We start from the raw sequence: 44,740 nt of genomic DNA on the forward strand, positions 1-44,740 counted from the left end.
CCGCTTCGTGGAATCCTCCTGAAGTGAGTGCTCGAAGTCCTGCTTCCGTCGTTCCACCCGGACTAGTCACATTCTTTCGAAGAAGCGATGGCTCCTCTTGAGTTTGTCGTAACATGCATGCAGCACCCTCAATCGTTTGAATAATGAGGTCACGCGCGATTGATTGTTCAATTCCAGCTCGTATCGCAGCAGTCTCTAAGGCTTCGGCTAAATAGTAGATATAGGCTGGACCACTACCGGAAAGAGCAGTAACTGCATGCAAATCATCCTCTTCAACCTCCGCTACAATTCCAATCGAGCTCAATAATTCAAGAATTTCTTGTTTTTCGTTAGGACTTGTCGAACAATTGAATGCGACACCTGTTGCAGACTTACCAATTGCTGCAGATGTATTCGGCATGGAGCGAGCGATAGCGTGTTTGCCAAGGCCCGATTCAATGGTATCAATTGAAACGCCGGCGAGTACTGAAAGGATAACCGCTTGCTTGTTAAGTAAAGGGGAAATCTGTTCCATAACGGTATAAATATCTTTTGGTTTAGTGGCCAATACTACTAAATCTGCGGTGCGGAGTTCGGTTTTGTCTGTACTGACTAAAGAAATGCCGTATGTACTTTTTAACAGTTGAAGACGCTCTTCATCTGCACGATTCGTGACGAAAATATTAGAAGGTCTAACCGTCCCTTGCTTACAAATTCCAGCAATCACTGCTTCAGCCATTGAACCAGCACCGACAAATACGACTTTTTCCATAGAACTCCCTCATTTCCTAAATACGTGTATTCAATTAGTGTATGTGATTATTGAAATAAGTCAACTGACGATTCAGTCATTGATACATGACGAACGTACAAAAAGCATGTACAATGGACTGAATAGCGATTCAATAATGGAGGCAAAACGATGATTCAACAACTTACAATTCCAACTCCTTATGCTGTAGGAGATGTGAATGCATTTTTAGTGAAAAGCGATACACTGAGTCTATTCGATGCGGGTCCTAGGACGCCTGAAGCTCTTGAAGCGATCCAAGCGGGACTTAAAGAATCCGGATATACATTGGAGGATATTGAGCAAGTCATTCTTACTCATCATCATCCAGATCATTCAGGTTGGGCGGATGGGTTCCCGAATGCCAAAATTTACGGCCATGAGTACAATAATCTTTGGTTAACGAGAGATCCAGATTTCATCAAATTTCATGATCAATTTTATATGGAAAGATTTATAGAACAAGGTGTTCCTGAAAAAGCGCTAGGAATTGTAGGGAAGATGAAGCGTGCCGCTGATTTGATGGCACACCGTCCACTTGATCATATTTTAAGTGAAGGGGACGAAATCCCGGGACTTCCAGGTTGGACTGCTCTTGAAACGTTAGGCCATGCTCAAAGTCATTTATCATTTTGGAATCCCGAACGTAAGGAACTTATTGGCGGAGACTTATTACTAGAAAAGGTTTCTTCCAATCCGCTTGTAGAACCGCCTAAAGGTCCCGGTTATCCACGACCTAAAACAATGTTACAATATAATGCTTCATTAAAAAGATTGTTGGATCTTCCTATTGAGAAGGTTTACAGTGGACATGGAATGCCTGTAACTGGCGTTCATGAGCTCGTTGAGAAGCGGTTGCAGAAACAGCACGAGCGGGCAATGAAGGTATACGCTATGCTGACAGCTGGGCCGCAGTCTGTCTTTGAATTGACTGTGCAACTATTTCCAGCTGCCTATAAAAGAGAGTTGGGCCTGACTCTCTCAGAGACACTTGGTCAAATGGACTACTTATTAGAGCTTGGCAAGGTTGTAAGAAAAACAGACGAGCAGGGAATTCATCGGTATGAGCACTCTTAAAACGATTTTAATAACAGGAGCCACTAGTGGAGTAGGGTATGAAACTGCTGTCAGACTTCTTTCTGAAGGGCATCGTGTCCAAGTGACGGGACGTTCAGTAGAGGTTCTAGCTGAGCTGGAAGCCCGTGGAGCAGAAGCAATTCCACTAGATCTAACTAGCGATGATGCGGCGGATCACCTGTTACATAAGATGATAATGCCAGACGTCATAATTTTTTCAGCAGGAATTGCAAAGTTTGCGCTCGCCCATGAAACTGAAGATCGGCAGGTTGAGCAAATGTTTTCGGTGAACGTGATGGCGCCGATACAATTCACACAAAGAATACTACCCTCATGGATGAAACGTAGAACTGGACATCTTATTTATATAGGATCACAGGCAGGAAAAGTCGCAACTCCAAAAGCCGCAGTCTATGCAGCGACGAAACATGCATTGATTGGATACACGGATGCCTTGCGTATGGAAGTTTCACAATACGGAATCGACGTATCTGTAATTCATCCAGGGCCAATCGACACTGCCTTTTTAGACAAAGCGGACGATAGTGGTACCTACAGAGGAGCTGTCGGTAAGCACTTGCTTTCTGTGAATGAAGTAGCAGAGGTTGTTGTTAAGACGGTCCGGCAACCTAGGAGACAACTAGATATTCCACGAGTTATGGGTGTTACAAGTAAACTCCATGCACTAGCGCCAAGCTTAGTGGAACGAATCGGGAGAAAGTTCTTCATGAAGAAGATGCAGTAAACCCCGAAATTTAACCGTTTTTGTACAATGAAGAAGAGGCGTCCATATCGGACGCCTCTTCTTTCGCGGAAAGTTGATTTAACTAGTTGCGTGTAGCTGACGGGTAAATTGAAAGCATACTGCACACTCTTCTTGCACGCATTTCCCTTCATCGTTCATTAATTCGAAGAGAAACGGTTGTTTAGATTGCACTTGCACAAAAAACGTACTTCTTACTGGTCTTACAAACACACGTAAATCTCGTTACGGTGATGCTTCGTCAGTACAGCAAATTTTCCGCCAAGGCTGTGCATTTCTCCAAGTCAGCGATGTGCGCCTTTCTGGATTTCGCCTTGTAGTAATCTATACCCGGAAAAACAGACTATAAACCTAGTTTTAAAAACTTTTTTGTTTTTTGTATTTAAAAAGTTTCTATATGCTTAAACTGTTAGTGAATATGAACTTCGAAACCTCTAATAGGCAACTGCATTTAAAAAGTGTTTATGCTAAACTAAGACTAAAGAAACGGTTCAGGAAAGGTGCAAAACCATGAAACAGCTAACTGTACAAAACATTGTACACCAATTTTCATTTGAAATTTTATCCGGAAGCGATCACTTGGATAGACTGCTAAAAAGAACAAAAGTTCGTCGTCCAGGGTTAGAATTCATGGATACGTTTGACTTCATAGCAAGAGGACATATTCAAATACTTGGAAAAAATGAGGTCAACTATTTACATACGCTAACCGATGATGAATGCAAATGTCGAATTTCTAATCTGGTCGAATATGATCCACCTTGTATTCTAATCACTTCCAATCAGGAACAACCCTATGGATTGCATACTTATTGTATGGAAAACGGAATTCCTGTTTTAAGAACTCCAGACTCGATGAGTGTTGCCAGTGCAAAACTGGATGCGTTCGTTATTAGCTCGATGGCGGAGGAAATCGCAATTCACGGGGTTATTGTCAATGTTGCAGGAATTGGGATTTTACTGCGAGGTAAATCCGGTGTTGGAAAAAGTGAGACCGCACATACATTGATTGGTAGAGGACATCGGCTCGTCGCGGATGATATCGTCGTGCTTAGAAAACTTAGTCCGCAAACATTGCTCGGTACTCATAACCAAACGAACCGGGAGTTTTTGGCACTTAGGAGTATCGGTTTAATGAACGTTGTCCGATTATATGGACGCGCCGCGTTTCAAGAAGAGACGAGAATCGCTTTGGATATCGAATTGACGGAGTGGAAGGACAACTCACTGAATAATGAGTTGGAATTGGATGAAAAATTTACAGAATACATGGGCGTTCCTATCCCATATATTCAAATTCAGTTACAGCCTGGCCGTGATGTAGCAGGGCTTATCGAGGCAGCAGCAAATAACTGGTATTTGAAACAGCAAGGCTACAGTGCTCTTGAGGAATTCATGGAACGCTTAGAACCGGAATTTACACAAGAGTGATCCGTCATGAATAGATCCTCGGTTCCAGGGAAAACTAGGTGTACACTAGTTTTCAAAGGAGGAATATACATGACAGAAAAGAAAGAGCCGCATGAAATGTTGACTGAGAAAAACAACGGTCTTTCCTCAGCTCAAGAAGTCGAGTATGCAAATGACTTCAAGAAAGCGGACAATTCAACAAAAAATAAAAATAAGCGTAAAAAAGAATACTAACAGAATGTCTGGAGACCATTATGGTTTCCAGACATTTTCTATTCGACCTCTTTTAATAGTTCCAACACTTCGTTCGATCGTATGAACATCCCGACTTTTCCGTAGGAGTCAAGCTCCGTTATCGCAAAGACAACGCCAATGACTTCGTTATTCTGGAAAACGGGACTTCCACTGTTTCCTCTGTATACAGGAGCATTCAAAAGTATAATGGGCACATCACGTCCTGCCCAATTACTTTCTCCAATTAGTGTACCCTCATTTGCAATTCCAAAGAAGTTCAATGGATTTCCGATAAAACGGACTTTAGTGTCCGGAACGTAAATAGGAGATTCAGCAAGTTTTAGAGTAGGAACATCTGGTGGATCTTTTATTTGCAGAATAGCTAAATCATTCACAGAGTCTTGCGCAACAAGTGATGCTGCAAAGCGACCCTGTTCTTCGAAGGATACCGTAATTTGCTTTGTATTTTCAACTACATGATTATTCGTAACGATTAACCCATCCGAGGATACTGAAAACCCCGTACCTTTCCCGTCTTCGGTCAATACAACAGCAACGGATTGTTTCCACTTTGCAATGTCATCACGTTTTGATAGCTTTGCGGAAGTTTTTAAGAAGTCGATTGCTGGTAATGAATAAATATCGAAAATGAATGCAACAGGTTGAAATAGAAGAACCAATGCCATAAGCCATACAATCCACCTAGGCACTCTGCGTTTTCTAGCCTTCGGATTGTTACGAAGGAAAGCTTCTTTTGCAAGTGCCTCCTGTTGCGCTTCCAATACAAGCTGACGAAACTCCTCTTGTTCTATTTCTTCTTGGGTAAGTTCATGCTCTTCTAATGCATCGTTACTGGCGAATTCTTCAGCTTCAATGTCGTTTTCTGCTGTTGGAAAATGTTTTTTGGGGTTGATTTTATCTTCATCCTTATGTTCATCATGGTTCATATGTACACACCTTTCGTAGATGTTCATTAATTTGCAGTAAAAGTGGCTAATCAAAAGTGTATCATAGATTGTAATGTATAAAATGGAAAGGTATTGTCGAAACACTCTATCTACTCATCCGTATACTTGATATACTTTTAATAAGTGTATGAATGTCTATCTGAGGGGAGATGTGTTACGGTGGAAGAAAGTTCATTACAGAAGATGGAATCAGAACGTTATCCGAGTGCTGTATCAGAAGAAGTGCGTACTCTTACAACTAAAGTGAGAGCGCTTGAAGATGAAATTAGTGAACTGAAAAAGGACATACACGCAATTGATTTCTTACAAAAGAAGCCGGTGATTTCAGGCGACACGATTGCCGTCGGAGGCTTCTGGATTGTAGCAGCACTCGCAGTAATCGGGATATTTTTCTAATGAAAGGGGAACTGCAGTATGATGAAAAGCCCAGGACTTGCAGCTGTACTCAGCTTTTTTTGGACCGGTGTTGGACAAATCTATAATGGTCAGATTCTAAAAGGTCTTATTCTGATAGTAGTCCAAGTTATAAACTCGCTTCTAATGCTTGTGTTAATCGGGTTTATTACGTACCCAATAGTTTGGATATGGGGAATGTACGACGCGTACAAAACCGCAGAAAGACATAACATCCGTCAAGCCTATTAATCGTATGTAAAAATATGATGGTATGTAAAAGGACGTCCACTCCAACGTGAGGGACGTCCTTTTTCTTATTTCCGCTTCGCTTTTATCAATCCTAACTCCGTATTTAACGCTTTCAACAGAGAGAAGATCATTAACAAGATGACAAACGAGAACGGGAGTGCGGCAATAATTATGGTATTTTGCAAGGCTTCTAATCCATTGACCGATAGTAGAATTAACGCTATGGCTGACTGAAGTACACCCCAAATGAGCTTAATACTATTAGGGGGTGTCAATGATCCATAACTGGATTGCATCCCTAACACAAAGGTCGCTGAATCCGCAGATGTGATAAAGAATGATGCGATTAGGATAATTGCAACAATTGAAATGAATACACCCCAAGGCATCGTATTAAACAACTCAAACACTACAAGTTCAGTAGCTTTATCCGCAAGTTTAACACCGACTTTCTGTGCTTCAATCGCAGTCGTTCCAAACGCTGTGAACCAGAATGTACAAAGAATTGTCGGAGCAATCATGACACCAATCAAGAATTCACGAATCGTACGGCCTTTTGAAACACGAGCGATGAACATACTAACGAATGGAGCCCAAGAAATCCACCAAGCCCAATAGAAAATGGTCCAAGCATCGAGCCATTGACGGTTATCAGAGTTTAATGGGGAAGTGGAGAAACTCATTTTTACAAAGTTGGCTATATAGCCACCTAGTGAGTCTGTGTACATATTAAAGATTAGTAAAGTTGGTCCGAGAATCACAACAAGAATTAGTAAAGCTACGGCAAGGACAAGATTCAAGTTGGATAAGTATTGAATTCCTTTACTGAGACCGCTCCAAGCTGAAATGATAAACAGGACAGTCACTATGAAAATAATAATGAATTGTGATTGAGTCCCTATTGAAACCCCAAACAAATAATTCAATCCTGCATTAATTTGAACAGCGCCAAAGCCGAGAGTCGTTGCAACACCGAAAGCGGTTGCAAAGACAGCGAGAACATCGACAAGAACACCCCAAGGACCGTTCATTTTATCCCCAAAGATCGGCTTCAGTGTTGAAGAAATTAAACCAGGTTCTCCCTTTCGGAATTGGAAGAATGCTAGGGAGAGGGCGACAAAACCGTACATTGCCCATACGTGGATACCCCAGTGGAAAAAGGATTGACGCAAGCCTTCTTTAAAGGCAGCGGGAGTATTGAGTTCACCGTTCGAAGACATGACGGCATAATGTGAAAGCGGCTCAGCTGCGCCATAAAAAACGAGTCCGATTCCCATTCCAGCTGAGAACAGCATGGCAATCCAGGATACCGTCGAAAACTCAGGTTTATCTGTATCTTTACCAAGTCGGATTTTTCCGAATGGACTAAAGATCAGGAACAGACAAATGATAACGAGTACAGATAATAACATAAGGTAATACCAACCAAAGGCAGATGCGACGAAGTTTTGAATCTTTCCTGTTTGTTCGGCAAAGCTTTGCGGCGCGAGCACACCGTAGCCAACTGCCAAGACGATCAGTCCGATCGTAATGTAAAAAACATTTGAAATTTTTCTCATGATTCCCCCTAAGGTATTTGTAGTGTTTTAACGGTTATTAACTATATCAATAAAGAATTGAAAATGCAAAAGAACATAAGAAAAGGAGAATGTCACAACATTCTCCTTCTCGTAAATGCGAAAAAATACTGTCCTCACAGGTTTTTATTAGTAATCATTTTAAGATAAGCGATCTTCTTCATTAATATTTTCAGGTTCTCGTTTTAGATAGTACTTTCCATTCGTGGCTTTTGCTAAAATAATCGTAAGTATGGCTGCTAAAACTGCAGCAAAGAAGGCAGCTGTAGATTCGAGGAAAACCCCCATATAGCCCATTGCCGCAAGCGTTCCGATAAGGCTTGAAATGAGGAGTGATGCAACCCCAACTGGATTCCAACGATACAAGAATTCTTGACGGGCAACATAATAGTTAGGACCAATCTTCATAAGTTTTTTGACGACAAGGGCATCCGTGACTAATATTGCAGCCCAGGAAAGTAAAAATACACCCTGGAACGTCATCATCGTGCTTAAGTGATCGACGATATTTCCAAGCATGAGCAATATTGCACTAATTCCAGAAACAACTACCCAAAAACGACGGCCAGGTGTGAACCGGAACATATTTTCAAAGAAGTTGGATAGCGACAAAGAACTGCTATATATATTTGTTACGTTAATACGTATTTGAGTAAGCATTGTAAATAATGCTCCGCCAATTCCGAGTAACAGGACAATATATACGCCAGGATCTGGTTCCATAAAACGGACACCAAACCATATACCGAGTCCACCCATGACACCAAAACAAAAGATTTGGGGTATAAAACCAATCATTATGGATCCGAGTTTAATATCTTTCGGCTTTAAGAACCGTGCATAATCGGAAGCGAGAAGGGCTGTTAGTCCCATAATTCCATTGTGCATACCAATGCACATAAGTAATGCGGTACCACCAAGTGTCACACCTTCGGGCATGTATGAAAATACAGCTCCTGTATAAACAGCGGGTTTATAAAATGAGATAACAATTGCAGTGATTAAAAACACAACAAATACTGGCATTGACCACTTTTGCAATTTATCAAGTTGTTCAATTCCGAACCAATTCAAGGGGATGACGATTGATCCGAATGCGATGATGAGAATCCACTTTGGGAGGGTAGGGAAAAAGTGGTGAACTGCAGATACTAAAATTAAGCCTTCAAATGCACAATACATAATAAAATTAGAGGCATAAATCAAAGACGTAAGGGAGGATCCTACATATCCAAAGCCTCCACCTCGTGACAAAAGATTTACATTCATCCCAGATTTCGCAGATAAATAGGCGATAACTGTTCCTAAAATGCCTGCAACGATGATTGCGTAAGCCGAGGAAATCATAGCATTTGCCGCCCCATAAGAGAGAGCCATGACACTTCCCATCTGGAAGTAAAAAATGGCAGTTGCGATTCCGAATGTTATGTTGGTTATGCTTAACCAGCTTTTTGTACGTTCTTCTCGAGGAACTCGATCAAGAGAATAGTCACTTTCCAGTTCTTCTATTTCTTCATTATATTCATTAGTAGTTTCAGTTACTGATTTCATTCAATTCCTCCTAATCGATACATGCATCTCCTTCCTGTTAAGTCCATTATTTTTTCGCAAGTTATACTCCATATAAGCATAACAAAAAAACAAGTGTTTTATCAAGAAGCGGAGCTTGGCATGCCTATAGTCTAAACAAGGTTGAGTTCGAATAACCAACTTTCAACTCTTACTTTTCAGTGAATTCTAACTTCTGTGTATTGAAGTACAAATGGGGAATGCTGAAACAGGAGGGTTTAATTAATATTACTTAAGTGTTAAACTAGTAATGGTAAAAGGAGTGATTCTGATGGGTAAATTAGATGGTAAAGTAGCGGTAATCACTGGCGGTGCGGGTGGTATCGGTAGTGGTATGGCAAAAGCATACGTTAAAGAGGGCGCAAAAGTAGCAATCGTCGACTTGAACGCTGAGACAGGTGAAGCGATGGTGAAAGAACTTCAGAAGTTTCAACCTGAAAGCATGTTCATACAAGCAGATCTTACTGATCGGGATAAGTTGAAGGACATTATTACAACCGTTGTTAAGAAATATGGAAAATTAGATATTTTAGTTAACAATGCGCACGCTTCACGTCAAGTATTACTAGCAGACGCAACTCAAGCAGATATGGATTTCTCCTTTAACACTGGGTTCTATCCAACGTTCTACCTGATGCAAGCTGCGTATCCGCACTTGAAAGAGTCTGAAGGGACAATCATTAACTTCTCTTCAGGTGCTGGTATTAACGGAGATGTTATGCAAGGTACGTATGCTGCTGCAAAAGAAGCGATTCGTGCGATTACTCGTGTAGCAGCAAACGAATGGGGTCAGTTCGGCATCAACGTGAACTTGATTTCACCGATTGCCAATTCACCTGGTATTCAACAGTGGAAAAAAGACCAGCCTGAAGCATTTGACAAAATGATTAACAATATTCCAATGCGTCGTCTTGGCGAATTGGAAGGCGATATCGGTCGAGTCGCAGTCTTCCTAGCAAGTGAAGATGCTTCATACATTACTGGACAAACCATAATGGTTGACGGTGGCGCAACTAAATTACGCTAAACAAGTAAAAACACGATCCTCTGAACTTTCGGGGGATCGTGTTTTTTTCTCTAAAACATTAAATAGATAACCACAAAAACTAATTTCTATAGAGGTTACTTCAATAAGAAATAGACCTTTTACTATTTCCGTAACAATAAATAGATGAAGTAGGGTGCCCCGATTAAGGAGACGACTAATCCTGCTGGAATAATCCCTACGCTGGATATGTTCCTACCAATCGTATCTGCAAGCAGTAACAACCAGCCACCTAGTAGAATGGCAATTGGAAGATAGAGTTGACTGCGTGGACCGATCAACGATTTTGCAATGTGAGGAGCCATCAGTCCGACAAAAGCAATTCCACCTGTCACGGAAACTGCCGAAGCTGCAAGCGCCACAGCGGTTAAGAGAAGAATAATGCGTTCTCGTTCAACAGAAACCCCGATTCCAATGGCAACAGATTCACTTAGTCCCAATACATTTAATCGACTCGCTTTATACAAAGCGAAAGGGACAAGAACCAATAGCCACGGCAGTAGAGCAATGACAAACGGCCAATCAGACCCCCAAATATTTCCCGCTAACCATTTCGCAATGAAATCCACTTTGTCTCGATCCGCTGAAGAAGTGAGAACGATCATGACTCCTGAGAGTGCTAGAGAGAACCCCACACCTGTCAACACCAATCGGACGGGCTGTAGTCCAGTTTTTTTATCGTAAGCAAATAGATAGATGAGGAATGCAGTTGCGAAAGCCCCAACGAAACCGACAATTGGCATTAAATAGACAAACGAACCTGCTTCAACAGGTACATACAAAAAGAATACGGCAATGGAAACTCCTGCACCTGCGTTAATACCAATTATTCCTGGATCCGCCAAGTCATTTCGTGTGATTCCTTGAAGAATCGAACCAGAAAGCGCAAGTGCTGCTCCTGCTAAAAACGTGATGACGATTCGAGGGAGTCGGATGGAAAATAATACAAACTCCTCTTTAAATGTACCATTCCCGAAAAGTGCTGGGAAGATACGACTAGGATCTACAGAAGCCGGCCCAAGTGCAATGCCTGCAACCGCAGTCCCAATTGTGAGGAGGCTGAAAATGACCAATAAGAGACGCTGTTTTCTTAACACTGCGGATTGAATCATGAGAATGCTCGCCCTCCTTTACGGACGATAATGAGAAAGAATGGCAAGCCCATCACAGCGACAAGTGCGGCGACAGGGGTTTCGTATGGAGCATTCATCGTCCGACCTAATGTGTCTGCAAGCAACATGAATGCTCCACCAACAAGTGCAGACATTGGAAGGATGAAACGATAATCCGTTCCAACGAATGCGCGTACGATGTGAGGAATCATAAGTCCAACAAACGCTAGGTTCCCTACTAGAGCTACAGCAGAACCGGCCAGAAGAATGATAAGTATGAACAAGATTACTTTCGTTCTGAAAGTATGCTGGCCTAACCCGACAGCAACTTCTTCACTTAAACTGAGTAAAGTTAATTGTTTGGACAACACAAGCGCGATGACAATTCCAATTAGAATGACTGGTGTAATAATTTGAAGTTGAGACCAAGTAGTCCCAATAACGCCTCCAGCTGTCCACATTGAAATGTCTTTCGACACTTTAAAATAGATTCCGACCCCTTCGGCAATTGCAAAAAAGAACGTTGACACGGCTGCGCCTGCCAATATTAGTCGGAAAGGGGAGAAGCCGCCACGTTTTGCAGAGGCGATCCCGAAGACTACTAGGGCACCAACTGCTGCACCTAAAAAGCACGCTGTCATAATCCCATAATAATTGAGGGATGGAACAAGTGCGACTGCAATTGCGAGAGCGGCGTTGGCTCCTGCAGTTAATCCAAGCAAACCAGGATCAGCTAACGGATTTCTTGTCATCCCTTGCATGATGGCACCAGAAACAGCCAATGCAGAACCGACTAATAACGCAGCAAGTTCGCGTGGGAAACGGATTTCTCGTAAAATCAAACTATTTTTACTTGTATCCCCTAAAATTGCATGCCACACATCAAGAACGGATATATTGGCTGCTCCTAGAATCATTGCTAGGAAAAGTGAAGCGATCAATCCGAAGCAAGCAATAACGAATTTAATTGAAAATGGCATGGTCCTTCGATTCATTAGCCAGGACTCCTTTCGCAAAACAAAAGGATTCTTTCAAGGTGAAAGAATCCTTTTTGAATAATGATTACTTTAAAAAGTGTTCTTTGAAAAACTCAAGCTGATACTCAAGTGTTAGAGGGTCATTGAAGTAGAATTCACTAGCTTCTGCTTCAAATACATGACCTTCTTTAACAGCTGGCGTATTCTTATACGTTTCAGTTTCCATAAAGGAGTTATCACCATCACTGTTTCGACTTAGAATAACGTAGTCACCCATATATTCAGGAAGTACTTCGGTGGAAAGAGCAAAATATCCCTCTTTCAAAGCATCTGCTTTCACTTTTTCTGGCATTGGAAGTTTCATTTCCTGATAAAGGATTTCTGTTCCGCGTGCCCAGTTATCTCCGTATACATAAAGTTGCTTGTCAAAGTTTTCAATTACAGAAACGGTTTTATCATCACCGATTTTTGCTTTAATTTCTTCGCCTGCTTCTTTTGCACGAGCTTGGAAATCAGTGACCCATTCCTGTGCTTCGTCACCTTTGTTCAGTAATTTACCGATTTCAACTTGTTGAGTTAAATAATCAACTTTACCATATGTGAACGTGACAACCGGTGCAATTTCTTTCAACCGATCCATATTATTCATTGTCGATAATCCGATAATTAAATCTGGATCGAGCTCTACAATCTTTTCAAGGTCTTCATCAGTAACTTCTTCCGCATCTTTCAAATACTTGTCAAAACGAGGATTCGTTTTTGACCAAGAGTCAACACCAACAATTGGAACGTCAAGTGCTGCAACGTGACCAGCATATGTGGATAGGACAACAACACGCTGCGGGTCTGCAGGGACTTCTACTGGACCATCTTCAGATTGGTAGGTAATCGTTCCTGATTTTTTTGCAGGTTCATCTTTTGCAGGTTCCTTTGAAGTATCCTCGTTTTTCGAAGAGCAAGCTCCTAAAACCAGTACAAGTGCTAGTGTTAAGAATAATAGTGCCTTTTTCATGTCATTTTTCTCCTTTTAATAAATCATATGTAATACACATTGGTTTGCCGCTTCTTGGATCCATTCCGATTTCTGCGTCAATCCTAAAAACTTCGCGCAAGGTCTTAGGTTCTATGACTTCTTCAGAAGGACCAGCTTTAATAACTTTGCCATCTTTCATTGCTATCAAATAATCAGCGAAACGGGCTGCTTGATTTAAATCATGCAATACCATGATGATGGTTCGTTCTTGCTCAATATTCAATTTCCGTAGTAATTCGAGAACTTCTAACTGATGTGCCATGTCCAAATAAGTTGTCGGTTCATCAAGAAAAATGATATCCGTTTCTTGTGCAAGTGCCATTGCGATCCACACCCGCTGACGCTGGCCACCTGATAGGGCATCTACTTGACGATCCCGGAAAGCATCCGTATTGGTAACAGTGAGCGCCCAGTTAATGACATCGAAATCTTTTGCTGTCAACCTACCTAATCCTGTTTGGTAAGGGAACCTTCCATAAGAAACGAGTTCTGATACCGTTAGTCCACTCGCAGCTTCTTGTGTTTGTGGAAGAATAGCCATTTTACGAGCCAATGCTTTTGTCTTATGTTCAGCAATATCTCCGCCGTCCAACAGAACTTTTCCGGAATTGCGAGGTATCAGACGAGTCATCCCTTTTAATAAGGTAGACTTACCACATCCGTTTGCCCCAATGATCGCAGTGATTTGCTTATTCGGAATCGTCACCGAAAGGTCGTCCACGATGATTTGTTCACCATAAGCAATCTGTAGGTTCTCAGTTGCTAAGCGTACCATTTGGAACACTCCAATCTTTTATACACGATAAACATTGATAATGATTCTCATTGTCGGTATAATGCTACTATAAAGAGTGATCCTAAGGAAGTCAAATATAAATTTAGGGGGATGAAGTATGTCACAAGCAACACTCGTAGATGTGACGATTATTGGTGGAGGACCAGCAGGGCTATATGCGGCTTTTTATAGCGGATTACGTGGAATGTCCACAAAAATCATCGAATTCCAACCGGAACTTGGCGGGAAACTACACGTTTATCAAGAAAAAATGATTTGGGACATTGGCGGTGTTACTCCAGCACCTGCAGCTGAAATGATTGATAAGTTAGTGGAGCAAGGCATGACGTTCAACCCCGAAGTCGTATTGAATGAAAAAGTGACTGGCATTGAAAAAGATGACGAAGGCAATTTTGTCCTGACTGGCGCAACAGGAGCTAAACATTATAGTAGAACGATCATTCTTGCAGTTGGCGGAGGTATCTTGAAGCCGCAAAAAGTGGAAATTGAAGGAGCAGAGCGATTCGAAGTCACGAATTTACATTACACAGTGAAATCCCTGCAGTACTTCAAAGGAAAACGTGTCCTCATTTCAGGTGGTGGAAATGCTGCAATTGACTGGGCGAATGAGCTCGAACCAATTGCTAAAGAAGTAATTTTAACGTATCGAAAATGTGACTTGAACGGACATGAAGCTCAAGTTCAGCAATTACTTAAGAGTAAAGTAATGTGTCACTTTAATACACGGATTGACAAACTGATTGCATCAGACGATCACCATTCCATTGAAAAGGTGGAATTGAAACACTGTCTAGAAGAATCAGGTTTGACTCTCGAAGTTGACGATGTGGTCATTAATCATGGATATGAAGTAGACACTTCCTTAATAGGAGGGAGTGATTCGAAACTTGAGCTTACAGCCGACCATCGAATTGCCGGAACAGCTATGAGTGGGACTTCAGTTCCTGGAATATTTGCAGCTGGAGATGTCCTTTTCCACCAAAGTAAAGTCAATCTTATCGCTGGCGCATTTCAAGACGCAGCAAATGCAGTAAATAGTGCAAAAATGTATTTAGATCCAAAAGCATCCCAAGCAGGCATGGTGAGCTCGCACAACGAAGTCTTTAAAGAACGCAACAAAGAACTCGTTAAACAGTTGATCAGCTAAAAACTCTAGAAAAAAGAAGCAGATGCACTTGAATCTGCTTCTTTTTGTCGTCATTAGCCCCATATGTGTGCAATGATGGCAAGTACGATAATATGAAATACTTGATCAGCTATAATGAGTAACCAAGCAGGTTCTCCTTCCTTTACCCCCATAATAGCCAGCGCCCACCATGCTACGAAACGGCGGCGGTCTAAAATGATATGACTCAAAAAAATAATAACAACCATCCAAAAAGAAATCATTCCTGTACTTATTAAAAATGCAACGCTTACAACCGATGTATATACGAAACAGTGCGTTAAAAGTGGTGCCCATTTTGTTGCTTTTCCAGAAGCCATCCAATTTGTTTGGAGTAAATAATCACCAATCAGATGACCTACAATTAAATATGAGAACAATGTCACACTTCCACCTCCATATCGCTAAAATTTTGTAACTAATAATGACTTTAGTTATGTATTAGCGGTTGTTTCATGCTACTATTATTACAAACAGCGCGAAATGTGACAACAGTTTTTTAGGAAGGACTAAATAAATGGAAAAATTACTTGCAGTAACATGACCTGACTTCCCAGAATTTCCACAGTCAGACCTACTATTATCTACTATTTTTGAATATATGGGTAAAATGTCTACTGAAACAGATATAGCTAAGATGCTATCATTACTAGCTGATTTAGGTACAAAGTTAGTAAAGGCAGATCGGTGTACCGTCTGGCTCCATGAAGCTACTACGCAGACCGTTTGGACGGTAGCAGGACATGGAGTAGAACGAATTACAATTTCTGATACGAGTGGATTTGTGGGAAGAAGCATACAAACCGGTATGTTATTGAATGTAGAAGATGCTTATTTAGATGAGCGATTCAATACAGCAGTCGATCAAGAAACAGGGTATCGTACCCGGTCTATACTTTGCATCCCATTCAAAAACCAAGAAGGAAAAATAATTGGTGCATTCCAAGCTATTAATAAACTTGGAGATTCCCATTTTTCAAAAAAAGATGAAACACTTTTGATATTTGCTTCTACGTATGCCGGAAAATCACTTGATACGTTCATCTTACATAACGAGTTACTGGAAACACAAAAAGAAATTATAGAAACGATGGGGGCGATAGGTGAAAGTCGGTCACAAGAAACTGGTAATCATGTCAAACGTGTGGCTACTTATTCTTATAAATTAGCTCAACTTGCAGGAATCTCTGAGCCGCAAGCGCTTCTTCTTCGTTACGCATCTCCCATGCACGATATAGGAAAAGTCGCAACACCCGATTCAATTCTACTGAAGCCTGGAAAGTTAACACCCGAAGAATTTGAAGAAATGAAGTTGCATACCGTAGTTGGTTATAATATTTTCCGGAAATCAGACAGGGAATTATTGAAAACAGCTGCCATTATCGCTTACGAGCATCATGAAAGATGGGAAGGCGGCGGATATCCTAGAGGGTTAGAGAGAGAACAGATTCATATATTTGGACGGATCACTGCGGTCGCTGATGTGTTTGACGCACTTGGCAGTGACCGGGTGTATAAAAATGCTTGGCCACTTGAAAAAATTGTCTCGTACATGTCTGAACAGCGTGGTAAACAATTCGATCCTTCATTAATTGATCTATTTCTTGCCCATTTACATGAATTTGTCGAAATTCGTGATAGGTATACCGATAGGATGTGAAGCAACCGTGTCAAAGAAATTCTCTATAGAAGAAACCCGTCTTGTCAAATTGCCACTTGAAGTAGTATGGGGACTTGTTTCCGATACCAATCGCTTAAACCGATACATTGGATTGTTTCCAGTGAACTATACTCCTTTTACGAATAAGGCCCAGCAACTCATTCGAAAAGCAAAAGGAAAAGCTTATGGATTGTTAGAGGTTGAGTGGGATGAAAACGTATTTGAATGGGTACGTGACTCCTTTTATACAGTTGAACGCAATTATACAAAGGGACCAGTAGAGCGTGTGATATGGAAAGTATCGGTTGTCAAAGTGGACGAGCAAGAAACGAACTTGACACTTACTGGATGGTTCGAGTACCGCTCTCTTTTAGGAAAAGTTTCGTTAAAAAAAGGAATTATTCCTCAGCTTTTACAAACGTTTAGCTATGTCGAAGACGCTGCGACAACAAAGGAACAGATGCCTACTTCTAAAGAACAAAAAGCCATCCGGGTGGAGGAACACGTTTTAGTAGATGCGGAGCACCATTTAAAGGGAATTGCACTTGAACAGAATCTTGTTCACGCGCTCATTAAAACCATTCGAACAGAATCGGATGAAGCTGTGACATCTATTCAGCCCTATCGATGGGCATTTCAGCATGGCTTTACAAGACAACAAGCAGTACGTCTATTCTTGTTTGCAAGTGAAGCCGGAATATTAGATTATGAATGGAGTTTGATGTGCCCGAATTGCCGAGTCGCAAAAGACCATGCATCTGTGTTAAAAGATGTTAAAAAAACGGTTCACTGTGATCTATGCGGTGTCGACTTTGAACTTGATTTTGAAAATTATGTAGAAATGACCTTTCAAGTGAACGGAGCGATCCGGAAAACGAACAAAGCAACGTATTGCATTAATGGACCTACCAATTCAGCTCATACTATTGGGCAGTTTCGGATTGCCCCTAGATCGACAACGCATATACCGTGGACTAGTATTCCTAAACCCATGCAAGTTCGAGTAATAAAGCATAATTTCAAAGTTCCATTTACTTATCAACCAAACATGGAGTCCTCCAAGATACATATTCAACCTAATGGTATTGTCGAACAACTCCTCATGCAAAGTTCAGATATTTCAATTGTTAACGCAAGTGATGAAGAATACATTGTGGCATTTGAAGAGACAAAATGGGATGAATATGCCCTTACAGCACGTGAAGTAACCTCACTTCAATTGTTCCGGGATTTGCTACCAGCAGAAGTACTTGCACCAGGCATGCAAATCGGGGTAGGTAAGTTGACCATTCTGTTTACGGACTTGAAGGATTCGACTCAATTATATGAACGTGTTGGGGATGCTAGTGCATACAGTGATGTCCAAAAACATTTCACCACACTTGGCAATATAATTCGTTCCCATGATGGAACCATTGTGAAAACAATTGGAGATTCGATTATGGCGGCATTCTCTTCCAATATTCATGCATTGGATGCAGCGCATGAAATACAATCTTCTGTTTCCTCCCTCAACGAAATGTTGAATAATCCGGTAACGATAAAGGTAGGTCTACATGAAGGTCCTGTAATAGCTGTCAATGCAAATGGTGTCCTGGATTACTTTGGAAGAACTGTGAACATGGCAGCGCGTGTCCAACAACAGAGTACCGGAGGAGACATCGTATTGAAAAAGAAACTTTTCGATGAGATGGGATATATAGCAGATTTGGGCAAAATTACGGAGTTCACGACACAACTTCATGGAATGACGTCACCAATTCAGTTGGTTAGGCTGGAACCTTTGCTAGAATCCTTAGACTAAAAGAGCTATTTTAGCTCTTTTTTTTCGTTTCAACGTGTATTTGAAAGTAAGTGGGGAAAATATAAAAGGTATGAATCCATATATATATAGGGGGAAGAATGAATATGAAAAAATATCCAATATTGATGACCATGATAATGACTGGTGGTCTAGTTGCCTGTTCAGCGTCAACATCGAACGAAACAGATAATGCATCCCAACAGGAATCGGACAATTCTGTGCAACATGATACAGGTACAACAGCTAGTGACCAAAATCACGATGAAGATCAAACAGCCGAGGACAAACAGCACCAATCAGATGAAACACAAGGATCGCACCCTAGCGACCAAACATCAGAATCACAAGCAGATGATAACAAAGACCAGTCTGACCCGAAAAGCTCTCCAGAGGATTCAATCGATAAAGAGCAAAAACAAATGGCTATTGATACATTGAACGGTTTAGTTTCTGATGGGAAAAAGGGGAAAGTGTATCATTTAAATGATAAATTTTTTGTTGGGAAAACCATGCAAACTGATGTATTTAATACAATTGGAAAGCCGGAACTCCAAGACACATATGATCGATACACCGGATCTATGGGGCAAGCTTCCTATGATCTCAGATATAACGAAAAGGGTCTATTGGTTGAAGCACGATACCTTGGAACAAATGTTGAGAGACAAACAAATTTAGGCGGCATCACTTCAAAAGACTTAGTAGAGCAACTGGGCAATCCCGATGAAAAAAGGACCCTGAAAGAAACCAAACAGACCAGTTTTATATATGAACTCGGAAACTACGAGATCCAGTTCGTTATGAATGAGAAAGACATAGCAGATCATGTGAATTTGTTGTTCGTTTCCTAAAAAAAGCCATGCGGTGCATCCGCATGGCTTTACAAATTTTTTAAGACTTTAACCGATCGACGATCTCCGTTACATAAAACATGGTCCGACTTGCCGCTTCAGAGGGCGTAGCTTCAATCCGATTATTAAGGAAATTCATTAGCATTCCTTGCCAAATTAAAATGGTGACTTCATTGAGCGATTCGATTTTTTCCTTTTCTAGACTGCCTTGTTCTACAGCTTTTTTTAAGATAGGGTTGCCACGTTTGGAGACATTTTGTTCAAGTAAGCTCATTCTGATTTCTTCAGGAACATCCACTAAATCCGCTGGATAGAATTCATAATACTTCTCCAATAAATGATCAGGGTTATCTCCTAGATCACGTACGAATACAGAGTGGAAGATATCCGGTTGCTTGAACGAGTACTCACAAAAACATTCCCATGCAGTTACATATTGATGTAAAGCGCAAGATTCCTCATTCATGCGTCTAGACACTTCGACAGTATATTCCTTCATCAAGCGCATCGATGCGAAAAAAAGCAAGTGTGAAAACTCGTCGAAGTAATTGTAAATGGTGGCACTATTGTAACCAGCACGGTCTGCAACCTTACGGATTGTAACCGCTCTTGCACCTTCTTCTTCAATAATTTCGGTTGCTGCCTCCACAAAGTACTTCCACATTCTACTTTTTTGAAGCTTTTTCTTATCCAATTAAAGCGCCTCACTTTTCTCGTATATCATTAATTGTACAATACTACCATTTTAATTCAATATACTAGTTACTTGAACAACAGAATTTATTCTGATATTATAAACACGTTCACAATATAATCATGATTATAAATCATGAATGAAGATTTCGCAATTCAGTTCGATTACACAAAGCTTGTTTAATAACAGAGAGAATACGTTATTTGAAAGCGTTATCAAAGTTGCGTTTGTGAAACAACAAAAGGGGGTTGAAGGATGCAAAAACCGAAATTAGATCCTTTCGTATTTTGGACATCAATAGGATTCATTTTACTGGCGACTGTGTTGCTTGTAGCCTTTAGAGAAAGTGCCGAACCAGTACTGGATGATGTCATGACGTTCATAACGTTTAAAATGGACTGGGCATTCCAATTTCTAACTTTCGGGCTATTTATCTTTTTAATATGGCTCGCGTTTAGTAAGTTTGGGCGTATTAAATTAGGAGAAGGTAAACCGGAATTTTCCAATTTCAGTTGGGGTGCTATGTTGTTTACCGCTGGAATGGGCACGAGTATTATGTATTGGTCCATGATCGAACCGATATCTTACTTTTCCGGTCCACCATTTGGAATCGAACCCGGGACAAATGAAGCTGCTGAATGGTCACTTACCTACGGATTGTTTCATTGGGGTATTTCGGCATGGTCACTCTATGCATTTCCAACCGTCGTCATTGCATATTCCTATTTCGTAAAGAAACGACCATCTCTTAAAATCAGTACAGCCCTTAGCGGTGCACTTGGTAAATACGCAGATGGATGGGTTGCAAAACTTATTGACGTGCTGGTCATTTGGAGTTTAGTTGGTGGACTTGGAACCTCTTTAGGACTTGGTGTTCCAATGGTATCGGCAGTTGTCGGATCAATACTATCCATTGAACCATCTCTTGGAATGGATACAGTTATCGTCATACTCATTACAATTATCTATTCTGCCAGTGCCTTTTTAGGCTTGCAAAAAGGGATTCGAAGACTAAGTGATATTAATATTTACTTAGCGATTGCCCTAGCTCTCTTTGTTTTCATCGCAGGTCCTACTTCGTTTATACTTACGTATTTCTCGAATAGTTTTGGAATGATGCTCCAAAACTTTACGTTTATGAGTTTCCATACAGATCCGATATCCAAAGGTGGATTCCCACAAGGATGGACTGTGTTCTATTGGGCGTGGTTTGCTGCAACCGCAATGTTTATGGGGTTATTCGTCGCCCGAATTTCCAAAGGGCGTACGTTGCGTGAACTGATTACTCACATGCTTTTGTGGGGGTCAATCGGAGGCTGGATCTATTTCATGGTCTTCGGAGGCTATTCTATGAACTTGCAATTACAAGGAATTGCTGATGTCGCAAAAACACTTTCTGAACAAGGGGGACCAGCAGCAGTAGTTGAAATCCTTCGATCTCTGCCGTTAGATGTACTCATGTTGCCATTCTTTGTGATTGTTGGTGTAGTTTTTTTATCGACATCCATGGACTCTGCAACGTACATTTTAGCTGCGGTTGCTACGAAAGAATTACAGCCTGGAGAAGATCCTCCACGTTGGCACCGAATGATTTGGGGTGCAGTACTGGCGATTTTATCCATATCATTACTGTTAGTAGGTGGACTTCGTGTCATACAGACCTCAGCAGTCGTGGTAGCTGTACCTATATTCATCATTTATATTCTCCTTCTGGTTTCACTTGTCAAATGGTTGAGAGAAGATTTCCCGAACGAAAACCTAAACAAATAATTGGAGGCATTTCCTATGGTATTTAACGTAAGAGAAACGAATCGTACAATCCGTACAAAATTCCCAAAAGAAACGAAAGAATTATCGAACGTTATGATTCCGCTTTCCGATGGTACTCAATTAGCAGCACACATTTGGTTACCTACAGACGCGGAAACAAAACCGGTACCAGCCGTACTTGAATACTTACCGTATCGTAAAAACGAATTCACCGCATTACGTGATTCACTTCGCCATCCTTACTTTGCAGGACATGGCTATGCAAGCATTCGGGTGGATATCCGTGGAACTGGAGACTCAGACGGGATTTTGTATGATGAATACTTGAAGCAAGAGCAAGATGATGCACTTGAAGTATTGGACTGGATTGCAAAACAACCATGGTCAACAGGTAGCGTCGGGATGATCGGCAAGTCATGGGGTGGATTCAATGGACTTCAAATTGCCGCACGCCAGCATCCGGCATTGAAAGCAATCATAACGTTATGTTCAACTGATGATCGTTATGCAGATGACGTCCACTACAAAGGGGGCGCGATGCTTGCATCAGATATGCTTTGGTGGGCGAGTACGATGTTTGCGTACAATGCACGTCCGCAGTATCCGGAAGTCCGGGGTGAATCCTGGAGAGAAAATTGGCTTGAGCGTATGGAACTGACCCCTCCGTATGCAGAAGAATGGGTTCGCCACCAGCGCTACGACTCATATTGGAAACACGGTTCTGTTATTGAGAACTATGAGGATGTAACGATTCCCGTCTTTGCAGTTGGCGGATGGGCAGATGGCTATACCAATGCAATTCCAAGATTGTTAACAGGATTAAAAGGACCTAAAAAAGGATTAATTGGTCCGTGGGCGCACGAATATCCTGAAATGGCGGTACCAGGTCCTCAAATTGGATTCTTACAAGAAGCAGTCCGTTGGTGGGATGAATGGTTAAAAGAAGAGAAGACGGGCATTATGGACGAGCCGATGCTTCGTGTCTATATGCAAGACAGCGTTCCTCCACAAACAGATTATTCATATCGCCCTGGACATTGGGTAGCTGAACAACAATGGCCACCAGCGAACGTCTTGGAAAAGCAACTGTTTTTGAATGGTAAGAACTTAAGTGATACAGCAGAGGCCAAAGAAGTGATTGTATCGTCCGTCCAGCAACATGGATTGTACGCAGGCGTTTTCTGTCCATTTGGCCAGCCAGGGGATTTGCCTGCAGACCAGCGAATTGAAAACGGCATGGCGGTAGTTTTCGAAGCAGCACCAGTTGAAGAGGACCAGGCAATTTTAGGTGAACCTGAATTCCGCTGCAAAATTACATCGGATAAAAAGGCCGCACACCTAGTAGTCCGTCTTAACGACGTTGCACCAGATGGCTCTTCAACACGTGTCACATGGGGTGTGTTAAATCTTACTCACCGTGACAGCGATGAACATCCAAGTCATCTTGAGCCTGGAAAACCATATGACATCACCGTGAAAATGAATGTAATTGGTCACACGCTGCAAAAAGGACATCATTGGCAACTCGCGGTGTCACCGAATTATTGGCCACACATTTGGCCATTCCCGGAAGCGGTAACCTTCACGGTTGCTACAGGAGAAGAAACGTCACTAGTCTTGCCACTAAGGAATCCTAAAGATCTCGACAACACGTTACAGCCTTTTGCTCAAGCGGAAACTGCACCCGTACTTGAGAAGGATATTATGCGTGAAGCGGGTCGTACCCGTGAAGTGAAGCAAGATGCTGCAACTGGAGTCTGGACGCTCGATGACTTTTCAGATGAAGGAAAGCGCAAATTGCATTGCAACGGACTTGAATATGGAAGTACCAATCGAAATGTCTATACAATTAGAGAAAATGATCCACTTAGCGCTCGTGTCGAATGCGATTGGACGCTAAGCGTAGGGAAAGGCGAGTGGCAAACGTACCTTGAGACTAAGAGTACGATGACTGCCGATGAAACGCATTATTATCTCATGAATGAATTGCAAGCATGGGAAAACGACAAAGAAGTGTTCCACAAGAAATGGGAAGAAAAAATTGAACGTGACTTCACTTAATGTAATGTGCATGTAGATGTTGTCTATCAAGAAAGCTGGTGAGGGATTCAGTGAAAACTGTTTACCTCGGCAGCTTCTTTTTTATGGTAAAGGAGTAGAAGGAGCATGGAAAGTCGTAACCGCTCATAAATCTCGGAAAGTGATCATAAATCTGGAATTGTGCTCATAAATCTCAAAAACTGATCATAACCACAGAAAACTGATCATAAATACAAAAAAGCGCTCATAACCCTAGGATAGTGCTCATAAACAACAAGAAACCGCTCATAAAGCTCATAGCTATAGCAGATTTACACATTAGAAAAGCTGTGAACTCGTCAGTGATATATCCATCAATGGATCACATCACTCTTATTAATTCCACTCCCAGGTATTCTCAAAAATAACAATAGATTGTACGAAGTAGTTTTGTCATGAATATCATTCGTTTATAAACGATAAATGTTCATTAAACTGGACTTTATTAACAGGAAACTAAAGAATCTTTTGAAACCCTCAGTTATAATAAAATGATAGACGGGTCTGATTATTCAAAATGATAGGTAGGGTAAAGGGAATTTCTTATTTTACAATAGAAGAAAATATAAGGGGATGAGTTCATGAAGGTGGTTTTCCAAACAGTTCACGATGTTCTTGAAAATTATAAAACGGCAATTTTTAATAAAGATGTTGATCAATTCCTAGCCTCGTTTAGTTCTGATATTCATATGTATGATTGTTGGGATGACTGGGAGATTACGGGCATTTCCGTATGGGAGGAAATAGTGAAATCATGGTTTAACGGGTTAAATGATGAGGGTGTTTTCCTCAAAACTGATTTTAAGGATGTAGTAGTTGAAGAAAATTCAGCACTAGCTTTTCTGCATTGTGCCGTTACATATGCAGCCCACAACAAATCGGGAGAAAAAATTCGACAGATGACAAATAGATTCACATTTGGACTAAGGAAAATAAATAATTCTTGGGTTATAACCCATGCACATTCATCCTTACCAATTGGTTCGGAAACCGGGAAAGGTATATTTAATTTGAAGTAGGAATCCATTTTCTATAGTGCTTTAGTGATTTTCTATGATGAATTTAATATTAAAAAGCTGCAGCTTTTAAGAGGAAGAGAGGTAAGTCATGGTTTTCTAAAAATGGTCCAGAATTGGTGAATACGGATGAACAACTTTATATAAATAAACTGTATTGGGGGATTACCTATGATAAAAAGAAAATTAAGCGAAATACAAAGCATGGTTTTAGGAACTGGTTTAACTTCTACCTCTGATGGCATTCAAATAAATGATGTATCTATTGACTCCAGAACTGTAAACATAAGGAAACTTATTTATCAAACAGTTAATCGAAGGTGATAAGAAATATAGAATATAAAAAAAGAAGTATTACATAAATCTTCAAGCGTAAGGTACCTGAATGGCAAAGTGTTGTGTCAGAAATGGGTCATAATAAACTATCTTGTTTACATCCCCCACCTCAAAGGGAATACTCACATTAGTACCTGAAGGAGGTGGCGTTATGAATCATCCAGCATCCCTAGAAGAATTTGTGAAACAAGCGTCTCACTTGCAAGGAGATCAGAAGACGTTGTATGTGAACCAATCCGACTACACACCGGAAGAAGTCATTGTTTCGGATGAAGATACTGCTGGCGGAGTCAACATGCAAATGATCCGTTTCCTTGCTTCAGCTAATTCAGATGCAGTCTATTGGGAAGAACCTTTTTACGACAGTGGTGAATTGGAACAGCTTAATATTCAACTCGATTCATTAAGTTCGTTTACCCGAGAAGTTATCACTTTGCAAGAGATGGAAAAAACTAAATCCCACTTTGGACTGAAACGCGACTCCATCCAAGATGAAAATGAGCCTTCGTAACATGTCTTTTCGCACTCGCAACAACCACTGTTTTCGTTTATAATGAATACTAGATGATTAATAAGAACAGGTTCAGCCATTTATGAATGGCTGACCTTTTTTTACGGAACGAAAGAAGTGAAGGCCATGAACCGACATACCTTTGAAGAGACGGTAAAATGTGAATTGACCATGACAACGAGTGCTCGTAATGGGATTGAAAAAATCACCAAGGACGAACATGCTTTTTTTGCTATGCAAAAATCATTCTATGTACATATTGAAAAAAGACCTGAAAATCAGCAAGGAAGCCAAGCATTTTCCTTTTTCTTTGACCCTGAGGAGAATGTGAAATTGAAAGATTTACTAGATGGCCGTGTTCCTGTGCTTGAATGCATCGTAAAAAATGATGGGTTTCTTGCCACTGGATTTCATGTACGTGGCAAAAGGGAACCTGTAGCGACGAATCGACGACTGCGAGCAACGATGAAATTCAAGTTAGGAAAGAGCTCTGGGATTTCATTGCCGATCGATTTTGCAACACTTTTACGGGAGCTCCCCATTGCCGAAGAACGTTCGGAATATGTAAAAAAACGAATTGGTGGCTGGGAAGGCTACTTGCGAATTATGGAAAAAAACGCGGATGTTGAAGACATTCACGCCCGTGTGAAATCGGTATCATTGAGTGAGGATTTTCGTCAAGCGTCAATCCGAATCGAGGGTCTTCCGGGTAAAGCTTGGAGAACCCTCATAGGATTTTCAGCAAAGTTTGCAAGTATGACTTATGATCTTGGGAATGTTATCAATGCGGATAAGAAAACCAATCGAATTGACGTGGAACTGAAGAACAATGCCATCCAAAGTGCCCGTAAAACCGGTTTACTAGGAAAAGATTTCGAGTCGATCGTTTTCAGTAACTTTGCAGAACTAAGCCAAGTCCGAAGACTGAGAAGAGGATTCAAAGATCTCCAAGATGGACTGGCAGCGAATGCTAACTTGGAAAAAGTCTTATTTGAAGAACGTCCTGTTGTAAAAATAACCAATCGTAGAGAACCGCTAGAGTTCGAAACCTCTTTGAATGAGTTCCAGCAGGAAGCAGTCAACGGAGCGATGAATGCGAATGACTTGTATGTCATTCAAGGCCCTCCAGGAACGGGGAAGACAACGGTCATTTCGGAGATTTGTAATCAAGCTGTAAAAGCGGGCTTACGCACTCTCGTAGCATCTCAAGCGAACCTGGCAGTAGATAATGCATTGGGAAGACTCCTTAACAATCAAGACATCAGGATTCTTCGTTATGGTAGAACAGAAAGTATCGAAGAAGAAGGTCGCAAATTCATTGAAGAAAACGTTGCGGAGCATTGGCGAACTCAAACGTTAGAAGCGATGGAAACCCAACTTAAACAACATAGTCAGCTTGAATCTACTCTCCTAACAGAGGAGGAGGCGCTGCAACAAAAAAGTACTGTCCTCTTAGAGCAACGATCTAAGTTACTAGAACAACAAAAGCAATGGACTGAGGATAACGAAAAACTGCGTACCATCGAACAGGAAATGAAAGAAGTACAGCTCAAAAAACAGGAACTTCAACTTGCAGTCGAGAAAAATATAACTGAGAAGAAATCATCTGAGCATAAGTTAGAAGAAACGATTCATGAAATCAAACGTTTAGAGAATTTATTGACCGGAATTTCAACTGCTAACCGGAGTGAACTTGAAAGTGAACGCACCCAACTGAAAGAGCGAATCGAGTTATTGAAAACAAGCCAATCGTTAGCGGAAATGGTTGCTCAAGTTGATAAGTTGCAGACGTCAATTGACGATGCAATCGCACGGAGTGAATCTTATCAAAGCGCACTCACTAAATTGACAACAATAGGAAAGTTGAATGATTTGAAAGATCTTTTGGATCAAGTTGAGTTTGTTCCTCCTCCAGAACTAGATCACAAGATGACTGAGCTGATCCGTCAAATTGATCGGATTCAAGAAGTTGGCGGGGAAGAGAGCTTTACAGCGTGGTCTGATACGGTTGCCCGAGTTGACAAGGCAATTATCACCCTTACTAAAATTCTGGAAGAACATCAATTCCATAATCGTATACGTATACCAAAAGGTTTCCGAAATCGGCACTCCCTTCAATCTATCCAAGAAACAGTGAGTCGGGTTGGTCGTTATTTAGTTCAGCCGTCTGTGAAAAAGACGTTAAGTACAACTTCCTTTTCAGTAGAATCCTATGATTGTCTGGAAAACTTAACAAAAGCGGTGGGATTGCTACATGATCGTAAGAACTTCATTTCTGCGTTTCTTTTAGAAGCACAATCCACGACTTCCTTGTTTGAAGACATTAAAAAGAAAATAACAGATGTCTTCAATGAAAACCTTTCAACATTAACGGCTAAACAAAAAGGTTTGCAAAGTCAATTTGATCAGGTAAACGGACAGCTGTCAGAAGTCCAGCACTTGAGTGAGGAAACGTCATCACCTGAAGTTATAGCGAAAGTTCTTAGCGAGCTCGAAGTCTCGCATGAATCTATATCCAAAACAATACAAGAAATACTTGAAACAGAAAATACTTTGAAAGTAACTGAGAAAAACCTTGAAAATGCTCACGAACAAAGGGAAACCATTGAGGATTCCATCCAGTCCTCATCAAACCAAGCAAGTGAACAAAGTGAGCGCATGAATGTACTAGATAGTATGCTAACAGAGAAACTGATGCTGGAAGAGACACTAACCCAATCATTATTAAATGACCCGGCACCACTTCTAACAGAGATTGCGCAAGCCGAAAAAGAATTGGAACAACAATTAGAGATCGTTACCAAGCAACTTGCAAATGTTCCAGCCATTCAATCCGTTCAAAAAACATGGCATCAGATGCTGACAGATGCAAGCCCATATGATTTAGATGAAATTCGAAAACTATATGTCAAACACGCAAATGTGATCGGCACTACATGTGTAGCTTCCGCGCGTAAGGAATTTGTTGAGGAATACCCAGTCTTCGATTTAGTTATTATCGACGAAGTTTCAAAAGCAACTCCACCGGAATTATTGCTCCCAATGCTAAAAGGGAAAAAGATTATCCTGGTAGGTGACCATCATCAGCTCCCACCACTAGTTGGCCAAGAAACGATGGAAGAGTTTTTAGAGGAAATGCCTGATGATGAACAGAAAAAAGATATGGAGCGTCTATTAAAAGAATCACTCTTTGAACGATTGTTCAGGACGTTGCCGAAACAAAATAAGACGATGCTGGGTATTCAATACAGAATGCACGAACGTATTATGAAGTCCATCACACCGTTCTATAATGAGAACGGCTATGAGCTCATTTGTGGGCTTCCTGATTCTGATGCAGCAAGGGCGCATCATCTTGAAACTAATCTTATTAGATCAGATGATCATTTACTGTGGATTGATCAACCTAATACTCCTGATTTCTATGAAGCGAAGCCTAAAGGTGGGACAAGTCGCTACAATGAGAGTGAATTATCCACCATTCGTAACATGATTCAGGACTTGGATCAGGCTACAGAAAAGGCGATTGAACAAGGGAAACTCCCAGTAAATACGAAGAAACAAGTAGGAGTAATCAGCTTCTACGGGGAGCAAGTTAAACGCATCAATCAGCTTATTCAAGAGGAGTTACGGACAGACCATTTGACGTTCCGAACCGGTTCTGTGGACAAATTCCAAGGAATGGAAATGGACATCATCATCGTTAGTTTTGTCCGGAATCATGGAGAAGCAAGTGGTGAAATTGGGTTTGCAAAAGATTACAGACGTCTCAATGTCGCACTCTCTCGTGCAAAAGAACTGCTGATAATCGTTGGGAGTTCTTCTATGTTCATCAACAAACCTAAATCGAAAACCACGCGGGGAATGTATCAAAAACTATACGACGAAATCAGCAGTCAAAGTGGAATTCGGACCCTTAACGAATCCGTTACCTAACGAAAGGAGGGGAACTCCAACTTGGATGAGCTGAAAAGACGACTGCGAAAAGAATTGGAACAATCATTTGATAGTAAAATATTGGCTGATCAATCATGGTCATTTCCAGCACACAAAGTGCTTATCTCTTACACTACCGTAACGAAAACAAAAATGGATGTTCTTATGAAAATGATATTGATGTCTGTGCAGCAACTTCGCATAGAGCGGCCAGAAGAACTTGCCCATCTGCTAGGTGTTGAATTATTATTTGTTGAAGATCTTCTGTCGATTATGAAAGGTGCAGGACTTGTAGTGAACAAAGACGTGTGGTCAATTACAGAACTAGGTGTTGCTCAAGTGACAACTGGAATGCTGCTTCATGAAACGGAAACTGAAGAGACGATGCTTGTTGTCAGTCCACTTCACAACGAATTTTTGGATGGAGAGAAATCGCTGTCTCTTCAGGAGAATCTTGAACCTTTTCGATACGATGAGAATCTAAGTAAGTGGTCTACAGATGACATTTCTAGTGAACTCTTGCAGACGGAGCTTTCGGCATTAGTAGAAAATGACAACACATCGGAACGACAACGAGTCGTAGAACAACTATTGAAAGTTGAAAAGATCGAGCAGATTCAAATTCCTTGTTTTGAGTTTCACATCCACAATACAAATCAGGATACCTTATATGCGAGAATTTGGAACACATCTACTGAGCAGTGGGATGAAACGTTGGAACAACTAGTCATGACGAAAGAACGCTCGAGCTGGCGTGAGCGTTACCTAACCAAAGAGGAGGAGATTCATCATGAAACATAATGCAGCGTATTGGACAAAACAGTTAAAGTTAGAAAAGCATCCTGAAGGTGGCAGTTTTGCTAGCTCATTTGCAGCTGAAAGCACGATTGAAACACCTAATGGGACCAGACCGCTTTATACAAGTATTTACTTCATGTTAGCGGATGGCGAAATTTCTCATTTTCATCAGCTCCAGTCAGACGAACTTTGGTACTACCATGATGGAAATGCTTTAACTGTCCATATGATTTCTACTGATGGAGAGTATTCAGCAGTGAAATTAGGATTGGATGTAGAGGCAGGAGAACAACCGCAAATACTAGTTCCTGCAGGGGCTATATTTGGTTCATCTATGATTGAAAGTGGAGACTACGCGCTCGTGGGCTGTATGGTTTCGCCGGGATTTGATTTTGAGGACTTTAAATTGTTCACTGAAGATGAGTTGGTTGGACAGTTTCCACAACATTCAGCGATTATTAAAAAGATGACACCTTAAAAAGACGTTCAGCCACATTGGCTGAACGTCTTTTTAAATTTAATTGCTTATTCACTATCTGTCTTCGCCTCTACAGGCTTGTCAGATGTTACGGAAGTATCAGGATCGTCTGATAAAAAGTTTTCAAGAGCTTGTTTGTTTTCATCAAAGTCTATTGCTAGGACCGCTCCAACACCCGGGATCCGCTGATCTTCATAAGACCCATCAATTGGCAAACGCATCGATTCTATCCCAGAGTCTTTGTTGTCCAACAACCCTTTACCGATAGAAAGCATCGTTTTCTTATCGAGGTTTGTTTTAACATAACTATCTGCCATACCTAGTAATTTTGGTAGACTCAGTAAGCTGTGAAGACTAACGGCTTCCGATTTTAATTTAGCAAGGGCTTCCTGCTGACGCTCAACACGTCCAAAGTCACTTTTGATGTCATGACGGAATCGTACATAGCCTAGTAGCTCATTCCCGTGAAGGCGTTGAACTCCTGGCTCAAGGGTCATGTTAATGCCGTGTGACATGCGGTAGGGAATATCTACCTCGATGCCGTCGGGTGCAACCACATCGACCATTTTAGGGAATCCATCAAAATCGATCTCTGCGTAATAATGGACGTCTATCCCAAAATTCTCTTTAATCGTTTTACGAACAAGTTCTGGACCGCCAAATGAGTATGCAGCATTCATCTTATGTTTACCATGGCCAGGAATATCGACGTAAATATCACGCATGATCGAAATGGTCTTCAATTCTTTCGTTTCTTGGTTATAATGTCCAATCATCAATGAGTCCGATCGTCCATCATCATCTGTAGGACGTGCATCTGATCCTAAAAGCAAGATATTGATTTCTCCATATTGAGGTTCAGGAGCGTTAAATATATCTTCTTCCCCCTTATCAGGTTTTTCGCCTGCAAGGGATTGTCCAGCTTTGAACTGATCCAACCAAAAATAGGCTGCGCCGCCGATAAGGAGGAATAATATGAGCAGGATTATCCAGACTTTCTTCTTTTTTTTACGAGTTCTGAGTTCAGAACGGTTCATAGTGCCACCACCTGTAGTTGGTTCCGCACGTGTGCGGTTTATTGCTTAATAAGTAGGACGTATCTCTACAAGAAATGTTTTCTTGGTTCATTTATTAGTCTCTAACTAATGAAGCATACGACTTAACCCAACATTTTGCAATACATATATGTCGTTTCCCTGAATAGGATTGCGATTGCATACAAAGGGTATGCTAGTTATAATAACAATGGAATAGATGCAAGACTCACCTTTTTATTTAAGGTGTGACGGACTGTCCTTGTCTTCACCGTCAGACAGGACTTTTTTTGTTTTCTCTCATTCAAACTAAAAATTATGGTGGTATCGAAAGGAGATGTACGATGTTTTTTCTTGAAGCAAAACGAATCGTTACCGTTATTTTAGGCGCGTTATTACTAGCGGTATCACTGAACTTGTTTCTCATAAACGCGAACGTATATGCAAGTGGTTTCGCAGGGATTGCACAACTACTTTCCAGCGTTCTTTCTGACGTTGCTGGAATTACTGTTTCTACTGGGGTATTACTCTTAGTCTTGAACGTGCCTGTGTTCATACTGGGGTGGTTTAAAGTGGGGAAAGGCTTTACCATTTACAGTATCGTTTCTGTAATCTTTACGACGATTTTTATGGGGATTTTACCCGTTATGTCGTTATCAGATGATATTATCCTCAATGCTGTTTTTGGTGGAGTAATCGGTGGAGTTGGAGTTGGAATCTCCCTGAAGCTAGGTGCTTCTACTGGAGGTATGGATATCGTTGCAATGGTATTGTCGCGATTACAGGACAAACCGATTGGTACGTATTTCTTATTGCTGAATGGAATCATTATTGTAGCAGCTGGATTTTTATACAAACCGGAAAATGCGCTGTATACGATGGTCGCCCTTTATGTATCCACTGCAGTCATTGACGCGCTCCATACACGTCACGAGAAAGTGACAGCCATGATTGTTACCCGAAAAGCAGACGAGTTGCAAGAGGCCATTCATAGTAAGATGGTACGAGGAATTACGATATTGCCTGCTAAGGGTGGGTATACAAAAGAAGAAAAGAATATGATGTATTTGGTCATAACACGATATGAACTGTACGACTTGGAAAAAATAATTAGTGAAGTTGATCCAAATGCTTTTGCAAATATTGTTCAGACTGTAGGCATATTTGGTTTCTTCCGTCGGGAAGGTCAATCGATCACATAATGAAGGAACACGCTGCTATGGAACAACATAGCAGCGTATTTTTTACTTTTTCTTTTCACGCTCAGACTTTCTAAAAACTTCCTTGAGTGCATCACGTTTCTCACCGTAAGTAGAATAATCAGCTGAAAATTCTTCACGTCCCGGCAAGATAGCGGGTTTTGACTTCTTTTCACCATCAATATTGCGTTTCGCCATTTGTCACTCTCCTTTTTAAAAAGTATGTGTAGTCCTGACTGCTTTTAGTCACCGCTTGAAGTCGGGCGCCATACTTATAGAGTGAAAGGGGAGGATGGGTTGGTAACCGTTACTTCAGTACAGATTGAAGGGCATAGCTTTACAGCTGTCTCCGTTTCGCTTCCGAAAACGACACTGCTGACAGTTTCAAACGAGAATGGGTATATTATGTGTGGAGCACTTGATGTGGGGTTGTTGAATCGGCTGTTATCAGATCGCCGTATTGTAGCGGGGCGTGCAACTGGTGTGAAAACAATCGAAGAGTTACTCACGGCGCCGCTAGAATCAGTAACACTTGAAGCAGAAGAATGGGGAATAAAAGCAGGAATGACGGGTGAACAGGCATTGCTGAAGATGATTTAATATTTAAAGGAAAGCAAAACAAGAATCTCGGGGGAGTTTAATGAGATTCTTGTTTTGTTTTTGACACAAAACCTTAAAAAGTTTGTTTTGTATCATGGATTATTGTTGCGATTCCCTACCTGATGTTTTATGATGAGAATGAGAAACAATCTCAATGACTACATAATCGTCAAGCGGTTAACTGCTATAAGTCTATGCGCATGGGAAAGGTGAGTGCTATGAAAAAAATCATTATCGCTGCAATTGTTAGTGGCATTGCCCTAGCGGCTCTTACTGCTAGGAATTTCTCTGGAGTTTTCACAGACGGTCTGATCGCGGGGCTCATTGTAATTACGATTTTAGCGGGCTCATCGGCCATCATCGCAGTCAAAGAACGCAGAAAGCAAGCTTGGCATTGAACAAATGATCTGAATGTAGCCGGCAGGTGATTTCTGCCGGCTTTGCTTTTTTAAAACGCAACTTTTCATTCAGTCAGATAGGGGACAGCATATGAATATTCATGTAACTTACGGAGACGTAACAGAGTTAAAGGCAATTAAAGAAAGTTTAACAACAGAGCAACTTGTTCTGATGGAACTTGGTAACGAAGCTGTACTAATCCATGAAAACGAAGGTTCTGCAGGTTTTGCTGAAGCAGATTCTTATACAGTACTCGACGCTTCAGGCGAAATTACTAATGGAAACTATGCAGTTTTCAATAATATTCCAGTCACTACAGAGGGAAGAGAATTATTCGAACAACGATTCATGGGACGAGCTAGACAAATAGAAGATACTGAAGGGTTTTCTGCAATCCGGGTACTTCGCCCATTAGAAAGTGATACGTACGTCATTTTGACAAAGTGGCAAGATGAGGCGTCTTTCAAAGCATGGCAAAATTCTCAAGCTTATGCCAATGCACACAAAAAGCGTGGAACAGAAGAAGGTATTGATAAAAAGCCGAATATATTCTCACGTCCATCATTTGTGACAACCTACCAAAAAGTAGACTGAATGAGCACAAAACCGGTTTCCCATTTAATAATGGGAAACCGGTTTTTTTGAAGGCATACATGTTTAAAAAGGACAAACAAGTGAAAGAGAACATTATAGGTTGAACTGAGGAGGGCTTAAATTGAATAAGAAATTCACGATTTTACCATCATTAGCTCTTCTGGTTGCCCTGAGTGCATGTGGAGCGAAAGACAATACAGATCAGGCGATTCAAGGAGGAGATGTTGAAAAAAATAATGAAGTGACCGAACCTCAAAATGGCATGAAATCTGAAGCATTCACTGTTTTAGTGGATTTAAAAGACGCAGGAGGTAAAACTACCGGAACTGCAGAATTGGAAGAGACGGAAGAGGGGGTCAAGGTGCGCATAAAGGCGGAAGGACTCCCTGAAGGGAAACATGGTCTCCATTTCCACGAGACGGGTGTTTGTGAAGCTCCAAATTTCGAATCTGCAGGTGGTCACTTCAATCCAGATGACACGAAGCACGGACTCGAGATGGAAGGAGGACCGCATGCAGGTGATTTACCGAATTTAGAAGTAGGTGAAGATGGTACAGTGGAGGATGAATTCACGGCTAAAAACGTGACACTCGAAATGGATGCACCCAATTCGTTGTTAAAAGATTCTGGAACAGCACTTGTGATCCACTCAGGGAAAGATGACGGTAAAACACAGCCGTCTGGAGATTCAGGAGAACGAATTGCATGCGGTGTTATTAAATAATACAAAAAGGACAACCTGAAATCAGGTTGTCCTTTTTTAAGAATTAGATGAGCGAGGCAATAATTCCTCGTTCATCATCTAGTAGAAATTTAATGCCTGTAGCATAAGGATCTTGATGAAGTTGTTCTTCAATCCACATCCGAAGTGCTTGAGTCATATCGAAAGTATTCATGTTGACGGTCATCCCGTTGACGTCAGCTTCTGCAAAAAAACCTTCATTATCTTCATAGAACAGTTCAACTTCAACTTGTTCTGGAGTAACGGATTTGTTTTTAGCCTGTTGGATGCAAATAGCGTTAATGATGTCCTGTTCTTCAATCATTAGTTCTGCCACCTGTGCATGTCGTCCTTATCTTGTTTCTTTTTCTTGAAGTACATGTAGACCATGCGCACAACACCGATAATCGCGATGATCGCGAAAACATTAACAAGTAAACCTAAAATGGAACCGAGGATACCCATGTTGGCAAATAGGCTTCCAAAAAGAATACCCGCTAGTCCACCTAGCATAAGTCCTTTCATGATTCCTCTGGATTTAGGTTTAGCTGTTTGTGATCCGTTTTTTTTAGTAAAGGAAGCATTATCCTTCTTCTTATCGACTACTGGCTTGTTGAAATTATTTTGGTTTGGTGTAAATCCTCTTTTGCCGGATTTGTAGCCCTTCGCTTCGGCCGATGGTGAATGATCGTTAAACACAATGGTTCCAATCGGTGAAAGAATTAGCGTGAGAGCTAAAAATGCTGCTGCAACTTTTTTCATGAACTAGTCAAACCTCCGATGAAGTAATGGATTGTTTACAATCCTCTTCACCATTGTACAATAGAATGATTCAAAGTTAAAATAGTTCACTTTTACAATTGAGGTACAAACGTTTTACAGTCTGTTTCACTGCTTGACATCGCATGATTGCCTTGCTTGCTGACGACATATATTTCGTCCGCTTCACACTTGTTTCCTTCAGACCAAAACTTGCAATTATTAACTTCACATCGAATCCGCTGCCCCATGTCTTGCACCTCCTTTTAATGTAGGATGTGCAAGACATGCATCACTATGCAAAGAAAATGAAATTTATTTAAATGCCAAACTAAAAACTTGAAGTATGTACAAAAGAGGCGTATAGTGACTTGATGGTAATCTGATTAGGTGATTATGGCATGCGGATTTGTAAAAGTTTTACGTGTATTCAGCATATAGTTTACCTAGTTTCAGAACAAAATAAATTAAACTAAAAAGGGGATTTGCACATGACTACGCCGCTCAATCCTGAAGAAGCAGGAAACGTTGCTACAGAAGGCACACAGCTACCTTCCGATCAAAAACAAGACATTCTAGACCAGTTGCTTAAACCGGAAGTTCAAGAATCTTTGACGACTCTTGTTGAAAAACTTCCACAACTAACAGAACTTGTTGACTTAATGACCAAATCTTATGATGTTGCCAAAGCAGTTGCAACAGACGAAGTTTTGGTAAAAGATACAACTGAATTCATGAAAGAAATCGTAGGCCCTGTAAAAGACTCTGCGAAAAACATGGCAGCTACTGTTATCGAAGCAAAAGATCTTGCTGCAAAAAATTCAGAAACAATTGGCTTGTTCGGTCTTATGAAAATGATTAAAGATCCTGAAGCACAACGTATTTTCCGTTTCCTGAGTGCTTATCTTGAAATTTCTGGCCAACGCAACCATACAAAATAATTCGAACTAACTATTAGTAGAGGGGACTAGACAATGACCAAACACATCGTTATTTTAGGAGCAGGTTATGGCGGTCTTTTGACAGCGCTAAATGCTCGTAACTTCCTGTCAGAAAATGATGCAACTATCACACTTGTTAACCAAACATCAACTCACCAAATTATTACTGAACTCCATCGTTTAGCTGGAGGAACAACTAATGAAGGTGCAGTTGCACTTCCACTTGAAAAGCTACTTGCAGGTAAAAACGTTGATTTGAAAATCGCTACAATCGAAAGCTTTGACGTTAATGCGAAAAAAGTGAACTTGGCTGGTGGAGAAACGCTTACTTATGATGCACTTGTTGTCGGACTTGGTAGTAAAACAGCGTACTTCGGAATTCCTGGACTGGAAGAACATAGTATGGTGCTTAAATCCGCAAGTGAAGCAAAAGCGATTTTCAAACACATTGTCGATCGCATTAAAGCGTATGCAACAACTCATGACGAAGCAGATGCAACAATCATGATCGGTGGCGGCGGATTGTCAGGTGTAGAGCTTGTTGGTGAAATCGTTGACAACATGCCGAAAATTGCACGTGAGCACGGTGTCAATCCTGCAGATTTGAAGATCATGCTTGTTGAAGCAGGTCCTAAAATCCTTCCAGTACTACCGGATAACTTGATCGAGCGTGCTACTGAAAGTCTTACTAAGCGTGGCGTTGAGTTCTTGATCGGACTTCCTGTCACAAACGTTGAAGGCAACCAGATTTCGTTGAAAGATGGTCGTATTATCAAAGCGAACACATTCGTATGGACAGGTGGAGTTACAGGGAATCCACTCGTTGGAGAATCCGGAATTGAAGTCGACCGCGGTCGTGCAACAGTCAACGAATTCCTCCAGTCTAAATCTCATCCAGATGTATTTGTGGTTGGGGATAGCGCGGTTGCGTTCCCAGCAGAAGAGGGAGCACGTCCGTACGCACCAACTGCACAAAACGCTTGGCAGATGGGCGAACTTGTTGGATACAACGTGTACGCAATGCTTACAGGTAAGTCTATGGAAGCATTCAACCCAGTAAATTCTGGTACACTTGCTAGCCTTGGCCGTAAAGACGCAGTTGCATCAATCGGTGGAAACAATACATCCCTTAAAGGAATGCCAGCTTCATTGATGAAAGAAGCAAGTAACATCCGTTACTTGACTCACATCAAGGGACTTTTTGGTCTCGCTTACTAAGAAATACTAAAGGCTGTCCGGGACTTCAGTACATACTGAGTTCTGTGGCAGCCTTTTTTAAAAAAATAAGGTACTCCTATGAATGATGTTGTATAAAATAACCTTATAGAGTATGTTTGTTAATTGTCGGAACGATTCATCATTTGACAGAAGAAAACTAGATTCGTTATAGTAAACAATGACGGCAATTCAGTCCGTGCGAAAAAGGAGAGTAGTAGGCACGTAAAGTATTGGAAACCAGTTAAAGCGCCAGCGCCAAGAAAATCGCACAGATTCTCGGCAGACGAGGTGGAGGTTCATCGAACATTCGGCGGATGCCTCCTGATCGCAGATACCCGATCATATGCAGTTCCTAAAACACAGAGGTAACTCGGTGACACAAAAGGGATGTAGCAGGTATCAGACAAATTCAATGGCCAGTCCGGGCAGAACTGCCTGACTGACCTATACAGTTTTGCTTCCGGACTGCCTGATACGGAGGAACAATTATGTGCGGAATTGTAGGGTACAACGGAAAGAACCAAGCAGCAGAGATTTTATTGAAAGGGCTGGAGAAGCTCGAATATAGAGGATATGATTCTGCTGGGATTGCATTCCAGACAACTCAAGGCGTCACAATGTTCAAGGAAAAAGGCCGCATTGCGGATTTAAGAGACGCAGTAACGGAAGAAATCGATGCACACGTCGGGATCGGCCATACACGCTGGGCGACACATGGTGTACCAGATCAGAAAAATTCGCACCCACATAAAAGTGCCTCTGGACGTTTTACACTTGTCCATAATGGTGTTATTGAAAACTATGAAAAACTGACTCGTGAATACTTGCAAGATGTCCAGTTTGTTTCTGAAACGGATACGGAAGTCATTGTCCAACTGGTAGAGTACTTTGCGAACGCTGGAATGACTACAGACGAAGCATTCCGTAAAGCGCTATCGTTGCTGCATGGCTCGTATGCAATTGCGATGTTAGACGAACAAGATCCGGATACGATCTTTGTTGCGAAAAACCGCAGTCCGTTACTAGTGGGGGTCAGCAACGAGTGTAATGTAGTTGCATCTGATGCGATGGCGATGCTTCAAGTGACCGATCAGTTTATTGAACTGCATGACGGTGAAGTTGTTTTGCTTGGGAAAGATGGCATTGTGATTGAAACCCTTGCAGGAGATAAAATCGAGCGCGCTCCGTATACGGCGGAACTCGATATGAGTGACATTGAAAAAGGAACGTATCCTCACTATATGTTAAAGGAAATCGATGAGCAGTCAGGTGTGATGCGTAAGATCATTGATGCGTATAGCACAAATGAGGGAACCTTGGATATTGACCCGTATATCAAGCAGGCATTTCAACAGGCTGACCGACTATATATTATTGCGGCAGGCACAAGTTACAACGCTGGCTTAATCGGAAAAGAATATTTTGAGAAACTAGCAGGTTTACCGGTCGAAGTCCATATTTCCAGTGAGTTCGGCTATAATATGCCCCTTCTTTCGAAAAAGCCGTTGTTCTTATTCATTACTCAGTCCGGTGAAACGGCAGATAGTCGACAAGTGCTTGTAAAAATAAAAGCACTTGGGTACCCATCAGTTACAATGACGAACGTGCCAGGCTCTACGCTTTCACGTGAAGCAGCCCATACGTTATTGTTGCATGCAGGTCCAGAAATCGCCGTTGCATCGACTAAAGCGTATACCGCTCAACTCGCAGTCCTCGCGATTACGGCTTATGCATTAGGTGGAGGGGCGCAGAAGCTAGACTTGAAAAAAGAGCTAGCAATTGCAGCCAATGCGATTCAAACGTTAACGGATGGTAAAGAAGAAATTGAAAAAATTGCCTTAGACCTATTAACGGATAAACGCAACGCATTTTTCATCGGACGTAATCTAGACTTTTACGTAAGTTTAGAAGGTGCGTTAAAACTGAAGGAGATTTCCTATATTCAAGCAGAAGGCTTTGCTGGAGGAGAATTGAAGCACGGCACAATTGCATTGATTGAAGAAGGGACACCTGTCATTGCACTTGCCACTCAACCAAGTGTCAGCCCTAATCTTCGAGGAAATGTTAAAGAAGTCACAGCCCGTGGTGCACACGCTTGCATCCTCTCGATGGAAGGCGATAATGAACCGGGAGATCATCTCGTATTGCCTCACGTGCACGAGCTTTTAACGCCACTTGTTACAGTTATTCCACTTCAGTTGCTTAGTTATTTTGCATCGTTGCAGCGAGGCTGTGATGTGGATAAACCAAGGAATTTGGCAAAGAGTGTTACGGTAGAGTAAGGAAATAAAACTTAATAGTATTGATTTGATAAACCTCTTTGGATAGAATTGTCTAAAGAGGTTTTTTTGTGTATTCATAGTCAAGAAAAGCGTGTTAGGTAAAATGGTGTATTTAATGAATGTGCATTGTGCTGCAATTGGGCGAGAAAGTTTGAATAGGAACGGCGGTAGAGAATGGTGAATTCATAACGAAACACACGTATAAGAATTATCCAAATTGGTGACTCATAAATCGCACCTATTTCCGTAATAGTATAAACTATGAGGTTATTAACTGCCCTCCGTTAAATCAGATTTTCCCATATATCTATTCAAACTATCACCGTTTTAAAAAAGGAAGAGACCCTATGATTACACATGAAAGTACGTTTCCAGTTCATCGCTATAGTTTCATCGAGAAGCTATTATTTCAACGTGTTCGTTTCACCCCCTCTAAACTGGCGCAGGAACTGAACGGGAAGACGATTCTGATCACAGGCGCGAGTTCAGGCATTGGGGAGCAAGTGGCATATTTGCTGCAAGACTTTCCTGTTCATTTGGTTTTGGTTGCCCGACGCAAGGAAAATCTTATGCGCATTAAATATGAAATTGAAAAGAACATGGCGACTGTCACTATCGTTGCAGCAGATCTTCGAGTCAATGATGAGCTGGAAGAGCTGATTTGCCTGATTCAAGAGCTGCCTCATGGTCTTGATATCGTGGTCAGTAACGCAGGATTATCCATCAATCGGTCGATTTATGAATCGTTGGACAGGCACCATGATTTTGAGAGAACCATGGCGATTAACTACTTTGCCCCTGTCAAAATGCTACTGGCGTTCATTCCATTGCTAGAGAAAAACAATGGACAGATCATCAACATATCTACTATTAATGCTGTATTAGTTCCATTTCCTAGATGGGCTGCATACCAAGCCTCCAAAACAGCGTTCGACAGCTGGCTACGTTCCACAGCAATCGAGCTGCAGCGAAATGGTGTATCGACCACTTCGATCTATCTTCCGTTAGTAAAGACGGACATGATCCGGCCAACAGAGGCTTATGATCGCATGCCGGCGATGTGTCCGAAACATGTCGCTAAAATCATTTGCAAGTCCATGTATACGAAATGCAAAATGTATAGGCCGTGGTGGCTGCCCATCGGACAAATTTCTTCTGTCCTTTTCAGGGGGACGATAGAAAAAGTAATGATGAAGACAACTGGAAGGGGGAATCGGCGTGCAGGTTCGTAACTTGGCTTACCTGTTAAAAGAGATGGAATTGCTGTCGCCTATGGGGGCTGCTGGATTCGCCTCCGCTGTTAGGAAGCATGGTGTGAACATCATGATCCTTCTGGAACTCGCAGACAAGATACATGGAGAGAAGGTCGCGATAGTGGATGATCTCGAGTCGATTAGTTATTCACAGCTCCGCAAACAATGCGATGCCCTTTCTATGCATCTACAACGTACTTATAGACTCCGTGAAAACAAGAAAGTGGCATTTCTTTGCCAAAACCATTCCTCAGTTGTCAAAGCTATTTTTTCAGTATCCCGTTTAGGGGCAGATATCTATTTACTGAACACAGAAATGGGAGGCAGCCATTTTGATGAATTACTTGAACAGCATTCATTCGACTTACTAATTTATGATCAGGAATTAAATGAGCTTGTGGAGAATTCTAATTACCGAAATCCGAAAATTTTGAGCTTTCATGATGACAAACATGCCATTAATCATATAATCTGCAGCGAAACATCTGTTTCTAGTGAAAGTAAGAGAACTTCATCCGGCAAAATTGTTCTTTTGACAGGGGGAACAACCGGAAAGCCGAAAAAAGTGATCCATCAGCCGTCGCTTTTTAATTATGTTCAACCGTTCTTGACGATGGTGACGAAACTGGGGCTTACACATCGCAAAAGTGTACTAATTGCCACTCCAATTTATCATGGGTATGGAATTGCTATACTGCTGTCCTTTTTAGCGTTAGGGAAGACGGTCGTCTTGACTAAAGGATTTGCTGCAGAGAAAGTGTGTACTCTCATTCGTAGCCATGAAATAGAAGTAATCACAGTAGTTCCGTTAATGATTGAAAAGCTTTTAACGCATAAGACGAGTGACTTAATGTCACTGAAATGTATAGCATCCGGTGGAGCGCCGTTACATCCGAAGCTCGTTCAGAATATCGACATGAAACTCGGTAAGGTTCTGTTCAATCTCTATGGGACTTCCGAATCGGGATTGAACTGCATTGCGACGCCCGCTGATTTAACGATATCGAGGAATACGATCGGCAGGGTGATTCAAGGAAGTCGGTTGAGAATACTGGATGAAACGAAAAAAGAAGTAGCAGCAGGAAACGTCGGCCAGTTTTTTGTGAAGAACCAATGGTCGATGAAAAATAAGGAGTCTGCCTGGGTCGGAACTGGGGACTTGGGATACAAAGATCAGCACGGATTGTTGTATTTGTGTGGCAGGACAGATGATAGGATTGTATCTGCTGGAGAAAATGTCTATCCAATTGAGCTGGAACAGCTTGTAAGGACCCATCCCTTGGTAAAAGACGTGGTGGTCATAGGTATACAAGACGATCGATTCGGCCAACGATTATGCGCATTTGTTGAACCAGTAAACGATGAACTAACCAGTCAATCCGTCATGGAATGGCTAAGAGCTATTTCTGCGCGGTATCAAATGCCAAAAAAAGTGATTATTATTAGTGGCATTCCGTACACTTCGTTAGGAAAGCAGGATAAGAAACGGTTACGAGATATGACGGACGACTAAGGCATAGTAGTTATCAGTAATGGTTCATATATATTTGATCTTTTCTTATAGTTATGACTGCATTGTTTATGTTTGAGTTGTCAAAATACATACTAAGGTATCTTGGCAATCAGAATGTTTTTTTGTAGATGGGTGCTAAATTAGACAAAACATACCCATTTTGAAACCTTCGACGGATAATTCGTATAAAAGTGTATCTGGAGGGATTTAAATGAAGAAATTACTAATCGTCATCCTAACTATGTTAATAGAAACAGGATTGTTGTGGGGTATGTCTATATTTATCAAATGGGACTTTATGGAGACCATTTTCTTGGGAGCGCTATTAATAGTTGCAATTCTATGGCTTTTTTTATACTTTTCGAATCACAACCAAAATGTATTTTACGCTAGCGTAAAAGGATTGACGGGTGCCGATGCGGGGGGAGTAAAATTGTTTCGATTTCGTTTTCCGCCTATCATTTTAGGATTAATCTTGTATATGGTGTTAAGTTTATGTGTGACTATTTTCTACTATTATGATTACTTTATTTAATTATTTTTATGTTTAATCGAATAAAGCCTTTCTGTAACAGGTTCTCAAATAAATTCTACGAAGAATTACTTTCAAAGCGGCAGACGCATATTAATGAAGTGTACTTTGCAAGATCATATTGCAGAGTTGAGCAACTGAAAGTACATATTGTTGCAACTTGTCATGGAGTCTCTGCAAGAATGATTATCACGCCAGGAAACCAGCTGTCCATTGTATCAATGAATAAATTAATTAAGATAGAAAGAAGTTAGACTTAACAAAGATACTTTGATAATCGGGCGCATTTTCTGTTTACGGGTGACTCTGCAATTGTTTATATGGTCTTCTTCTTAGGCGTTTTTATACTTGTTATGAAGGTTTTAGAATAGGGAGCTAAACGGACAGCAAATGCGTTTGTTTCCATCTTGGGGTTTAGGTTTTATTTTATTTGTTGCCATCTACATTTTTTTAAATTATGTGGGGCGTTAATTGCAACGTGTTATGTCAGAAAAGTGAATAGGCTACACTTACTTGGACAGAAAAGTTAGGGTCTTGTAGAATACAACCAAAGAGATGAGGAGAATCTACATGACTGAAAAACGAGTGAGACGAACCTATACAAAGGAATTTAAAAACCAAA

Annotated in this window: 44 protein-coding genes (1 of these 44 running past the window's edge); 29 read left to right on the forward strand and 15 right to left on the reverse strand. The window is 41.2% G+C overall.

All coding sequences use genetic code 11. The features are described from left to right. On the reverse strand, positions 1–751 hold the 5' portion of the coding sequence (gene proC / locus DVB69_RS04735; protein ID WP_116017047.1) for a pyrroline-5-carboxylate reductase. Its footprint begins 83 nt before the window's first position; the window shows 751 of its 834 coding nt (coding positions 1–751); the start codon lies at positions 749–751; its stop codon lies beyond the left edge, outside the window. 150 nt (positions 752–901) lie between these two features. On the opposite strand from proC, the gene DVB69_RS04740 reads away from it, so the two are divergent. From DVB69_RS04740 to DVB69_RS04755, 4 genes are all read left to right on the forward strand, one after another. Further along, positions 902–1,846, forward strand: coding sequence for an MBL fold metallo-hydrolase (locus tag DVB69_RS04740; RefSeq protein ID WP_116017049.1), 945 nt, complete (start codon positions 902–904; stop codon positions 1,844–1,846). Further along, positions 1,833–2,591 carry an SDR family NAD(P)-dependent oxidoreductase gene (locus tag DVB69_RS04745; RefSeq protein WP_116017051.1) on the forward strand — a complete coding sequence of 253 codons (759 nt, stop codon included), beginning with the start codon at positions 1,833–1,835 and terminating at the stop codon, positions 2,589–2,591. Before DVB69_RS04740 ends, DVB69_RS04745 begins: the two co-directional genes overlap by 14 nt. A 528-nt stretch (positions 2,592–3,119) precedes the next feature. Further along, on the forward strand, positions 3,120–4,040 hold the full coding sequence (hprK, locus tag DVB69_RS04750; RefSeq protein ID WP_116017053.1) for an HPr(Ser) kinase/phosphatase: 921 nt from the start codon (positions 3,120–3,122) through the stop codon (positions 4,038–4,040). Positions 4,041–4,109: 69 nt separating this feature from the next. Then, positions 4,110–4,253 (forward strand): YfhE family protein, encoded by a 144-nt coding sequence (locus tag DVB69_RS04755; RefSeq protein ID WP_116017055.1) that lies wholly within the window; start codon positions 4,110–4,112, stop codon positions 4,251–4,253. 38 nt (positions 4,254–4,291) lie between these two features. Here DVB69_RS04755 and DVB69_RS04760 read toward each other — a convergent pair whose 3' ends face one another. Next, the gene (locus tag DVB69_RS04760; protein ID WP_158541023.1) at positions 4,292–5,200 is read right to left on the reverse strand and encodes a S1C family serine protease; all 909 of its coding nucleotides are present in this window, start codon (positions 5,198–5,200) and stop codon (positions 4,292–4,294) included. A 180-nt stretch (positions 5,201–5,380) separates the two neighbouring features. Here DVB69_RS04760 and DVB69_RS04765 point away from each other — a divergent pair, with 180 nt between their 5' ends. Further along, the gene (locus tag DVB69_RS04765) at positions 5,381–5,617 is read left to right on the forward strand and encodes a hypothetical protein (protein WP_116017059.1); all 237 of its coding nucleotides are present in this window, start codon (positions 5,381–5,383) and stop codon (positions 5,615–5,617) included. Between the two features lie 18 nt (positions 5,618–5,635). Then, positions 5,636–5,866, forward strand: a complete 231-nt coding sequence (locus DVB69_RS04770) for a hypothetical protein (protein WP_116017061.1) — start codon at positions 5,636–5,638, stop codon at positions 5,864–5,866. Between the two features lie 65 nt (positions 5,867–5,931). On the opposite strand, the gene DVB69_RS04775 is transcribed toward DVB69_RS04770, so the two are convergent. Further along, positions 5,932–7,425, reverse strand: coding sequence for a glycine betaine uptake BCCT transporter (locus DVB69_RS04775; RefSeq protein WP_116017063.1), 1,494 nt, complete (start codon positions 7,423–7,425; stop codon positions 5,932–5,934). 159 nt (positions 7,426–7,584) lie between these two features. Continuing rightward, entirely contained in the window at positions 7,585–8,994 is a 1,410-nt protein-coding gene (locus DVB69_RS04780; RefSeq protein WP_116017065.1) for a purine-cytosine permease family protein, read from the reverse strand. A 289-nt stretch (positions 8,995–9,283) separates the two neighbouring features. Here DVB69_RS04780 and DVB69_RS04785 point away from each other — a divergent pair, with 289 nt between their 5' ends. Next, complete coding sequence (locus tag DVB69_RS04785; RefSeq protein ID WP_116017207.1) at positions 9,284–10,039, forward strand: SDR family NAD(P)-dependent oxidoreductase; 756 nt, start codon at positions 9,284–9,286, stop codon at positions 10,037–10,039. Between the two features lie 122 nt (positions 10,040–10,161). Here DVB69_RS04785 and DVB69_RS04790 read toward each other — a convergent pair whose 3' ends face one another. From DVB69_RS04790 to DVB69_RS04805, 4 genes are all read right to left on the reverse strand, one after another. Continuing rightward, the gene (locus DVB69_RS04790; RefSeq protein ID WP_116017067.1) at positions 10,162–11,169 is read right to left on the reverse strand and encodes a FecCD family ABC transporter permease; all 1,008 of its coding nucleotides are present in this window, start codon (positions 11,167–11,169) and stop codon (positions 10,162–10,164) included. After that, a complete protein-coding gene (locus tag DVB69_RS04795) occupies positions 11,166–12,164 on the reverse strand; it encodes a FecCD family ABC transporter permease (protein ID WP_116017069.1) in 999 nt (332 codons plus the stop codon). The genes DVB69_RS04790 and DVB69_RS04795 overlap by 4 nt, the downstream gene beginning before the upstream one ends. Before the next feature lie 67 nt (positions 12,165–12,231). Then, positions 12,232–13,158 carry an iron-hydroxamate ABC transporter substrate-binding protein gene (locus tag DVB69_RS04800; protein WP_116017071.1) on the reverse strand — a complete coding sequence of 309 codons (927 nt, stop codon included), beginning with the start codon at positions 13,156–13,158 and terminating at the stop codon, positions 12,232–12,234. 1 nt (position 13,159) lies between these two features. Further along, positions 13,160–13,954: an ABC transporter ATP-binding protein gene (locus DVB69_RS04805; protein ID WP_116017073.1), complete on the reverse strand. Its 795-nt coding sequence runs from the start codon at positions 13,952–13,954 to the stop codon at positions 13,160–13,162. A 118-nt stretch (positions 13,955–14,072) separates the two neighbouring features. Between DVB69_RS04805 and DVB69_RS04810 the strand changes: the two genes are divergently transcribed. Next, on the forward strand, positions 14,073–15,122 hold the full coding sequence (locus DVB69_RS04810; RefSeq protein ID WP_116017075.1) for an NAD(P)/FAD-dependent oxidoreductase: 1,050 nt from the start codon (positions 14,073–14,075) through the stop codon (positions 15,120–15,122). 53 nt (positions 15,123–15,175) lie between these two features. Here the strand turns inward: DVB69_RS04810 and DVB69_RS04815 are convergent, their stop codons facing one another. Beyond that, positions 15,176–15,526, reverse strand: coding sequence for a DUF3307 domain-containing protein (locus DVB69_RS04815; RefSeq protein ID WP_116017077.1), 351 nt, complete (start codon positions 15,524–15,526; stop codon positions 15,176–15,178). Positions 15,527–15,750: 224 nt separating this feature from the next. On the opposite strand from DVB69_RS04815, the gene DVB69_RS04820 reads away from it, so the two are divergent. The 3 genes from DVB69_RS04820 (at position 15,751) to DVB69_RS04830 (ending at position 19,455) form a co-directional block, all read left to right on the forward strand. Then, positions 15,751–16,800, forward strand: a complete 1,050-nt coding sequence (locus DVB69_RS04820) for an HD domain-containing phosphohydrolase (protein ID WP_233505317.1) — start codon at positions 15,751–15,753, stop codon at positions 16,798–16,800. Between the two features lie 7 nt (positions 16,801–16,807). After that, the gene (locus DVB69_RS04825) at positions 16,808–18,604 is read left to right on the forward strand and encodes an adenylate/guanylate cyclase domain-containing protein (protein WP_158541024.1); all 1,797 of its coding nucleotides are present in this window, start codon (positions 16,808–16,810) and stop codon (positions 18,602–18,604) included. A gap of 104 nt (positions 18,605–18,708) precedes the next feature. Further along, entirely contained in the window at positions 18,709–19,455 is a 747-nt protein-coding gene (locus DVB69_RS04830; protein ID WP_158541025.1) for a DUF4309 domain-containing protein, read from the forward strand. Between the two features lie 40 nt (positions 19,456–19,495). On the opposite strand, the gene DVB69_RS04835 is transcribed toward DVB69_RS04830, so the two are convergent. Continuing rightward, positions 19,496–20,149 (reverse strand): TetR family transcriptional regulator, encoded by a 654-nt coding sequence (locus tag DVB69_RS04835; protein ID WP_116017085.1) that lies wholly within the window; start codon positions 20,147–20,149, stop codon positions 19,496–19,498. Positions 20,150–20,404: 255 nt separating this feature from the next. Here DVB69_RS04835 and DVB69_RS04840 point away from each other — a divergent pair, with 255 nt between their 5' ends. The 7 genes from DVB69_RS04840 to DVB69_RS04870 all read left to right on the forward strand — a co-directional run bounded on the left by DVB69_RS04840 (position 20,405) and on the right by DVB69_RS04870 (position 31,073). Next, positions 20,405–21,919 carry a BCCT family transporter gene (locus DVB69_RS04840; protein WP_116017087.1) on the forward strand — a complete coding sequence of 505 codons (1,515 nt, stop codon included), beginning with the start codon at positions 20,405–20,407 and terminating at the stop codon, positions 21,917–21,919. 15 nt (positions 21,920–21,934) lie between these two features. Then, positions 21,935–23,980: a CocE/NonD family hydrolase gene (locus tag DVB69_RS04845; RefSeq protein ID WP_116017089.1), complete on the forward strand. Its 2,046-nt coding sequence runs from the start codon at positions 21,935–21,937 to the stop codon at positions 23,978–23,980. A gap of 599 nt (positions 23,981–24,579) precedes the next feature. Beyond that, positions 24,580–25,017, forward strand: a complete 438-nt coding sequence (locus tag DVB69_RS04850) for a YybH family protein (RefSeq protein ID WP_116017091.1) — start codon at positions 24,580–24,582, stop codon at positions 25,015–25,017. A gap of 484 nt (positions 25,018–25,501) precedes the next feature. Beyond that, positions 25,502–25,861: a hypothetical protein gene (locus tag DVB69_RS04855; protein ID WP_116017093.1), complete on the forward strand. Its 360-nt coding sequence runs from the start codon at positions 25,502–25,504 to the stop codon at positions 25,859–25,861. 126 nt (positions 25,862–25,987) lie between these two features. Further along, a complete protein-coding gene (locus DVB69_RS04860) occupies positions 25,988–29,797 on the forward strand; it encodes an AAA domain-containing protein (RefSeq protein ID WP_116017095.1) in 3,810 nt (1,269 codons plus the stop codon). A 21-nt stretch (positions 29,798–29,818) separates the two neighbouring features. Further along, positions 29,819–30,598, forward strand: coding sequence for a hypothetical protein (locus DVB69_RS04865; RefSeq protein ID WP_116017097.1), 780 nt, complete (start codon positions 29,819–29,821; stop codon positions 30,596–30,598). Then, on the forward strand, positions 30,588–31,073 hold the full coding sequence (locus DVB69_RS04870; RefSeq protein WP_116017099.1) for a cupin domain-containing protein: 486 nt from the start codon (positions 30,588–30,590) through the stop codon (positions 31,071–31,073). The genes DVB69_RS04865 and DVB69_RS04870 overlap by 11 nt, the downstream gene beginning before the upstream one ends. Before the next feature lie 47 nt (positions 31,074–31,120). Here DVB69_RS04870 and DVB69_RS04875 read toward each other — a convergent pair whose 3' ends face one another. Continuing rightward, positions 31,121–32,110 carry an LCP family protein gene (locus tag DVB69_RS04875; RefSeq protein ID WP_116017101.1) on the reverse strand — a complete coding sequence of 330 codons (990 nt, stop codon included), beginning with the start codon at positions 32,108–32,110 and terminating at the stop codon, positions 31,121–31,123. Positions 32,111–32,451: 341 nt separating this feature from the next. Between DVB69_RS04875 and DVB69_RS04880 the strand changes: the two genes are divergently transcribed. Next, the gene (locus tag DVB69_RS04880) at positions 32,452–33,309 is read left to right on the forward strand and encodes a YitT family protein (protein ID WP_116017103.1); all 858 of its coding nucleotides are present in this window, start codon (positions 32,452–32,454) and stop codon (positions 33,307–33,309) included. A 42-nt stretch (positions 33,310–33,351) separates the two neighbouring features. Here the strand turns inward: DVB69_RS04880 and DVB69_RS17510 are convergent, their stop codons facing one another. Then, positions 33,352–33,504, reverse strand: a complete 153-nt coding sequence (locus DVB69_RS17510; RefSeq protein ID WP_158541026.1) for a hypothetical protein — start codon at positions 33,502–33,504, stop codon at positions 33,352–33,354. 99 nt (positions 33,505–33,603) lie between these two features. Here DVB69_RS17510 and DVB69_RS04885 point away from each other — a divergent pair, with 99 nt between their 5' ends. The 4 genes from DVB69_RS04885 (at position 33,604) to DVB69_RS04900 (ending at position 35,623) form a co-directional block, all read left to right on the forward strand. Then, the gene (locus tag DVB69_RS04885) at positions 33,604–33,906 is read left to right on the forward strand and encodes a YunC family protein (RefSeq protein ID WP_116017105.1); all 303 of its coding nucleotides are present in this window, start codon (positions 33,604–33,606) and stop codon (positions 33,904–33,906) included. A gap of 218 nt (positions 33,907–34,124) precedes the next feature. Then, entirely contained in the window at positions 34,125–34,304 is a 180-nt protein-coding gene (locus tag DVB69_RS04890) for a hypothetical protein (protein WP_116017112.1), read from the forward strand. 91 nt (positions 34,305–34,395) lie between these two features. Next, positions 34,396–34,899, forward strand: coding sequence for an antibiotic biosynthesis monooxygenase family protein (locus DVB69_RS04895; RefSeq protein WP_116017114.1), 504 nt, complete (start codon positions 34,396–34,398; stop codon positions 34,897–34,899). Between the two features lie 121 nt (positions 34,900–35,020). After that, on the forward strand, positions 35,021–35,623 hold the full coding sequence (locus DVB69_RS04900) for a superoxide dismutase family protein (RefSeq protein WP_116017116.1): 603 nt from the start codon (positions 35,021–35,023) through the stop codon (positions 35,621–35,623). Positions 35,624–35,666: 43 nt separating this feature from the next. Here DVB69_RS04900 and DVB69_RS04905 read toward each other — a convergent pair whose 3' ends face one another. The 3 genes from DVB69_RS04905 to DVB69_RS04915 form a co-directional block, all read right to left on the reverse strand. Beyond that, positions 35,667–35,945: a DUF2653 family protein gene (locus tag DVB69_RS04905; RefSeq protein ID WP_370452920.1), complete on the reverse strand. Its 279-nt coding sequence runs from the start codon at positions 35,943–35,945 to the stop codon at positions 35,667–35,669. After that, on the reverse strand, positions 35,945–36,382 hold the full coding sequence (locus DVB69_RS04910; RefSeq protein ID WP_116017120.1) for a hypothetical protein: 438 nt from the start codon (positions 36,380–36,382) through the stop codon (positions 35,945–35,947). Before DVB69_RS04910 ends, DVB69_RS04905 begins: the two co-directional genes overlap by 1 nt. Positions 36,383–36,474: 92 nt before the next feature. Further along, on the reverse strand, positions 36,475–36,630 hold the full coding sequence (locus DVB69_RS04915) for a DUF1540 domain-containing protein (RefSeq protein ID WP_116017122.1): 156 nt from the start codon (positions 36,628–36,630) through the stop codon (positions 36,475–36,477). A gap of 240 nt (positions 36,631–36,870) precedes the next feature. Between DVB69_RS04915 and DVB69_RS04920 the strand changes: the two genes are divergently transcribed. The 6 genes from DVB69_RS04920 to DVB69_RS04945 all read left to right on the forward strand — a co-directional run bounded on the left by DVB69_RS04920 (position 36,871) and on the right by DVB69_RS04945 (position 44,121). Next, positions 36,871–37,320, forward strand: a complete 450-nt coding sequence (locus tag DVB69_RS04920; protein ID WP_116017124.1) for a DUF1641 domain-containing protein — start codon at positions 36,871–36,873, stop codon at positions 37,318–37,320. A gap of 33 nt (positions 37,321–37,353) precedes the next feature. Continuing rightward, on the forward strand, positions 37,354–38,538 hold the full coding sequence (locus tag DVB69_RS04925) for an NAD(P)/FAD-dependent oxidoreductase (protein WP_116017126.1): 1,185 nt from the start codon (positions 37,354–37,356) through the stop codon (positions 38,536–38,538). 488 nt (positions 38,539–39,026) lie between these two features. After that, positions 39,027–40,820 carry a glutamine--fructose-6-phosphate transaminase (isomerizing) gene (gene glmS, locus DVB69_RS04930; RefSeq protein ID WP_116017128.1) on the forward strand — a complete coding sequence of 598 codons (1,794 nt, stop codon included), beginning with the start codon at positions 39,027–39,029 and terminating at the stop codon, positions 40,818–40,820. 347 nt (positions 40,821–41,167) lie between these two features. Then, positions 41,168–42,052 (forward strand): SDR family NAD(P)-dependent oxidoreductase, encoded by an 885-nt coding sequence (locus DVB69_RS04935; RefSeq protein WP_116017130.1) that lies wholly within the window; start codon positions 41,168–41,170, stop codon positions 42,050–42,052. Next, positions 42,039–43,586, forward strand: a complete 1,548-nt coding sequence (locus tag DVB69_RS04940) for an AMP-binding protein (RefSeq protein ID WP_199562800.1) — start codon at positions 42,039–42,041, stop codon at positions 43,584–43,586. Before DVB69_RS04935 ends, DVB69_RS04940 begins: the two co-directional genes overlap by 14 nt. A gap of 211 nt (positions 43,587–43,797) precedes the next feature. Beyond that, entirely contained in the window at positions 43,798–44,121 is a 324-nt protein-coding gene (locus tag DVB69_RS04945) for a hypothetical protein (protein WP_116017132.1), read from the forward strand. Positions 44,122–44,740: the final 619 nt, after the last annotated feature.

It is taken from the genome of Sporosarcina sp. BI001-red, from assembly GCF_003384035.1.
Lineage (GTDB): Bacteria > Bacillota > Bacilli > Bacillales_A > Planococcaceae > Sporosarcina.

What these genes read in the sequence shown, in the direction of transcription:
- DVB69_RS04860 (WP_116017095.1), top strand. Translation starts at nt 25,988, where the DNA reads ATGAACCGACATACCTTTGAAGAGACGGTAAAATGTGAATTGACCATG.
- DVB69_RS04895 (WP_116017114.1), top strand. Translation starts at nt 34,396, where the DNA reads ATGAATATTCATGTAACTTACGGAGACGTAACAGAGTTAAAGGCAATT.
- DVB69_RS04890 (WP_116017112.1), top strand. Translation starts at nt 34,125, where the DNA reads ATGAAAAAAATCATTATCGCTGCAATTGTTAGTGGCATTGCCCTAGCG.
- DVB69_RS04805 (WP_116017073.1), bottom strand. Translation starts at nt 13,954, where the DNA reads ATGGTACGCTTAGCAACTGAGAACCTACAGATTGCTTATGGTGAACAA.
- DVB69_RS04760 (WP_158541023.1), bottom strand. Translation starts at nt 5,200, where the DNA reads ATGAACCATGATGAACATAAGGATGAAGATAAAATCAACCCCAAAAAA.
- DVB69_RS04880 (WP_116017103.1), top strand. Translation starts at nt 32,452, where the DNA reads ATGTTTTTTCTTGAAGCAAAACGAATCGTTACCGTTATTTTAGGCGCG.
- DVB69_RS04845 (WP_116017089.1), top strand. Translation starts at nt 21,935, where the DNA reads ATGGTATTTAACGTAAGAGAAACGAATCGTACAATCCGTACAAAATTC.
- DVB69_RS04875 (WP_116017101.1), bottom strand. Translation starts at nt 32,110, where the DNA reads ATGAACCGTTCTGAACTCAGAACTCGTAAAAAAAAGAAGAAAGTCTGG.
- DVB69_RS04920 (WP_116017124.1), top strand. Translation starts at nt 36,871, where the DNA reads ATGACTACGCCGCTCAATCCTGAAGAAGCAGGAAACGTTGCTACAGAA.
- DVB69_RS04800 (WP_116017071.1), bottom strand. Translation starts at nt 13,158, where the DNA reads ATGAAAAAGGCACTATTATTCTTAACACTAGCACTTGTACTGGTTTTA.
- hprK (WP_116017053.1), top strand. Translation starts at nt 3,120, where the DNA reads ATGAAACAGCTAACTGTACAAAACATTGTACACCAATTTTCATTTGAA.
- DVB69_RS04945 (WP_116017132.1), top strand. Translation starts at nt 43,798, where the DNA reads ATGAAGAAATTACTAATCGTCATCCTAACTATGTTAATAGAAACAGGA.
- DVB69_RS04915 (WP_116017122.1), bottom strand. Translation starts at nt 36,630, where the DNA reads ATGGGGCAGCGGATTCGATGTGAAGTTAATAATTGCAAGTTTTGGTCT.
- DVB69_RS04905 (WP_370452920.1), bottom strand. Translation starts at nt 35,945, where the DNA reads ATGATTGAAGAACAGGACATCATTAACGCTATTTGCATCCAACAGGCT.
- DVB69_RS04850 (WP_116017091.1), top strand. Translation starts at nt 24,580, where the DNA reads ATGAAGGTGGTTTTCCAAACAGTTCACGATGTTCTTGAAAATTATAAA.
- DVB69_RS04770 (WP_116017061.1), top strand. Translation starts at nt 5,636, where the DNA reads ATGATGAAAAGCCCAGGACTTGCAGCTGTACTCAGCTTTTTTTGGACC.
- DVB69_RS04840 (WP_116017087.1), top strand. Translation starts at nt 20,405, where the DNA reads ATGCAAAAACCGAAATTAGATCCTTTCGTATTTTGGACATCAATAGGA.
- DVB69_RS04870 (WP_116017099.1), top strand. Translation starts at nt 30,588, where the DNA reads ATGAAACATAATGCAGCGTATTGGACAAAACAGTTAAAGTTAGAAAAG.
- DVB69_RS04795 (WP_116017069.1), bottom strand. Translation starts at nt 12,164, where the DNA reads ATGAATCGAAGGACCATGCCATTTTCAATTAAATTCGTTATTGCTTGC.
- DVB69_RS04820 (WP_233505317.1), top strand. Translation starts at nt 15,751, where the DNA reads ATGTCTACTGAAACAGATATAGCTAAGATGCTATCATTACTAGCTGAT.
- DVB69_RS04855 (WP_116017093.1), top strand. Translation starts at nt 25,502, where the DNA reads ATGAATCATCCAGCATCCCTAGAAGAATTTGTGAAACAAGCGTCTCAC.
- glmS (WP_116017128.1), top strand. Translation starts at nt 39,027, where the DNA reads ATGTGCGGAATTGTAGGGTACAACGGAAAGAACCAAGCAGCAGAGATT.
- DVB69_RS17510 (WP_158541026.1), bottom strand. Translation starts at nt 33,504, where the DNA reads ATGGCGAAACGCAATATTGATGGTGAAAAGAAGTCAAAACCCGCTATC.
- DVB69_RS04785 (WP_116017207.1), top strand. Translation starts at nt 9,284, where the DNA reads ATGGGTAAATTAGATGGTAAAGTAGCGGTAATCACTGGCGGTGCGGGT.
- DVB69_RS04790 (WP_116017067.1), bottom strand. Translation starts at nt 11,169, where the DNA reads ATGATTCAATCCGCAGTGTTAAGAAAACAGCGTCTCTTATTGGTCATT.
- DVB69_RS04740 (WP_116017049.1), top strand. Translation starts at nt 902, where the DNA reads ATGATTCAACAACTTACAATTCCAACTCCTTATGCTGTAGGAGATGTG.
- DVB69_RS04925 (WP_116017126.1), top strand. Translation starts at nt 37,354, where the DNA reads ATGACCAAACACATCGTTATTTTAGGAGCAGGTTATGGCGGTCTTTTG.
- DVB69_RS04935 (WP_116017130.1), top strand. Translation starts at nt 41,168, where the DNA reads ATGATTACACATGAAAGTACGTTTCCAGTTCATCGCTATAGTTTCATC.
- DVB69_RS04830 (WP_158541025.1), top strand. Translation starts at nt 18,709, where the DNA reads ATGAAAAAATATCCAATATTGATGACCATGATAATGACTGGTGGTCTA.
- DVB69_RS04745 (WP_116017051.1), top strand. Translation starts at nt 1,833, where the DNA reads ATGAGCACTCTTAAAACGATTTTAATAACAGGAGCCACTAGTGGAGTA.
- DVB69_RS04755 (WP_116017055.1), top strand. Translation starts at nt 4,110, where the DNA reads ATGACAGAAAAGAAAGAGCCGCATGAAATGTTGACTGAGAAAAACAAC.
- DVB69_RS04775 (WP_116017063.1), bottom strand. Translation starts at nt 7,425, where the DNA reads ATGAGAAAAATTTCAAATGTTTTTTACATTACGATCGGACTGATCGTC.
- DVB69_RS04780 (WP_116017065.1), bottom strand. Translation starts at nt 8,994, where the DNA reads ATGAAATCAGTAACTGAAACTACTAATGAATATAATGAAGAAATAGAA.
- DVB69_RS04810 (WP_116017075.1), top strand. Translation starts at nt 14,073, where the DNA reads ATGTCACAAGCAACACTCGTAGATGTGACGATTATTGGTGGAGGACCA.
- DVB69_RS04910 (WP_116017120.1), bottom strand. Translation starts at nt 36,382, where the DNA reads ATGAAAAAAGTTGCAGCAGCATTTTTAGCTCTCACGCTAATTCTTTCA.